Raw genomic sequence first — 55,667 nt, 5'->3', positions numbered from 1 at the left:
GCGCCGGTTGCGGCGACGTCGAGTACCTCTTCGGAGATTCGATCACGTCGATCTCGCCCGATGGTGAGGTCACTTTCGAGCACAATGCGCCGCGCACATTCGACATCATCATCGGCGCAGATGGTCTGCACTCCAACGTGCGCCGCTTGGTCTTCGGCGAGGACGCCGGTCGCACCCGGTTTCTGGGCGGCTACCTGGCGGTGGAATCGGTTCCGAAATCGCTTGCCCGCGAAGGGGAAATGGCCGTGCACATGGGTGCGGGCCGAATGGCAGGGATCTACACCGCGCAGCCGCTCGACGACGCTCGCGCGTTGTTCATGTTCCGCAGCAAGCAAGAGCTGCAATATCACTACCGAGATGTGATGCGGCAGAAGGAGTTATTGCAAATCACATTCGCCGGGATGGATGCGGCGGTGGACGGTTGGCTCGCGGAGCTGGACCGTGCGCCGACGTTCTACTTCGACTCGATCATCCAGCTGGAGTTGGACACCTGGTCGCGCGGGCGGGTCGCCCTGGTGGGTGACGCCGGGTACTGCCCCGGACCGGCGGTCGGCGGCAGCACCAGTATCGCGGTACTGGGTGCTTACGTGCTGGCGGGCGAATTGGCAGCAGCCAAGGGCGATTACACGCGTGCATTCGCGGCCTACGAACGGGCCATGGCCGACGCGGTGCGGCGCAGCCGCAAGTTTGCGCGGGCGGCGGCCAAGACGATCGTCCCCGGCTCGCGGGCCGGAGTGTGGGGGCTGACGCGCGGTGCTCAGCTGATCTCGGTGCTACCCGGCGGCGTCAGCAGAGCCATCGCCAAGTTGAACACCAACGGTGCCCGGCTGTACGACTCGATGGAGTACAAGGAATACGCCGAAATCGACGTTTGACAGAATGGCCACAGCGAACTTGAAGTGCCTGCCACGAGAGGAACGATGTGCGATGGAGCTTACCGGTGTCGGGATTTGGAGCAGTCAACTGCGTTACGGTGACCCAGCCGAATCTGCCGACGCCGCAGCAGAGTTGGACGAGCTGGGCTTCAAGGCGCTCTGGATTCCAGACGTGGGCGGGCAGGTGTTCGACGCGGTCGGCCGGCTACTGGCCGCGACCAAGCGCAGCACCGTCGCCACCGGGATCCTGAACCTGTGGATGCATGCGCCCGTCGACGTCGCGGACAGCTTCGCGGCGCTGACCGCCGAGCACGGCGACCGCTTCCTGTTGGGCATCGGCGTCAGCCATGCACCGCTGATCGATGCCGGTGAGCCGGGTCGATACCGCAAACCGCTGGCCGCGACGGCCGCGTTCCTGGACGGACTGGACCGCGCACCCCAACCCGTTCCCGCCGACAAGCGGGTGCTGGCCGCGCTCGGTCCGAAGATGCTGGCGTTGTCGGCAACTCGGGCCCGCGGGGCTCACCCCTACCTGGTCACCCCCGAGCACACCGCTTCTGCGCGTTCGACTTTGGGCGAAGGTCCGTTGCTGCTACCCGAGCAGTCGGTCATCCTCACCGAGGACGCCGAGGAAGCGCGCCGTATCGGAACCGACTGGCTGCGTTCCTATTTGGCGCTGCCCAACTACGCCAACAATTTGCTGCGCAGCGGCTTCTCCGAAGACGATGTGGCACAGGTCAGCGATCGACTGTTCAACGCGATCATCGCGTGGGGAGACGAAGCAGCCGTCCTGCGCAGGGTCGACGAGCACCGTGCCGCCGGCGCCGATCACGTCTGTGTCCAGGTGCTGTTGGCCGACCCGCAGGTCTTCCCCCGCGATCAGTGGCGCCGAATCGCCGCCGCGATTTAGCGCTGTCTAGGCATACCGTTGGGGTATGGCCACCAAGCACACCCTGTTTCGGGTCTTTTACCGCATCGGCTTTACCCCGTGGGACGGTCATCCGATCGCTCAAAGTCTGCAGGACTTGGTCGAGGGAACCAAGAGCACGCCCCCGATCGCGATGCCTACGTACGAGAGGTCAGTGCCGTAGCTGCGCCGGACGCACGGCTGTTGATCGTCGCGTTCCGTCCCGGCGGCAGGTTCGGCGTGCGCGGCATCGAATCCGCCGAAATGGAACGACGATTCGCCCCCGCATGGACGCTGTTGTCCGCCGGAGACGAACGGGAGCTGGATCGCGAGCAAACTCCGGTTCGGTACTACCTCTTTGCGCGGAACTCTTGAACGCCCCTCGCTCCGTGTCGGTCCGACCGGACGGGCACGTCGCCTGGGTGGGACCTACCGGCGGCGGACCTGTTAGCGAAACCGTGCTGCGCGTTTGGTGAGGAATGCGTCGATGCCTTCGCGGCCGTCGGCGCCGGCGGCACATGCCGCGATGAGCCTGCCCTCGATCTCCATCTGCTCTTCGAGGCCGTTGCCGAAAGTGCTCAACAGCAGCTTCTTCACTGCCGATCCGGAGTCCCTTGCCCCAGCGGCCATTTCGGTGGCCAGCGCATCTGTACGAGCAATGAGGTCGCCGTCCGGAAGAACCTCGGTGATCAGACCCCAGTGCAAAGCCTCGTGGGCCGACAACCGCCGGTTGGTCAACATCAGCTCCTGAGTGCGGCGAACTCCGATCAGCCGAGGCAGAAAGTACGACGAGCTGCCGTCGGGGCTCAACCCAGCCTTGGTGTAGGCCATGGTGAACGATGCAGATTCGGCAGCGAGTACGAGATCGCCGGTGATCGCGAGGCTGAATCCCGCGCCCGCGGCCACACCGTTGACTACGGTGATCAGCACCGCATCCATGCGCGCAAAGGTCGAGATCGCACGGTGCAGATCGTCAGCGATCCCCTTGACGTAGGGGCCGTGGCCAAGCGGCGAGGACGCCATTGCCTTGAGATCCCCACCGGCACAGAAGAACCGGCCATTGGCAGTCAACACCACCACCTTGGTGTTGGCGACATCGCAGCGTCGAGCCGCGTCGGCCAATTCCCGGGTCATGACGTCGTTCATGCCGTTGGCGTCCGCCGGACGGTTCAGGCCGATACGGGTGATCGCGTCAGCTCTGTCGAACGTCAATGTCGCGTATTCGGTCATGACGGTCACACTATCCGGCCGCTTGTGCGACGCCCGACGCGCTATCACCTCTTCCAGTGCCGCGACACATAACCCACGGCGATAACACGCCGTATCACGTCGCCCTGGGTTACGTCTCGGTGTTCGCGCCAAGGGCCCGCTACAGGGTCACAACAGTAAAGGCCCCCGAAACTCGTTGTCTCGGGGGCCGTTACGTTTAATTGCTCAGGTCAACGAATCCGGCGGCAGGAAGCGGTCGCCGTACTTGGCGGCCAGCTCGCGGGCCCGGGCCACGAAGGCTTCCTTGCCCGTACCGCCGGCACCGGAGTAGCCGACGATGAACTGCGCGCTACCACCGGTGTACGGCGGGAACCCGATGCCCATGATCGAGCCGATGTTGGCGTCGGCGGTCGACGTCAGCACGCCCTCGTCGAGGCACTTCTGGGTTTCCAGCGCCTCGGCGAACAACATCCGGTCGATCATGTCCTGCAGCGGCGGCTGCGAGGAGCCCGACTTGAACGTCTCCCGCAGGCCCGGCCACAGCCGAGTGCGCTTGCCGTCCTCGTACTCGTAGAAGCCCGCGCCCTTGAGCCGGCTGGGCCGGCCGAGCTCGATCATCTTCTCGACGACCGCCTCGGCGGGGTGCGGCTCATAGGTGCCGCCCGCGTCCTCGACACCCTTGCGGCTGGCCGCGGCGATCTTGTGCATCAGCTCCAGGTTGAGTTCGTCGGACAACTGCAGCGGCGGCGCCGGGTAGCCGGCCTGCGAACCGGCGTGCTCGACACTGGCGGGCTCCACACCCTCGCCCAGCATCGCCAGCGCCTCGTTCACGAACGTGCCGATCACGCGGCTGGTGAAGAAGCCGCGGCTGTCGTTGACGACGATCGGGGTCTTGCCGATCGCCAACGTGTAGTCGAACACCCGGGCCAGCGCCTCGTCAGAAGTCTTCTCGCCCTTGATGATTTCCACGAGTGGCATCTTGTCGACCGGCGAGAAGAAGTGGATCCCGATGAAGTCTTCTTGCCGCTTCACGCCGGTCGCCAGACCGGTGATCGGCAGCGTCGAGGTGTTCGACCCCAGCAGTGCGTTGGGCTCGACGATGTCCTCGATCTCACCGAACACCTTGTGCTTGAGGTCCTGGTTCTCGAACACGGCCTCGATCACGAAGTCGACGCCCTTGAAGTCGGCGGGGTCGGCGGACGGCGTGATGCGGTCGAGCAGCGCCTTGCTCTTCTCCTCGGTGGTCTTGCCACGCTGGAGTGCTTTGGCCTCAAGCTTTTCCGAGTAGTTCTTGCCCTTCTCGGCGGCCTCGAGGCTGACGTCCTTGAGCACCACGTCGTAGCCGGCCTTGGCCGAGACGTAGGCGATGCCGGCGCCCATCATGCCCGCGCCCAGCACACCGATCTTGTTGATCTTGACCGGCTCGATCCCATCGGGTCGCGAGCCACCACCGTTGATGTGCTGCAGGTCGAAGAAGAACGCCTGGATCATGTTCTTGGCGACCTGACCGGTGACCAGCTGGGTGAAGTAGCGGCTCTCGATGCGACAGGCGGTGTCGAAGTCCACCTGCGCGCCCTCGACGGCCGCGTCCAGGATGGCCCGCGGGGCGGGCATCGGCGCACCCTTGAGTTGCTTCTTCAGCAGCGCCGGGAACGACGGCAGGATGCCGGCCAGCCCCGGGCTGGACGGAGTGCCGCCAGGCATCTTGTAGCCCTTGGCATCCCACGGTTGGGTGTGCGCTTCGGGGTTGGCCTTGATCCATGCCTTGGCGGCGGGCACCAGCTCATCGACGGTCGGCAGAACCTCGTCGACCAGCCCGATCTCCTTGGCCTTGTCCGGCTTGAACCGGGTGCCCTGGGACAGCACGTTCATGAACGCGTTCTGGATGCCGAACATCCGCACACTGCGTGCAACGCCACCGGCGCCCGGCAGCAGGCCCAGAGTGACCTCGGGGAAGCCGACGACGGCGCCCGGCACGTCGACGATGATCCGGTGGTGGCAGGCCAGCGTGATCTCCAGGCCGCCGCCCAGCGCCGCACCGTTGATCGCGGCGACGACCGGCTTGCCCAGCGTTTCCAGCGTGCGCAGGTCACGCTTGCTGTTCTCGACCAACGAGAACGCTTCGCCCGCATGCTCGGGACCGATGTTGATCATCGACTTCAGGTCACCGCCGGCGAAGAAGGTCTTCTTCGCGCTGGTGATGACGACGCCCGTGATCGAATCCTTCTCGGCGACAGACTTTTCCACCGCGTTATGGATGGATTCACGGTACGCGTCGTTCATGACGTTGGCCGACCCGGTGGGGTCGTCGAGCGTCAGCGTGACGATGCCGTCGGCATCCTTGTCCCACTTGATGGTGTTCTCTGCCATGGCCTTAAACCCTCTCGATGATGGTCGCGACACCCATGCCGCCACCGATGCACAGCGTGATCAGCGCGCGACGCGCGTTGCGGCGCTCGAGCTCGTCGACCATGGTTCCGGTGATCATGGCGCCGGTAGCGCCCAGCGGGTGACCCATCGCGATGGCACCACCGTTGACGTTCAGCTTCTCGTCCGGGATGTTGAGGTCCTTCTGGAACTTCAGCACCACCGACGCGAACGCCTCGTTGAGCTCGAACAGGTCGATGTCGTCGATCGTCATGCCGGCGCGGTCGAGCACCTTGCGCGTGGCAGGCGTCGGGCCGGTGAGCATGATGACCGGGTCCGCGCCACTGGTGGCGGTGGCCACGATGCGCGCCCGCGGGGTCAGGCCCTGCGACTTGCCCGCGGCCTCGGAACCGACCAGCACCAGTGCGGCGCCGTCGACGATGCCGGAGCTGTTGCCGCCGGTGTGGACGTGGTTGATCTTCTCGACATAGTGGTACTTCGTCAGCGCCACATCGTCGAAGCCGCCCATCTCGCCGACGCCGTCGAACGCGGTCTTCAGCTTGGCCAAGCCCTCCATCGTGGTGTCGGGCCGCATGTGCTCGTCGTGGTCGAGGATGATCAGACCGTTCTGGTCGCGCACCGGCACGACCGACTTGGCGAAGTAGCCGCCCGACCAGGCTTCGGCGGCCTTCTCCTGCGAGCGCAACGCGTAGGCGTCGACGTCCTCGCGGCTAAAGCCCTCGATCGTGGCGATCAGGTCGGCGCCGATGCCCTGCGGCACGAAGCCGATCCGGTAGTTGGTCTCGGGGTCGGTCGCCCAGGCGCCGCCGTCGGAGCCCATCGGAACGCGGCTCATCGACTCGACACCGCCGGCCAACACCAGGTCGTCCCAGCCGGAGCGCACCTTCTGAGCGGCGGTGTTGACGGCCTCAAGACCCGAGGCGCAGAACCGGTTCAGCTGCACGCCACCGGTGGTCTCGGGCAGGCCGGCGGCCAGCACCGCGGTGCGAGCGATGTCGCCGCCCTGGTCACCGACCGGGGACACCACGCCCAGGATCATGTCGCTGATCAGGTTCTCGTCCAGGTCGGGATTGCGGTGGCGCAGCTCGTCGACCAGGCCCACCACCAGGTTCAGCGGCTTTACCTCGTTGAGCGATCCGTTGCGTTGCTTGCCGCGGGGTGTGCGGATGGCCTCATAGATGAAGGCTTCTTCGGACATGGTCGACTTCCTGTTCACAAATGGGGTTTCGGGTCCGTCTATGTGCACCCTAACAGGGGCTCCCGGCCAACCTGTTGGTTGGGCAGTCGCTAGTGTTCATGAGATTGCCGGCCCCGACCGTAGCGCCCGCGCGCCCCGACCGTAGCGCCCGCGCGCCCTGACCGTGCGCCCCGCGCGCCGACCGTGCGCCCCCGCGCGTCGAGTGTGCGCCCAGGGCGCCCACACGCCGGGAGGGCCCGCCGTGACTGCACACTCAACGCCATAGCCGCACACTCGGGACGCCCGCCTAAGCTCGACGACCATGACGGTGTCGCGATTGCGGCCCTACGCGACCACGGTGTTCGCCGAAATGTCGGCGCTGGCCGCGCGCATCGGCGCGGTGAACCTGGGTCAGGGCTTTCCCGACGAGGATGGACCTCCTGCGATGTTGAAGGCCGCGCAAGACGCGATCGCCGCCGGTGCCAACCAGTACCCGCCGGGAATCGGCATCGCACCGCTGCGCCAGGCCGTCGCGGCACAGCGCAAGCGGCATTTCGGCATCGACTACGACCCCGACACCGAGGTGCTGGTGACGGTCGGGGCCACCGAGGCCATCGCGTCGGCAGTCATCGGCCTGGTCGAGCCCGGCTCCGAGGTGCTGCTGATCGAGCCCTTCTACGACTCCTACTCGCCGGTCGTCGCGATGGCCGGTGCACACCGCGCCGCCGTACCGCTGGTTTCCGACGGCCGCGGCTTCGCGCTGGACATCGACGCGCTGCGGCGGGCCGTGAACCCGGCGACCCGCGCGCTCATCGTCAACTCGCCGCACAACCCCACTGGCGCCGTGCTGAGCGCGACCGAACTGGAGGCGATCGCCGAGATCGCGGTGGCGGCCGACCTTTTGGTGATCACCGACGAGGTGTACGAACATCTGGTGTTCGACGGCCACCGGCATTTGCCGCTGGCCGGTTTCGACGGCATGGCGCAGCGCACCATCACAATCTCCAGCGCGGCCAAGATGTTCAACTGCACCGGCTGGAAGATCGGGTGGGCTTGCGGCCCAGCACAACTCATCGCCGGGGTGCGCGCGGCCAAACAGTACCTGAGCTACGTCGGCGGGGCGCCGTTTCAGCCCGCGGTCGCGCTGGCGCTGGATACCGAGGACGCCTGGGTGGACGACCTGCGACGCTCGCTGCAGGTCCGGCGCGACCGGCTGGCTGCGGGCCTGGCCGACATCGGTTTCGCGGTGCACGACAGTAACGGCAGTTACTTCCTGTGCGCCGACCCGCGGCCCCTGGGATACGACGACAGCACCACGTTCTGCGCGGCACTACCGGAAAAGGTTGGCGTGGCGGCTATTCCGATGTCGGCGTTCTGCGACCCGACCGCGCCGCACGCCGATCTATGGAATCACTTGGTGCGCTTCACCTTTTGCAAACGCGACGACACCCTCGACGAGGCGATCAGTCGACTGTCCGCACTCAAGACTGCTTAGAATCCTCGTCGCCCAGCACGCGCTTACGCAGGCCTTCCAGCGCGGCGTAGAGGATTTTGTTGCCCGCCGAGCGCACCCAGAACCTGGGCAGCGGCGCCCTCAGCTCGATCGTAAGGCTGAATCGGACCCGGGTCTTGTCGTCGCCCTCACGCTCCAAGTTGTATTCGCCATGTTGGGCGTGTTGCTGCGAGGTCTTCTGCGCATCCCACACCATCCAGTCGGGACCCCAGTGATATTCGACCATTTCGGTGTCGGCGATGCCGCTCACCCTGATCGTCATTCGCACGTGGTGCGGCAGGCCGTCGGGATATCGGTCGACGACATCGACCCGCTTGTGCAACGGAGACCACGAGGGCACGGCGTCCATGTCGGCCAGCGCCTCCATGATCACTTCCGGGGGCGCCGCAATGACAATTTCCGACGATGCGCGTATGGCCACTGCCTACCAAATTAGCAATGGAGACCGAATTACGTTGCTTTATCCGGACCGCCGCGCGCGACCAGATCGCGCAAGCCCTTGATCGAGGCGTCGAGAACGTGTTCCATCGCGCGCCGAACGACGAATCCGGGAATGGGCCCGGCCGGTTCGACGGTGATGTCGAACCGCACCCGCGTCTTGTCGATGCCCTCGGGTTTGAGGTTGTATTCGACGTGCTGGCCGTGTTGTTGGGCCGTTCCCTTGACGTCGTACACCACCCAGTCCGGGCCCCAGTGGTATTCCAGCACCTCTTTGTCGCGCAGGCCGAGAATTCTGATGGTGGTTTTCACGTGGTGCGCACGGCCATCCGGATAACGGTCGACCACTTCGATCTTCTTATGCAGTGGCGACCAGGATTCCAGCACGCTGACATCCTCGAGCGCCCCCATGACCACGTCGAGCGGCGCATCAACTATGAATTCGCGTGATGCCTTTACAGCCACTGAGCTCAACCTAGCAATCCAGTTGGAGGCTGGGAACGTCTTCGGGTAAGTAATTTGCTACCAGTTGATTTCGTCGATCGGTGTGGTGGCCGCCGGCGGCGGTCCGACGGGCCCCGCCGGTGTTCGGGAGAAACGCGGGGCGGGCGCGGCCTGCTCGACGCCGTGGGCGGTGATCAGCGTCGACCGCGCGTTCAAATGTTCGTTGGTGGCGGCCTCGTTCCACGTCAGCACAGGCGTGACACAGGCGTCGGTGCCGGCGAAAACCTGGGTCCACTCGTCTCGCGTCCGGCTCACGAAGCGCTGCGCGAAGATGTCGTACATCTGCTGATACGAACCGATTTCAAGCTGGCCCGGCACCTCGTCGGGCGACAGACCGAGCCCATCGAGCAACGCCGCGAAGAACTGCGGCTCGATCGCGCCGACGGCCATGTACTTGCCGTCGGAGGTTTCATAGCAGCGATAGAACGGCGATCCGCCGTCGAGCAGAAACGACTCGCGCTTATCGCGCAGGCTGCCAATTGCCTTCATGGTCCACATCATTTGGGCAAGCACGCTGACCCCGTCGACCATCGCGGCGTCGACGATCTGCCCGCGACCCGACCGTTCACGTTCGTACAGCGCGACGGCGATACCGATCAGCACCAGCATCGACCCGCCGCCGAAATCGGCGACCAGGTTCAGCGGCGGCATCGGCGGCCGGTCGGCGTAGCCCAGCGCCGACAGCGCACCGGTCTGCGACAGGTAGTTGATGTCGTGCCCGGCCGTGGACGCCAACGGCCCGTCCTGTCCCCAGCCGGTGATCCGCGCGTAGATCAGCCGCGGATTGACCGCCGCGCAGTCGTCGGGTCCGATCCCGAGTCCTTCGCAGGTGCCGGGGCGGAAGCAGTCCAACAGCACGTCGGCCTTGGCGGCAAGCTCGAGCAATGCGCCCGGGTGTGTCTTGACGTCGAGATCGACGATCCGCTTGCCCCGGTGCAACAGGTCGCGGTCCTCGGCCGGCATCGTCACGGTCGGTCGGGGGCGACCCGCTTCGGCCGGCTTCGCCGCGCTTGCGATCGCCACGGCGCCGGGGCGGCGCACCCGCACCACGTCGGCACCCAGGTCGGCGAGCATCATGCCCGCGTGCGGCCCGGGTCCGATGCCGCCGAGTTCGATGACTTTGATCCCGGCCAAGGGTCCCGCATCGGTCACGGCGGCTACTTACCCTTCTTCACCTGCAGCACCCGCTTGCGCAAGCCCTCGGTACCGGTATCGACGGTGCCTTTGATGGCGCGCTTCAACACGAAGCCCGGCAGCGGCACCACCGGATCGACGCTGAGCTCGAACTTGACCAAAGTGGCGTCGCCCTTCGGCGTCAGTTTGTAGGAGGCATCTTGTGAGCGCTGCTGACCGGAGCTGATCAGCGTCCAGCTCACCTCGTTGTCGCCCCACGAGTACTCGATCACCTGCTCGTCGGTGATGCCTGCGGCTTTGACTTTCATCTTGACCTTGGCGGGGCGCCCGTCGGCGTCTCGCTCGAGAATTTCGACGCTCTGGTGGGGCGGCGACCATTCGGTCACCGAGTCGAGATCGGCGATGACGTCGAGGATCTCTTCGGGGCTGGCTTCGATAACAACTTCGCGGGTTTCGTTGATCGCCATGGCCCGCACGATAGCGAAACCGCGTCCGGCCGGGAGCGCTTTCGACCAGCGTAACGTCGACTTCGTGACTGCTACCTCGCCTGACGCGGCGGCCAGCCCCGCGGATTCTGTGTACACCATCGGTGACTACCTGTTGGACCGTCTCGCCGAGCTCGGCGTCTCCGAGATCTTCGGTGTCCCCGGCGACTACAATCTGGAATTCCTCGATCACATCGTCGCGCATCGCAGAATTCGGTGGGTGGGCAACGCCAACGAGTTGAACGCCGGCTACGCCGCCGACGGTTATGGTCGGCTGCGCGGAATGGCCGCGGTGGTAACGACATTCGGGGTGGGTGAGCTCTCGGCGACCAATGCGATCGCCGGCAGCTACGCCGAGCATGTGCCGGTCGTGCATATCGTCGGCGGCCCCTCCAAAGACGCCCAGGGAACCCGACGGGCGTTGCACCATTCGCTCGGCGACGGCGACTTCGAGCACTTCTTCCGCATCAGCCGCGAAATCACCTGTGCTCAAGCCAATCTCATGCCGGCAACGGCATGCCGGGAGATCGACCGGGTGTTGAGCGAGGTGCGCGAGCAGAAGCGGCCGGGCTACATACTGCTGTCCACCGACGTGGCACGCTTCCCCACCGAACCCCCCGCTGCGCCGCTGCCCCGCTACACCGGCGGCACCAGCCCTCGGGCACTGTCGATGTTCGTCGACGCGGCCCGCGAACTCATCGGTGACAACCGGTTGACCGTACTGGCCGACCTGCTGGTGCATCGCCTGCAGGCGGTCAAAGAACTCGAGGCATTGCTGACCGCCGACGTGGTGCCCTACGCCACGCTGATGTGGGGAAAGAGCCTGCGCGACGAGAGCTCACCCAACTTCCTGGGGATCTATGCGGGTGCGGCCAGCGCGCCGCACGTGCGCGCCGCGATCGAAGACGCGCCCGTCTTGGTCACCGCCGGCGTGGTGTTCACCGACATGGTCAGCGGCTTCTTCAGCCAGCACATCGATTCGGCCCGGACCATCGACGTCGGCCAGTACCAGAGCAGCGTGGCGGGTCAGGTATTCGCGCCAATGGAAATGGGCGCCGCGCTCGGGGCGCTGGCGGAGATCGTGGCAGGGCGCGGGATCAGTTCACCGCCGGTCGCGTTGCCAGCGGGCCGGCAGTCGGCAACCGGGGCCCACGCGCCCGCACGCGATCAGGCCCTGACTCAGGAGATGGTCTGGGACCGGCTGTGCAACGCGCTCACACCCGGCAACGTGGTGCTCGCCGATCAGGGCACCTCCTTCTACGGGATGGCCGACCACCGGCTGCCCAAGGGGGTCACGTTTATCGGCCAACCCCTTTGGGGCTCAATCGGTTACACGTTGCCCGCGGCGCTCGGCGCGGCGGTCGCGCACCCGGACCGACGGTCGGTGTTGCTGATCGGTGACGGCGCCGCGCAACTGACCGTGCAGGAACTCGGCACATTCTTTCGCGAAGGGCTGTCGCCCGTCATCGTGGTGGTCAACAACGACGGCTACACGGTCGAACGGGCGATCCACGGGGAGACGGCGCCCTACAACGACATCGCCAGCTGGAGCTGGACCGACATTCCCAACGCGCTGGGCGTTGTCGATCACCTCGCCTTCCGCGCGCACAACTATGGCGAACTCGACGACGCGCTGACCGCGGCCGCGGGGCATCAGGATCGCATGGTGCTCGTCGAAGTGGTCTTGCCGCGCATGGAGATTCCGCCGCTGCTGGTCGACCTCGTTGCGCCCATGTCGCCGGATGGCAGCAGGCGTCGCTGAATCAGCCCTTCGACCGGGGCTGTGACGATTTGAGTATTGCTTGAATGGTGCGGCGACAACGACCGCAGTCCGAGCCGGCCCCGCAGGCATGCGCAACGGCCTTGGTAGTCGACGCCCCGGCCGCGACACACTCGGACACCGTTTGACTGGTGACTCCGTTACACAGACATACGAACACCGAGTGGTCCGCTCACTCAAGCCTCGATACGCATGATGTCGAACATCTGGCCAACGAACAGCGGCGGGTAGGCCCCCACCCCCGCCCGGGACATCCACTGGGCGGCGGCATCTGGGTGCTCGATCCACTCGCGTGCGCAGTGTTCGTCGGCGAACTCCTGCAGGATCAGCACCTCGTGGTCATCGTCGAAAGCCTGAAACACCCAGGTCTTTCGGATGCCGGCCGCCGCGAACCTGTCCATCGCCGAGCCGACTTCGGCGGTCAGGATCGCCACATCGTCGACCGACGCGATGGCGGCGACCACGACGCCGGGCGCCGACGGATTCGACTGCGGTGTCGGCACGAACCTGTCGATGATCTCCCCGGCGAAAACCGCTGGGATGTCCTCGATACCGGCCTCGTCGAACCAGTCGAAGAAGACGCGTGAGCGAAGCAGCTCCACGATCGGCTCGCGGCTGTGGACTCCGATCATGACCAGCACGCGACCGTAGTCGTGGTTCGAGGTGTAGACCAGAACGTGGTGTGCTCCGATTTCGGAGAGCGCCGCTTTATTACGCTCGATGAAGGGCAACACCCGCGTCGGATCGGGGATCCGGTAGTCCGAGGCAATCACCATCGAATGAATGTCATTGGGTTCCACGCTGCGCGTCATGGCGCCCCCAACGGGAGTGAACTCCGAACGGGCGATGCGCCGTCTTCCGTTGTGCCTTCGGCCTTTTTGGCGCCAGCGGTCTGCCCGACCCCGGTCGGCTCTTCGACCGATGCTTTATCTGTGGTCACGGATGCGGCCGGCACCACCGCCGAATCGGCCGTCACCGTGTCCGAGTCCACCGCGACTGCCTGCGCCCCCTTCTTGGCGTCATCGAAGGTCAGCGTTGTCGGCGTTACGGCGGCTTGCCGCGCGGCGGCAGCGCACTCGGCCGCGCGTTGACGCTTTTTCACGGCATCGTGGTGCTGCTTGATCATGAACCCGCTAACCGCGATCGCGGCCAGATGAGGACGATCGCCGCGCTCGCGGCGATAGTGGACCATTTCGGACTCCCACCGACCCATGGCAGCATCGTAGGTGATGTGACTCGGTTCCCTGCGTGTTCTCAGCGAACGGCGACGTGGCCGACGGTGTTCAGGTACTCGATGACTGCGGCGGCAACCGCGGCGGGCGGTTCGGGGACAGGGCGTGGCTGGCATCGTCGATGACAGTGCTGGTGATTTGATCGCCGTAGCGGGCTCGCATATCGCCCCACTCGTTGCGCTTGTGAAACGGGTCGAGGGCGGCGATGATCTCGAACACCGGCGCGTTTCCGGCGCCCCAGTAGCGCGCGACGTCCGTGCGGCGCACCCAGTCCACCTGCATCGCAAGGGTTTCCGGATACCAGCCGGTGAGCCAGGTCGAGGCGGCATGGTCGGGTGCGATGAACGCCATCCGCAGCGCGGCCAGTCGGGTCGCGTCGGGCAGCGTGGGGTCACCGGCGCGCATCGGCGCCGAATTGTTTTGCGGGGGAACGGTTCTCCCGGATGCGGCGGCCAGGACCACCGCGGCCACCTTGTCGGGGTGGTGCACCGCCGCGGCTCACCCCGCTGAGGGTGCTGACGGTGCGGTCGGTGCGGTCGCCCAACGATCACGTCTTTGTCCGGCCTGGGTCTAACGCAGGCAGTCCTTGATGACCTTGCCGGTGGCGTTGAGGGGCAACGCCTCGAGAAACTCGACCGTGCGCGGCACCTTGAATCCGGCCATCCGCTCACGGCACCAGTCGATCAATTCGTCGGCGGCCACTGCGCCTTTCGGGACGACGAACGCCTTGCCGACCTGACCGAGCCGCTCGTCGGGTACCCCGATGACCGCCGCCTGCGCGACCGCCGGGTGCTTCATCAGGAAGCCCTCGATCTCGGCCGGATACGCGTTGAACCCGCCGACGATGTACATGTCCTTTTTGCGTCCGATGACGCGCAGCCGGCCGGCGTCGTCGAAGTTGCCCAAGTCGCCGGTGTGCAGCCAGCCGTCGGGGTCGATCGCCTCGGCAGTGGCCGCCGGGTCGTCCAGGTAGCCCTGCATGACGCCGTAGCCGCGGACCAGCACCTCGCCGTCGTCGGCGATGCGCACCTCGACGCCGTCGCACGGCAGCCCGGCGGTGGTCGCGACATCCTCGAAGGAGTCGCCGGGGCGTGACAAGGTCACGTTGCCCGCCTCGGTGAGCCCGTACCCGGTCATCAACGTCTGGAACGGCAGCTCGTCATGGATGCGCCGGACCAGCTCGACGGGGATGTCGGCGGCGCCGGTCACGCCGGCACGCAACGTGGCAAGCCTGGACTTGTCGGGGACCGTCAGCAACGAGTGGTAGAGCGTCGGCGGGCCGGGCAGCATCGTAATGCGCTCGCGCTCAATCAACTCCACGACGGTGTCTACGTCGAACACGGCGACCGGCAGCATCGTCGCGCCGCGCAGGAAAGACGTGACGAGCCCAGCCTTCAGACCGAACGTGTGAAAGTACGGATTGATCTGCAAGTAGCGGTCGCCTCGACGCAGATCGGCGAGCGTCGCCCACTCCTGGTACATCCGCAACGTTTGCAGGTGATGCATCATCGCGCCCTTCGGGCGCCCAGTCGTGCCCGAAGTGAAGATGATGTCCGAGACGTCGTCGCCGTTCACCGGCCGCTCGAACGGCGAACCGCTGGAAAGGAAGTCGGACTTCAGGTCGATGACCGGCGTCCCCGCGGGTGCGGTGTAGTCCTGGCCCAGAAATCCCTTCTGGACCAGGACCGCCTTCACGCCGCTGCGGGCGATGATGTCGCCCGCTTCTTCCGTCTTGAACCGCGTGTTGACCGGCACCAATACGCCGCCCGCGGTGAGCAGCCCGAACGCCGCGACGATCCACTCCGCGGAGTTGGGTGCCCAGACGGCGACCCGGTCACCCTTGTCAACGCCGAGCTCCGCGAATGCGCCTGCTGCGCAACGGATTCGGTCGACTATTTCAGTGAACGTGAAACGCAGCGGACCGTCGACAACTGCTTCCGCATCACCGAAGCGATCCGCCGCGCTCAAGACCATCTCGGGGATGGTCTGCCAGTTCGACTGTCCTGTCACACCGTGATGAGTCGGGACAGGTTGCCGCCCATGATCTTTGCCTGGTCGTCGACGGACAGATGCGACAGCGCGTTGACGTAGAAGGTCGGCTCCGCCAGCCCTTCGGGGTGCGGCCAGTCCGAGCCGTACAGCACCTGGTCCACACCGACGAGGTTGACCAGCTCGTCGATGCCGTCTTCGAAGAACGGGCTGACGTGGATGCGGTTCTTGACCATCTCGACCGGGTCGCTCGGGAAGGCTTCCGGGGCCTTCCGGAAGACCTCGGCCAGGCCGTCCAGCAGCGGGGTCATCCACTTCGAACCGGCCTCGACGATCGCGACCTTCAGCTTGGGGTGGCGGTAGAGCGCGCCGTGGATTACCCACGACCCCACCGAGTCCTGGATCGGCCGCCACTCGTTGAGGATGCCCATCGCGTTGGTCTGGAACGGCAGCATTTCCTGGTCGGCACCATCCCATTCGGAGGTGTACCGGGAGTAGCCGCTGTCGCTGGAGTGCATGCCGACCAGCACGTCGTGTTCGACAACCCGCTCCCAGAACGGGTCAAACTCGGGCAGCGCGAACGACCGGGGGCCACGGAAGCCGGGGACCGGCGCCGGGCGGACCAGGATGCAGCGCGCACCACGCTTGACCGCCCACTCCAGTTCCTCGATCGCCTTCTCCACGATCGGCAGCGTGATCACCGGGGTGGTGAAGATCCGGTTCTGGTAGTTGAAGCCCCAGACCTCATCGAGCCACTGGTTCAGCGCATGGACCAGGACGTGAATGGCGAGCGGGTCGTCGCGCAGCCGCTCCTCGATCAGGCTCGCCAGCGTCGGGAACATCAGGGTGCGGTCGAGCCCCAACTCGTTCATCACCTCGAGGCGCGGGCCGGGCTCGAAGAACGCCGGGATCGCCCGCATCGGCTCACCGAACAGCTCGCGCTTGCTCTTGCCGTCCGGGTTGCCGTACTTGAAGTACTCCTCCCAGGCGCCCGGCCGGGCAACGACCTCAAAGGTCGGGTTGGGAATGTAGTTGCTGATCTGGCCGCGGATCGCGATCTTCGTCCTCCCGTTGACTTGCACGTACTGGACGAAGTCCTTGTACTCCTTGGGCAGGAACTTGGTCAGCGCCTCCGGCGGCTCATAGAGGTGATTATCTGCGTCAAAGATTGGAAACGGGACGTCTTCCCGGTGCGACAACTGGCCCATGAGATCCTCCTTCGCGATTTGTGAGAATACTATTCTCTATTGGGCCCACACCGCAAACGTGCACCCCAGTGGTATCGCCACTCGCGGCGTCAGCAGGTCACGATGATCTTGAAAGTCGCCGAAGCCGCTTCATTCGGCTTGTCGGCCTTGAAACCGTTGGCAGTGCCAGTGATCGTGAACTTGTCCCCTGACATGCTCATGTCGGCACGGGGGCCGTCACCCCGGGCGTACGCTCCGGTGAACCCACCCAGATTTTGGATGCGCACCGACTCGGCAGACGGCGGTTGCGCCCCCTCGTCGATGATGATCTTGGCCCCGGCAAACTTGCCACCGATGTCGATCGTGCGGGTCCACTGCACTTGACCGCATTGCACGACGTGGAAACTCGCGTCATCACCGTTGACCGTGACCGATGCCGAGCTAGAGATTTGCGCGGCTGGTCGCGACGTGCACGCCCCGAGGCCGGCTACAGCGAGCACCGCGGCGGCCGCCACGACGATTCTGTCCTGCACTGGGCCACCTCTATCGTCAATGTACAAACCCCATCGGCCTGCAGCGATGATGTTATTCTCGCCGCACGAGAATGCCAATATCGACGCCTCTTCCGAGGAGCAACTAAACGCATGCTGGACTTGGAGCTCGACAACGGGCTTGCGGTGCTCACCATCGACCGCCCGCACGCACGCAACGCGATCGCGCTCGACACCATGGACCAGCTGGAGAAGGCGCTCGATGCCGCGGCCGGTGCCCAGGCCCTGGTGATCAGGGGTGCCGGCGACAAGGCTTTCGTCTCCGGCGGTGACCTCAAGGAGCTCAGCGCCCTGCGGACCATGGCGGAAGCCACCGCGATGGCAAAGCGGATGCGGTCCATCTGCGACCAGCTGGCGAGCTTCCCGGCTCCGGTGATCGCCGCGCTCAACGGGCATGCCTACGGCGGTGGCGCCGAAGTAGCCGTTGCTGCCGACATCCGGGTTGCCGCAAGCGACATCAAGATCGCGTTCAATCAGGTGACGCTGGAAATCATGCCGGCCTGGGGTGGTGCCGAGAGACTGGCCGCTCTCGTCGGAAAGAGCAGAGCACTGCTTCTCGCGGGCAGTGGAAAGACGGTCGACGCCGCCGAGGCCGAGCGCATCGGGTTGGTGGACGTGGTGTTGCCGCGCGCCTCGTTCGAGCAGGGCTGGCGTTCGATCGCCGCCTCCCTGGCCAATCAACCGGCCACCGAGATAAAACGAGTAATCAACGGCGTTTCGCCTGATGAGGCGATAGCATCCTTTGCACGTTTGTGGGTTGCCGACGCGCACTGGCAGGCCGCAGAGCGGGTAGTGAACCGAAACGCCAAGGCGCGACCGGCCGCCGGAGGAACGACATGAGCACCAGCGTGAAGAGACTATTGAGCATCGGATCGGCGATGACTCTGGCAGTTTTGTCGGCGGGTGCCGGTCTTGCCGTGAACACGCCACGGGCTCACGCCGACCCGACCGCCGGTCCGGTCGTGCATCACGTCAAGTACGCCGTCACCGCTGAGAATCCGATCTACACCGATATTTACTACTTGGACCACCAGCCGGACAGATTCTCCGATTACAGCCACAACCCTTACTTGTTCACGCCGCATGTCGACGTCGATCTCGGCCCGGGCAAGCCGCCGTGGACCTTCGATCTGGACATGACCAACCCCGACGCTTACGCGATGGTGGTGGCGAGCACGGGCACGGAGCCCGGCACGCCGGGGCTTCACTGTGTTCTGGCGGTGGATGGCGTTGTCGTCGTATCCAAGGACGGGCTCAAAGGCGTGCTCTGTTCGCTGCGCAACTGGTGAACCACCCAGGTTTCGGGTATTCCCGGAATCGGCTGCGGCTCGCCTTCGAGCCGACGCAGGTGACTTTCGACTAATTCGATGGTCTCGGCGTGACCGGCGGAAATGCCCACCGCGTTTTCGAGCACCAGGAATCTCGACAAGCTGGACATGAGCACGGCAACCACCACCGGCGGCATCTCTTCGCGGTCCACGCCATACTTCTGCAACGCAGTGGTCACCGCTTGCCGTTGCTCTTCGCGGAAACGCTCGGCGTAGTAGGCGATTTCGGCCCGCATCTCCTTGCGGTGATTGGCCAGCGCCATGAATTCCATTGAAATACGCGTGAATGCGGGGTCGGTGCCGAATCGCCACACCGCCCACAGCGGCTGGGGTGACTGCATCAGCTGTGCGTGCGCCTCGAGCGCTTCTTCACCGCGGCGCCGGAAGACCTCGAGGAATAACTCCTCCATGGTGCGGAAGTAATAGTGCACCAGCTGAGGTTTCAGCCCGGCTTTGTTCGCGAGGCGCCGCGAGGTGACGGCGGCGTAACCCTCTTCGATCATCAGTTGTTCGGCCGCGTCGAGCAGCAGACCGCGGTTCTTGGCGTCCGGCGCCCCGATCCTGCGGGCCGATGTCATGCCGCTGCTCCGTCCTGTCCACGCTCACCTGCCGACCACGGGAATCGTAGCGCGGCACGGCGTCGTGTCCTTGACCACGACATTACTGCCGTGCTAAGCAGATGCTCAGATTTCCGAAATCGGGGGCGGTGCCGCATGCCGCCGAACCCACCGGTAGACCGCCCAGGAGATGCAATCTATGAGCAACTACGAGTCGATCGACTTCTTCACCGATCAGTCTCTGGTCCCGGATCCGCACCCCTACTTCGACTACCTGCGCAGCGAAAACCCCGTGCTGCGGTTGCCGCACCATGGGGTCGTCGCGGTCACCGGCTACGCGGAAGCCACGGAGATCTACAAGGACCCGGAAACGTTCTCCAACATCGTCGCGCTCGGCGGACCGTTCCCACCGCTGCCCTTTACTCCCGAGGGCGGCGACATCAGTGCCCTGGTCGACGAGCACCGCAGCTACTTTCCGATGAACGAGCACATGGTCACGATGGACCCACCGGACCACACCAAGGCCCGCTCGGTGCTGGCCAAGCTGTTGACGCCGAGCCGGCTGAAGCAGAACGAGGAGTTCATGTGGCGCCTCGCCGATCGTCAGCTCGACGAGTTCCTGCACAACGGCGAATGCGAATTCATCGCCGAATACTCCAAGCCGTTCGCCACGCTGGTGATCGCCGACCTGCTCGGCGTGCCTGAAGACGACCACAAGGAATTCCGCGTTGCCTTGGGCGCCGACCGGCCCGAGGCACGGGTGGGCGCCCTGGATCACGAGTCGGTCGGGATCAACCCCCTCGAGTGGCTCGACGACAAGTTCTGCAACTACATCGAGGATCGGCGGCGTGAACCGCGCAGCGACGTGCTGACCTTCCTGGCCGAGGCGAAGTATCCGGACGGATCCACTCCCGAGGTCATCGAGGTCGTCCGTTCGGCCACCTTCCTTTTCGCCGCCGGGCAGGAGACCACGGCCAAGCTGCTCAGTGCCGCCCTGCAAGCCCTGGGCGACCGGCCCGAAATCCAGCAACAGATCCGTGAAGACCGCAGCCTGATCCCCGCGTTCATCGAGGAATCGTTGCGCATGGAAAGCCCGGTTAAGAGCGACTCGCGACTTGCCCTGCGCGACACCAACATCGGTGGCGTCGACATCCCCGCCGGCACTGTGGTGATGATCCTGCCGGGCGCGGCCAATCGCGATCCGCGCCGGTTCGAGAACCCGCACGAGTTCGACTTGCGCCGCAAGAACGTTCGCGAGCACATGGCGTTTGCCCGCGGCGTGCACTCCTGCCCGGGCGGACCGCTCGCCCGCGTGGAAGGCAGGGTCTCGATCGAACGCATCCTGGACCGGATGCCGCACATCGAGATCAACGAAGCCCATCACGGGCCGGCCGCCGAGCGTCGTTACAGCTACGAGCCGACGTACATCCTGCGGGGCTTGAGCGAACTGCACCTGTCGTTCACGACCGCAGAGGCGGCGCACCCGTGGCCTGAACCACTCCTTCGCGCGTACTACGCGAGCCGCATCCCGACGAAATAGCAGCTGAGCATCGCGACGGCCATCAGCACTATCCAGGCGTCGGTCAGCCGGCAGAGCAGGACCGGTGCGCTTCGCACCTCCATGAATTCGCGAAAGATGATGCGCACCTTGATGAGAGCGATCACGATAACGCTCGCTGTCACCACTGCGCTGGGCTTCAGCGACCCGGCCTGACCCTCTGCCGAATGGTCTATCCACAGGTAGCCGAGCGTGAGCAACGCCAGGATCACCCACACGATCAGCAGCCGCTTGTTGAATTTCACACTCACCTCACCACGTACAGCAGGGCGAAGATGAGCACCCACAGGAAGTCGACGGTGTGCCAGTAAGTTGCGCACGTTTCCACGACTTCCTGGGATTCCCGCGGTCTTGTTGCCGCACTTCGGAGTTGGTAAACGATGACGCCCAGGACAACGAAGCCGATCAGCAGATGGACGAAGTGAATGCCGGTGAGGAAGAAGTAGTAGGTGAAGAAGTCGTTGCTGTCCAACCCGTTTCCGCTGTTGACCAGCCTGACCCACTCGAACACCTTGAAGAAGAGGAACACCGCGGCGACTGCGGCCGTGATGAACACATCTCGCAGCGCCGCCCGGTACTCGCCGGCGCGCGACGACTGAACACACCGCGCTACCGACCACGAACTCAACAGCAAGACTAGAGTGTTGAAAACTCCGATGCGCAGGTCCAGGTGCGCCTGTGCGTGTATGAAAAGCTCGGCGTTACGGGCGCGGGAGAACAGGTAGAAGCCGAAATACCCTGTGAAAACCAAGGTCTCGAACAACACGAAGGCCCACATGTCGGGCTGACCGGGCACGAACCTGGGGCGCTGGTCCTTGTCGGCGAGGTCGGTCTTGAGATCGGTCATTGCGCAACAACCTTTTTCGGCGGGAAGTCCGGCAACTGTCCGGTGCCGAAGTCTTCGCGCCGGATCATCCGATACAGCATGACGACGAAGGTGACTTGGTAAATGCCGAACACGACCATGTCGAGCCACCAGGCAATCTCGCCGTCCCAGGCCAACACACCCCGCCGGAAAATCCAGCAGGGGGCGACGACGACTTCGGTCAGCGCGTTGCACAGGTTGAGGTAGCCGAACCACTTCGGGAACACTCGATTCTTGTCGAGCAGGATCGCGACCATCCAGATCAGCGAGCCGATCAGGAAGACTCCCATCGTTCCGTCAAACGACAAGAAGGCGAAATCGTAGAGCCAGCCGATCACCTCCGGGTTGCGCTCTGGTCGCAACGTCCCGACGAGAAGCGCGATGTTGAGCAGGATCATGCCGGGAACCGCACTGAGCGAGTAGATGATCAGATACGAGTAACCGAACGCGCGGCTGACCGACATGCGCCGCATTGAATATGCGATCAGGGCATTGTTGGTCGCGATCGCGCCGCTGATCGCGAAGATGATGCCGAAACCAAGCGGTATGCCCAGGTGGCGCTCCTGGAACCAGTGGACCTGCGTCGCGAGGTCCCAGGTGGGCTCCGGTGGCGGCTGAACTTGCGCGATGATGAAGAACACCGGGAAGAACACGTTGTAGAAGACGACGAGCACCCACCACGCCAACCAGAGTTCACGCTTGGGGTTGTGGCGCAGGTGCCAGGCGATTCGGTGATGCAGCGGGCCGGAAGGGGGCGTGGCCGGCGAGGTCGGCGGTGTGATTACCGCACTCACGCGTTGACCAGTTTGTCCGGGCGCCCGGGGTTCTCGGCGCGCTCGCGATAAATGGCCTGTCCCAATGCAACTCCCATCACGACGATCCAGACCGCGATGGCAACGTTCTTCACCCAGAACGACAGGAAGCCGTCCCACGCCAGCGGACCGGTCAGTGACACTGCGACAAAGGCTGCGGGCACTAACGCGGCGGCTACCAGAAGGTTGAAGTGGGCTACCCAGCGGGGAAACACGGGTCGCGCTTGATCATCGAAATAGATTGCCACAGCCAGGATCACACTCTGGCCGATCAGGAACGGGACCAGGATGGTGAAGGTCATCCAGCCGAAATCGTTGAGCAGCTGAGTCAGCTCCGGGCTGCGCTCGGGGCGAAATGCGGCCAGTAGCCAGCAGACATTGGCGACGAGAAACAACGTCGGACCGCCGGCCACGCAGCCCAGCATCGCGTAGGAGAAGATCGGCGTCCGGTGTGCCATTCGGCGGATCTGCAGCACGATCAAGGCCAGGATCGGGACGAGGCACACGCCGAACCAGTTGAACACGATCATGCTGTACCGGATCTGCGGGATGTGGGCCGGATCCCGGTAGAACGCGGCGACCTGTTCCGCCGGCATCGAGGGTGACATCGGCGGATTGAAGCCCGGAAACAGCAGGAACCCGGCGATCCACAGAATCACCGTGACGGGCAATGTCCACAGCAGAATGACCTCGCCGTCCCTAGGCCGCGGCGCCGCTCGCCGACCTGCTGCATCTCCCCCGCTGATGCCTGTCATCGGTGACTCCCTTCAGCACGAAATCGCCGCGCTAGATTCGCTCGTACCGAAGCTAGCCGTACGGCTAGCCTCGGGTCAATAGCCGGTCGTCTAGGCTCGTTCCGTGGGTACAGCGGAGCAGCCGGTCAGCGATGAAGCGCTGAGAGTTGTTCACTACAGCCCTCCCAGAACGCGGGTGCTCGATGCGGCGCTCGACCTGTTCGCCCAGCACGGCGTCAGCGGTACGTCGCTGCAGATGATCGCCGACGCGGTTGGGATCACCAAAGCTGCTGTGTACCACCAATTCCGGACCAAGGATCAGATCGTGATCGCGGTTACCGAGCGCGAGCTCGGACGGCTGCTTCCCGCGCTGGAGGCAGCCGAGGCGCACGGCAACGGACCGCAAGCGCGGGATGCGCTGCTGGAGAGCGTCGTTGAAATGGCGGTCCGCGACCGCCGGCTGGTGCGCACGCTGCAGTTCGATCCCGTCGTGGTGCGGCTGCTGGCCGAACACAAGCCGTTTCAACGCTTTATGGACCGGTTGTACGACGGACTGCTAAGCGATGCCGGCCTCGACGGTCGGATCGAGGCGGCCATGTTCTCCGGCGCGATCAGCACGGCGGTCATGCACCCGCTGCTGGCCGACATCGACGACGACACATTGCTCGAACGGCTTACCGTCATGATCAGGCGGCTTCTCGGGCTGCATCGAGAGGCCACCGAGTAGGGCCGAGTAGGGCTAAGTGTCGGCGCGGATCCAGCTCATAATGCCGTCATGGGCAAAACAGATCAGGAATAGGCCATCGGGCGCCTGTGCGACGTAGTTCTGGTAGTTCTCGCAGTTCGCGCCTTCCTCCTTGACTCCCGCCATCGGAGGTGACCGGAACCATCGCGGCTGATATCTCCTCGGCGAACCGCAGAACATGAGTCGACCGGGCTGCGAGGCGAAGGAGACATAACCATCCGCGACACCGAAGGCGTAGTAGGTGGTGTTGTCACACGGCGCCCCGAGGACCTGATGCGGCATGATGCCCGGCGTGCAATCGGGGTAGTCGCAGACGGTGGGCCCGGCCAACGACGGCGGCGCCGCCAGCACACCGGTGCCGAGCAACGCGGCAATGAGGGCCACGATTAATCGCACCCGATTACTTTGCCACACCTGAAAAGAAAATTCTCCTGGTTGGAGAAGATCGCGCACGCGGGAACGCCAATCCATGCCAGGGCCCTCGAACGCTATTGCGCCTCTTTTCCTGACGACCGCGTATTTCCGCATGTAAAAGCGATGGCAAGCGGCCAACCGATCAGGCCTTGCGCCCGGGCCGAAGTGATAAGCTGCCTCTCCGTGCACGATCCGGACGGGCCCGACGCCGACGATTGTGGTGACCCGGCGGATGTGACCAATCCCGATGAACCACAGTCGCGCTCGGGGGTCGACTCCGCGGTCCCGGCGCCCGCATCGGAAACGGCCCCAGAAGACGAAGTTGCCGAGGCTGAAGCGCGCGCCGAGGCGGCTAAGGCACGCCTGGCACGGCTGCGCCAGGCAGCAGAAACCGGTGCCGTGTCCCCAGATGCCAAGCAGCGCCGCGCAAAGTCGCTTCGCCGTCCAGCGCGCAAAGCAATAGCTGTTGGCGTCGGCATCGTGATCGCCTGCGCATCTGCCGGTGCGAGCGGTTACATGCTGTGGCAGCACCGCTCCGTGGCGCATCATCGCCAGCTCGCCGTGGAGTTTGCTGCTGCCGCCCGGCAAGGGATCACGGCGCTGATGTCGATTGACCCCGATCATGCCAAAGCGGACGTCCAGCGCATGATCGATGCCACGACGGGGGACCTCAACGGCCAACTGTCGGCGATCTCGGTACTGATGGTCAAAAAGGCCCAGGACTCGAAGATCGGCAGCAAGGTCACCGTCGAAGCTGTCGCCGTCGAATCATTGAGCGACAATTCAGGAGTCGTGCTCGTGGCGGCGAAAACCGATGCCACTGGTCCGGATAACGAGAAGCCGCCGCCGGCCTTGTTCCGGCTGAGCGTCACCTTGAACCGCGACCACGGCCAGCTCAAAATGTCGAAAATTGACTATCTCTCATGACTGTCGAGCATGGTTCGTCGCTGGGGGCCACCGAAACACCTACTGACGACCCTGAAATTCCGCCCGCCGGCACGGCGGCGCGCATGCGTCGGCTGGCAGCGATCGGCCGCCGGTTGTTGGCGAAATGGCGTTCGATAATCGCGACAACGTTGGTAATTGCCACCGTGGGGGTTGCTGCCGGTGTGTACATCGTCGTGTACCGGCCGGATCAGCGGGTCGACGACGCCGCGGCACATCGCGCAATCCAGGCGGCGTCAGACGGTGCCGCGGCGGTGTTGACGTATTCCTATGACCATTTGGATCGCGATTTCGCCACGGCGAAATCGCATCTCACCGGCGAGTTTTTGGCCTACTACAGCAAATTCACCGCCGATATCGTCGGGCCGACCGCGAAGGAGGGGCACCTGACGGCGTCGGCCAAGGTGGTTCGGGCCGCGATTTCGGATTTGCATCCCGATTCGGCTGTCGTGCTGATTTTCGTCGACCAGACCACGGCCAGCATGCAAAAGAAAGATCCCGCGCAGAACAAAAGCGCCGTCGTGGTCACGCTGACAAAGGTCAACGGTTCCTGGCTGATCGCGAAATTTGAGCCGGTCGGGTGAGTGCGTCCCTAACCGTTACCTGGTCGGCCAAAACGGTGTAACGTCAACGCTCGAGAATTATGCGCTCTAGGAGTTCCTGATGCGTTCAGCTAAGACACTCACCACCGCAACGCTGGTGGCCGCCACCGTATTTGGCGGATTGGCCACTGCCTCCACGGCCCAGGCAACAACCAAGGAAGAAGTGGCCCTTAATGGGACGTATCACGTTACGTCCATCGGTGATTGGGCCCAGCGAAACGATCAATACTTCGGCGAGCCGACGGTCTACCAAACATGGACGATCAGCTCGACGTGCGACTCATTCCAGGAATGCCACGGAACGGTGCGAAGCGACCAGGGATGGACCGCGCCCCTCTATCTCAATGATGGGCAGGTGTGGAAGGCGAGACGCGAAGTGCCGAATTGGGAGCGGTGCGAGGACGGTACCGCGTTCCCCGGACAGCAGACCTTCTCTTTCTTCCCTGTGAACGATAACGGTGGATTTCAAATCGGGTCGCGGACCTTGTCCGGCAAGGACAAGACGGTCGGGCCAAGCGGTGCTTGCGGGCAAAACCAGTGGCTTGACATCGCGATGCCGTTGCGGCTGGATCAGGTCTCCTGACCAAGCGGTCGTAGCTGCACCGCCACCGTCGCTTCCCAGCCCCCTCAGCGGCGTCAGGTGGGAAGCATGTCCTTCCACGTCTTGGGCGCTTTCGCAGGCGCGAGATCCGACTGCTCGTACAACTTCCCGTCCGGACCGACGTAACGACCAGTGCGCGGATCGTACTTCGCCACCACGATCGACGGCGCGGGCTTAGATCCGTTGGCTCCGAACGCACTTGGCGCGGCCTGCGGCTGTCCAGCGTCGACTTGATCCGGTGGTGCGGGTGCCGCGGGTGGTGCCGGTGGCGGCGGCGGTGTTGCGGGAAGCTCACCCGCTGCGGGAACGTCGAGTGGCGCGAAAGTCGGGAGGTCCGCCGACATCGGCGATATGGGTCTCAGCGTTGGTCCCGACGGCACCGGCGGTACAGCCGCTCCCACCGTGCCCGATGGTGGATTTTCTCCCCGCGGGCCCGCGGGTGTGCCGCGCGGCACCGCTCCCGGCGGCAGCGGCGTTCCCTGCACCGGTGCGAAGATTCTGTTGTCGCCGGTGATCCGGTCGTCGGGCGGCACACCCTGGGAGAGCAGATTCGGATCCAACGGGTAGGGGCCGAGCGTGTGCTGGCGCATCGCCAGCGGCATGAACGGCTTGTCGCTGTTGCAGATTTCGACGGTGGGCGCGCGCTTACCCGGGTGACCCATGCAGGGGTAGTTGCGCGCACCGCGAACAGCCATCGGCGAGTCCTGCGGAAGCTTGCAATACAACCCGTCGGGGGTGTCGATGTCGCTGAGGTCGTCCGGGGATCGCCACGTGTTGGGCGGCATGAAGCTGACCGTGCAAATAGGCGGGTCGTCGATCGTTAAAGCGAAGTCACCCACGGCTTTACCGTCGGGATGGTTTTCGCCCGTAGCGGCCTGCTCGATAGCAACCGCCGACGGCAGCAATACCAGCAGCTGCTCGATCGAGGGGTGATAGGTGACGCCGATCTGCCCGATGGTGGTCAGGTTGGCAAGCAACACCGGCAGCGTCGGTTTGATTTGTTCGAGAAGCCGCGACGCTTCGTTCGCGGCATCGGGACCGTTTCGCAGGATGGTGCGGAAGTGGGAATCGTTGTTCGCCAACACATCCGTGATTCCTGCGAAGCTACGTGCCCACGTCCTGATCGAATCGGTGGTCTGTTCCTGTGTATCCAAGAGCGGCCCAGTGTCTTCGGTGAGTGCCTTGGTGCGATCGACGACGCTGTTGGAGTCGCGGGACAGTGTCTCCGACGAATCGATCAGTGAGCCCAGGTCGTAACCGGAACCGTTGAAGCCCTGGAAGGTCTCGTCGAGCAATTGGCCGAGTTTGGTCTTAGGGATGCTGCCGACCAAGGCATTGAGCTGCTCAAGCATCGGCCCGACCGCTTGCGGAATCGTCGTGTCGCGCGCGGCGATAACCGAGCCGTCGTGCAGGTATGGCGGTGAATCGGTTTTGGGCCGTAGGTCAACATACTGCTCACCTACCGCGGAGACGCTGAGTACCTCCGCCGTCAGGTCCGCGGGAACTTTGGGTGAAGTGTTAAGGGACAGCGTCGCTTTCGCACCGGTCGGCGTCAACCCCACCGAGGTGACCTTGCCGAGCTGAACGCCGCGGTAGGTCACATTCGAAAACTGGTACAGGCCGCCGGTAGCCGGCAGCTCCAGCGTCACCGTCATCCGGCCGATGCCCAACAGGGTGGGCGCTTGGATGTAGAACAAGACCATCGAGATCACGCCGATGGTCCCGACGATCGTGAAAATCCAAAGCTGGAGCCGGACAAAGCGCGTCAGCATCTATCCACCACCTCCCGTCGGTGCCGTTGCCGGCGACGGGCCGGGCAGCGGTGGCGTCTGACCAAGACTCGCGTCGGGCGTCTGGGCCGGTGGTGGCCCGGGCAGCGGACCAAATCCCGGCGGCGGCGCGGGCAGCGGCAGCGCATTGGGGTCGATCCACGGCGGCCGCACGGGGTCGTGCAACGGATCGAGGGTGTAGTTCATTCGATACGGATCCCCGGGCTCCGGTGGTACGGGCTCGTCCAGCTGGCCCCAGTGGGTCCCCAACAGCAATCCCTTCTTAAGCCGTGGGATCGACAGGTCGAGATCGACGTGCAGGTTGAAGTAGTCGCCGCGGACCGCGCGGTCGACGAAGTTCTGGGTGAACGGGAACACGAAACCCGCCGCGATCGCCATGCCGAACTCCGGTCCGACGTCGGCGAGCGCCTTGATGGCCGGCTCCAGGTTTTTGAGGTTCTTCACCAGGTCGTCCTGCGCGTCGTTGACCAACCGGGACGCTGTGTTGCTGAACGCCCGAAGGTGATCCAGCGCTTCCGTCAGCCGCGGGCGTTCCTTGATCAACACATCAAGGGCCGGCGGAATCTTATGCAGCGCCTCGGTCAACACGTCCCGCTGCGCGGCGAAGGTGCCCGATAGCCGGTTCAATGCCTGAATCGACTCAACGATGTTGTCGCGTTGCTGATCCAGCGTCCCCACAAACGTGTCCAGACGCGTCAGCAGATCACGCGCCGCACCCTCATGCCCGGACAGCGCGGCCGAGAAGTTGTGAATGACCTCCCCGATCTGTCCCAGTCCGCCGCCGTTGACCACCGCGCCCAGCGACGACAACGTCTGCTCGGTCGACGGATACGCGGTCGAGCGGCTCAACGGAATCGTCGCACCCGGCTGAAGCCGACCCGTTCCCTGCTGGCCCAGCGGCGTATTGAGCTCCACATGCATCGAACCCAGCAGACTGGTCTGCCCGACGGTGGCCACCACATTGGCCGGAACCACCACATCGCGCTTGACCGAGATCTCGACGTCGGCATGCCAACCCTGCACCCGCATCTCACCGACACTGCCCACGACCACGTCGTCGACCATCACCGGCGAATTCGACTCCATCGTGCCAACATTCGGCAACTCGACGTGATAAACGTTGGCCCCCGGCCCACGCCCGACCGCTCCGGGCAACGGCAACGAATTCAGGCCATGGAAGGCACATCCCGACACCGACAACGCCACACAACAACCGACGACGAGCGCCCGTCGCACCGCAATCCGCGCGATCATTGTTGTGGCCCTTCGGCTGGCAGCAGCATGTCCGACAGATTCGACGCCGGTGGTGGCGGCGGCGGCATCGGCGTCGACGGTGGGGGCGGCAGCGGCATCGCGGCGCCCGGTATCCGCTCCGGTGGTACCGCGCCCGGCGGTCCCACCGGATCACCCGGCAGGCCGGTGTAGGCCGACACCGCGGGCGGGGTCTCCGGCGATCCGGGTTTCGGGCCCTCGCCGCCGGGCGCCAGGCGTGGTTCGGTGTAGAGGATCTTGGACGGGTCCATGGACTTCTGCAGAATGAAGTTGATGGGCAGTGGCGAGTTGTTGAAGTTGAGCAGTCGCAATCCCGGACCGAGGAACAGGGCGCACAGCTTGCCCGATTCGACCGCGGTGACGTTCTCGATGGCACCGATCTGGTCGCAGCCCGGGGCCGACAGCAGCAGCTGTCCGCCCCAGGTGGGATTCGCGAAGTTCATCAATCCGAACCCGCCGACGATGGTTCCGGTGTCGGCGTTGTAGTCATTGAAGAAGTTGCCGAGCGAATTCGGCGCGCCGTGCAAGATGTTCTCCAGGGCCATGTGGTGATCAGCCAGGTTCTGTGTAACGTCGGCCAGCCTGGCAATCTGCTCGCTGGTCTGGTTGCGAGTGCCGGCGATGAATCGCTGCACCTCGCCGACCGCGGTCGACAGATCTGTCAGCGCCGCATCGAGATCGGATTTGCTGTCGTTGACCACGCTGGTGAGCGTGGCCAGGCGATCGTTGAACTGCACGATCTGGATGTTGCTGTCCCGCAGCGCGCCGACGAAGGTCTGCAGGTTCTTGATGATGTCGACGATGTTGCCGCTGCCGTTGGCGAGGATCCGGGCGACCCCGGACAACTGACCGAGCGTCTGCCGCAGCTTGTCGCCGTTACCGTCGAGCGCGTTGGCGGCGCTGTCGATGAACCGGCCTACTGAGGTGCCCGAGACACCGCTCTTGGGTCCCAAATCCGTTGCCAGCCGCATCAACTGGGTTTTGACTTCGTCCCACTCGACCGGGACCGCGGTCCGTTCGACCGGTATGACCGCCCCGTCGTGCATGACCGGCCCGCGATCGCGATAAGCCGGTGTGAGTTGGACGTAGCGGGAGGCCACCAGATTCGGGGCGACGACTACCGCCTTCGCATCGGCCGGAATGGGCACGTTGCGATCGACCTTCAGGGTCATCTTCGCCTGTGTGCCCTGCGGCGTAATCGATTCGATGTTACCGACTTTGACACCCGATACCCGTACCTCGTCGTGGGGGTAGATCGCGGTGGCGGTGGTGAAAAAGGCGGTGATCGTCTTCTGCCCGAAGAACATACTACGGACGAGCACGGCCGCGCCGGCAACGATCAGCACGACCAGGGCGACCGCCGCGAGGGCCGCCAGCCTTCTGCGCGGGATGGTCATTGCGATCCACCGACCCGTCCGCCCAATGTACAGCCGGGGCACATCGGAATTGCGTTGTACGGGAAGGGAACCAGCGACCGAGGTACCGGCGAAGGGAAGCCGGGACCGCGAGAGGTGTCGAAGGTGCGGAAGCCCCAGAGATAGTCGAAGAACGGTTGGAAGTTTTGCGGCGCAAGGAAGTTCGGGACGAACGCCGAGTAGGCGTACATGCTGGCGATGCCCTCACCGACCGTGATCTGGAATTTGGCCAGCCCCGGCAGCGCTTTGGCGATGTTGTCGCGGTTCTTCTCCAGTACCCCGAGCACCCTGTTCAGCCTCTCGAGGGTCGGCGCCAATGTGGCTTCGTTGTCGTGCACCAACGCCGTCAGCTGCTTGGCCACCACCGACGTGTTGGCCAGCAAGTCCACGATCTCCTGTCGGCGCGCCACCAGGACTTGCAGCAACGAGTCGGAGTTGAGGATGAGCTTGTTGACCTGCTGGCTGCGCTCGGAAAGAACGTTGGTGACATCTGCAGCACTCTTGAAGAGCTCGCCCAGGTTCTTGTTGCGACTGTTCAGGGTGCGCGATAGCCGGGTGAGTGCGTCGAAGGCCGGCCCCATCTGGGGTGCGAGCTGGTCGAGTGTCGCCGACAAAGTGTCCAACGACTGATTGAGCGCGGTGGTGTTGGTTCCCGCGGTGTCCGAAGTCAGGTCGCTGACCGCTTCAGTCAACGAATAAGGAGAGGAGGTGCGCGAGACGGGAATGACAGTCAGCGGGTGCATCGTGCCGCTGCCGGCGGACTCCAATGTCAGCATCCGCTCGCCCAGCAGCGAGCCGGTGCGGATATGCGCGGTGGTCTCCGAGCCGAGGAGGACGTCGCCCTTCGTCGTGAACGTCACCAGAGCATCGCCTTGCTGCAGCGAGACATCCGACACCGTGCCGACCTTCATCCCCGACACGATCACGGGGTTGCCCGCGGCAATGCCGCCGGCCTCCGAAAACAGTGCCTGGTACCTGACCATCGTGGCCCATGAAATGAACCGGTCGGGCGACAGGCCCACCAGGATCACCAGCACCGCTAACACGACGCCGATGAATCCGGCCTTTACCCGGCCACCTCCGCGATACTTGAGCATTAGGGTTCCGTGCACCTTCCCGCATCAGACCTAAAGACGTTGGCATGCACCGTTTTGCCCTGAAGATCCGTCCCGCGGAGTTCCAACTGGCACAGGTAGTACGGGATGGTGGCGCCGGCTACGCCGAGTCGGACCAGCTTGCGGTAGTTGTTCGGCGCCTTCGCGATCGCGGCGTCGAGGCGGTCCTTGTCTCCATCGAGTATCGGAGCCAGCCGATTCAACTCCGCGATGGTGCCCGACAGCGGCGGCCGCGCGCTGGACAGCAGGCTGGCCAGCGAGGCGGTTCCCCTGTCCAGGGCGTCAATGGCGGACCCGATGGTGTTGCGGTCATCCGACAGCCCACTGATCAGCTGCTCGAGGCGATCGACCGCGCCGGAGAACTGTTTGCCGTCCTTGGAGACCGTGCCGACGACGATGTTGAGGTTGTCGATCAGCTGCTGCACGGTTTGATCGTTGTCCGCCAAGGCGTTTGAGAACGATGTCGTCTTGGCGAACAGCGATTCGAGGGTCGCGCCTTGGCCCTGGAAGACCTGCAACAGTGCTGAGGTCAGCGCGTTGACGTCGCGAGCATTCAGGCCCTGGGTAACGGGTTTCAGTCCGCCCAGCAGCAGATCGAGGTCAAGCGCCGGTTGGGTGCGGTTGACGGGAATCTGACCGCCGGCCGACAGCAGCTTGGGTGAGCCGGGGCCGTCGATGAGCTCGAGGTAGCGATCGCCCACCAGGTTGAGATAGCGGACCGCCGCCCTGGTGCCCTCGGTGAGGACGATGTTGCGGTCGGCGTCGAACTTCACCACAACTTTCTTGTCCGGTTGCAGCGAAACGCTATTGACCGTGCCTACCCGGATTCCGGCGACCCGCACCGACTGCCCCGGCTTGAGACGCGAGACGTCGGTGAACACCGCCGAATACCCGTTCGTCGAACCGGTCCGGTACTGACCGAAGATGAAGAACAGGAAAGCGGTGAGGATCGACATCACGACCGCAAAGATCCCGAACCTGATCAGCGTGGGGCGCATTCTCATCCGGGTTGTCCGATCTGAGCCGGGTTGCGTGGCGGACCGGCGATCGGGCCGTACAACAGCTGTTTGAGAAGGTCGGAGTTGAGCAGCGTCTGCTGGTTTCCGTACCCGACGGGGTTGGCACCGGTATCGGCGATCAACTGCGGGGGGTTCGTATTGAACGGCAGCTTCGGCAGACCCACGCACCGCGGGCCGCCCGTCGCCGCAACCTTGGGCAGGTTCGTCGGATACCGATAACGTTCGGCACCCAACGTAAGGCTTGCCGAGATGTTGATGCTCGGTTCCGACAACGGCGCACCGTGGCCAATCTGTATGAGCCCACCGAAACTACAGGTGAGCGCTTCGTGGTACTCGTTGAGCAGATCGGTGGTCGGCACCAGCAGGTGCATCACATCCGTCAGCGGCTGCCGGTTCTGCGACAGCACGTCGTTGCCGATGTCGGCCAGGCCGATCGCGCTGATCAGCAGTGCATCCAGGTTGTGCTGCTCCTCGACAATCGTCTTGCTGATCCGGTTCGTGTTGGACACGGTCCGCACCAGGTCCGGTGCGGCGTCGGCATAAGCGTTGGACACCGCCGGCAAGACCGCGAAGTCATGACGGAATGCGGGCAGGCTCGGCTCCAGCCTCGCCAGGAATGAATCCAAGTCGGTCAGGGCCTGGCCAAGCTTTGCACCCCGGCCGCTGAACGCTTGAGCCAGCGCACCCAGTGATTCGTTGAGCTTCGGCGGGTCGATCTGGGAGAGCACCGACACCAATTGCTGGAACACCGTGTTGATTTCGACCATGACGTGCTGACCCTGCAGCGTCTGGCCGCTGTGTAGCCGCTGCGTCGAGGGTTGAGCAGGTTCCACCAGCAGGACGGACTTCGCGCCGAACACCGTTGACGAGGCGATGTCGACCAGCACGTTGCTGGGAATGAAGTGCAACTGCGACGGATCCATCGCCAAGTGAATAGCTGCTTGGCCGTTGGGCAGCGATTCGATCGAGGCGACCTTACCCACCTGCACGCCGCGCATCTTGACCTTGGCGTCCGGGTTCATGACCAGGCCGGCGCGCTGCGAAATCACGGTCACCGGTACGGATTCGGTGAAGGAGCCCCGGAACAGACCCACCGCGAAGGCGAAGATGACGGCGACGACGACCACGGTGGCAAGACCCGCCAGCGGGCGCACGTAGGACTGGGCACCGAAGTGACGCCCAGGCGACGCGGCGACAGGAGACGCGCTACTGGCCGCTTCAGACCGGTCTATGGGACCGGGTCCGAATCTGTCTGTCACGTCTACCTCCTAACCGGACAGGTTGAAATTGCCATTCGCACCGTAAATAGACAGGGAGACCAACAGCGTTACGGACACCACGACGATGAGCGAGGTACGTACCGCGTTACCGGTCGCGTTGCCGACACCGGCCGGTCCCCCCGAAGCGAAATAGCCGTAGTAGGTGTGAATCAGCAGGATGGTGAGCGCCATCAGGATGGCCTGCAGGAACGACCACAACAGATCAATCGGGTTCAGGAACGTGTTGAAGTAGTGCTGGTACAGACCCTGCGACTGTCCGAGCAAGAACGTCGTGGTGAACTGACTGGCCACGAACGACAGGATTACGGCGACGCTGTACAGCGGCGTGATCGCCATCATTCCCGCCATGATCCGGGTGCTCACCAGATAGGCGATCGGCCGAATTGCCATGGCCTCCAACGCATCGATTTCTTCGTTGATCCGCATGGCACCCAGCTGGGCGGTCACCCCGGCACCGAAGGTGGCGGCGAGACCGATGCCGGCGACCACCGGTGCCGCGATGCGCACATTGATGAATGCGGACAGGAAGCCCGTGAGCGCCTCGATGCCGATATTGCCCAGCGACGTGTACCCCTGAATGGCCAGCGTGCCGCCCGCCGCCAGCGTCAGGAAGCCGACGATCACGACGGTCCCGCCGATCATCGCCAAAGTGCCCGCGCCCATGCTGATCTCGGCGATCAGCCGGATCACTTCGCGCCGGTAGTGGGTAGCCGCGAACGGCACCCCGGCGAGCGCCTTCCCGTAGAACAGGGTGTGGTCGCCGATCCGGCCCAGCGAGGCGACCGGCTTCTCGAATTGGCGGACCAATCGTGGATATGCAGCCCTCAGTGCCATCGGCAGGCCCCTACTTCGCCGTCATCTTGATGCCGATCGCGGTGACAACCACGTTGACGACGAACAGGGACATGAAGGCATAGACCACCGTTTCGTTCACCGCGTTGCCAACGGCCTTAGCGCCACCGCCGGTGATCGACAGGCCTCGATAGCAGGCGACCAGGCCGGCGATGAGGCCGAAAAGGGCTGCCTTGACGCATGAGATGACCACCTCGGGTACGCCGGTGAGCAAGGTGATACCCGCGGCGAACGCGCCGGGATTGACGTCTTGCACGAACACCGAAAACACATAGCCGCCAAGGACGCCGATGATGACCACGAGGCTGTTGAGCAGAAACGCGACCAAACCCGAGGCCAGCATGCGCGGGGTGACCAACCGCTGAATCGGGTTGATGCCCAGCACTTCCATCGCATCGATTTCTTCGCGAATCGTTCGCGATCCCAGGTCCGCACACATCGCCGTGGCACCCGCGCCCGCCACGATCAAAACCGTGACCAACGGACCAAGCTGAGTGACAGCACCGAACGCCGCACCCGCACCGGATAGATCCGCCGCGCCCAGTTCCCGCAACAGGATGTTGAGCGTGAAGCTGACGAGGACGGTAAACGGGATTGCGACCAGCAAGGTCGGAGCCAGCGACACCCGTGCGACAAACCACGACTGCTCCAAAAACTCCCGCCACTGGAACGGCCGGCGGAACGCGAACTTCACCGCGTCGGCCGACATCGCGAATAACGCCCCGACCGCCTGCATGGGACCCGAGAAGTCCCACTTCAATTTCAGCGCAGGCAATCCCGTTGACCAGTGGTCAGCGCCCTTAGTCGCCATCCGCGTCAGTCCCTTCCCACGCTACGAGACCGACAGTCTTGTTGTTGCACAACGGCTGAGGTAAATTCGGTTGAACGCCAGCGCCGAAATGCCCACCGGGGGGCGGGAACCCGACCTTGAGCGCCGGCGAGACAGGCGTAACCAGCACGCACGCCAGTCCTCCGATCCGTCGCGTGAGAAAGCGTCCGGTCATTGTGACTCATGCCACGCCCGTGCGGAGCAAAAAACGCATAACCGTTATCGAACGCGCAAACATCTCAGTCAGCTCCACTCTCAGGTAACCGCGCCGGCGGTTTTGAGTTCGATGATGCGGTCCCAGTCGAGTCCCAATTCCTGCAGTATTTCGTCGGTTTGCGCGGCGAATCCGGGCGCGGGCCCGGTGTGCGGTGCGGTGAGATCGAACTGGACCGGGTTGGCGACCAGTTCGAGTTCGCCTGCCCGGACAACATATTCGTTGGCCCGGATCTGGGCGTCATCGACTGCCTGCAGCGTGTCTTGCACCGGCGCCCAAGGCCCGGCCAACGTGGCAAAGCGTTCGCTCCACTCGGCAAGCGTGCGGGTTGCGATCACCTTGGTCAAGATCTCAACTGCTTCTGCCGTATTCGCGGTGATCTGCTCGATGGTGGCAAACCGCGGATCATCGGCCAGCTCAGGCAGGTCAATATGCCGGCACACATCGGCCCAGAATTTCGTCGGCTGCATCATCACAAAGGAGATGTAGCGGCCGTCCGATGTCGTGTACAGCCCGACCAACGGGTTGTTGGGTGCACCGTGCACACCGGGCGGTGGTGCTTCCAGTCGTTGGTTCAGGTGCTTGGTCAACGCGACGGTGTGACCCATCGACCACAGCCCGCTGCCCAGCAGCGACACGTCGACGACGGAGGGTTCGCCGGTGCGCTCGCGCTTGAGCAGTGCGGCGGCAATGCCGCCGGCGAGGTTGGTCCCGGAGATCGTGTCGCCGTAGGCAGGTCCGGGTGGCGCGATCATGCCGGGCATCCCGGTCGGGGTGATGGTGGCTGCCGTTCCGGCGCGGCACCAGAAGGCGGTCATGTCGTAGCCGCCCTTGGTCGCCTCTTCACCGCGTGGTCCGAGCGCGCTGCCGCGCGCGTAGATGATCGACGGGTTCACCGCGCGGATGTCGTCGACATCGATGCCGAACTTCTGCCGGGCACCGGGCAGGAAGCTCGTCAAGAACACGTCCGAGCGGCGGGCCAACTCGTAGAGGACGTCCTTGCCCCCGGGAGTCGACATGTCGAGTCCGATGCTGCGCTTGCCGCGGTTGGCGTGCTCGATGTTGGGATTCGGATCGCCTTCGACGCGCAGCATGCCGGTCTGCCGAAGTCCGCGCTGCGGGTCGCCCGTCACCGCGTGCTCGACTTTGACTACGTCTGCGCCCCATTCGGCCAGCACCGCGCCCGCCGACGGGACGAACCCGTACATGGCGACTTCCAGCACCCGAATGCCCTCCAACGGCCTCATTTGCTGCCTCCCGTCACCGGGACGGAAAGGGGGGCGCCGGCGTCCGGAGCGTGCCCGGTGACCTCCCCGGTGGCAGCATTGATCGAGGGGAATGTCTTGTCACCCGCGGCGAGCCGGCCATCGATCAACAGTCGGCGGGATACCTCTGAGCTTGTCGTATCCGCGACGTCCGACACTGTGACCTGCACTGGCATTCGGCTCCTCTTGTGGTGACGATCACGAAAATTTCATTCTCTTCCCGGGCGAATCTTACATTCGACTCTCGAGAATTCAAGAAAGTCATAGGAATGGGACAAGGTCACTGACCAGCGCCCCAGGGCCAGCAAGGGAAGCGCGTAACCGGCCTCAGCCCAGGCTGCGGCGCGTTTCGTCGGCATGTTGCACGCCACTTCGCTGCGAGAGTAAGGTTCTCATAATTGCGAAGGAGATTCTTTGTGACTGAGATGGCCGCATTGAGCCCAGGGGCCATGGCGTGAAGACCGCAGTGGTCACCGGTGGCGGCTCCGGGATTGGTCTGGCGGTGGCCCGCCGGCTGCGCGCCGACGGTCTGGACGTCGCGACCGTCGATCTGAAGCCGTCGGACGCCGAGCTGTCGTTCACCGCCGACGTGACCGATCGATCCCAGGTGGATGCCGCGCTGTCGGCGATCCGCGCGCAATTGGGGCCGATCGCAGTTCTGGTCAACGCCGCGGGCCTGGATGGATTCAAGCGCTTCAGCAACATCACGTTCGAGGACTGGCAGCGTGTCGTCGACGTCAACCTTCACGGCGTCTTCCATATGACCCAAGCGGTGCTGCCCGACATGGTCGAGGCGGGGTGGGGTCGGATCGTCAACATCTCGTCGTCGAGCACACATTCCGGCGCTCCCTATATGTCGCACTATGTCGCGGCCAAGTCGGCGGTCAACGGGCTCACCAAGTCGCTGGCTCTCGAGTACGGTCCCAGCGGAATCACGGTCAACGCGGTGCCGCCCGGCTTCATCGACACCCCGATGCTGCGCAGCGCCGAGCAACGCGGCTACCTCGGCGACATCGACGAAACCATCGCGCGGACCCCGGTACGCCGGATCGGCAAGCCCGAAGACATCGCTGCCGCCTGCGCGTTCCTGATATCCGAGGAAGCCGGCTACATCACCGGTCAGATATTGGGCGTCAACGGCGGTCGAAACACCTGAGCGATGTCGTCAGCCGGACTACCGTAACGCCAGCCACACCGCAGCCCCCAGGAGGAGACATCATCGTGAAGGTCTGGGTTGATTCGCAACGCTGCCAGGGTCACACCCTGTGCGCGATGATTGCGCCGGATTCATTCGTGCTCAGCGACATTGACGGCAGTTCGTCGGCGGTCAATGAGGTGGTGCCGGCCGACCAACAGGACCAGGTGCGCGAGGCGGCGCACTCGTGCCCCGAGCAGGCGATCATGATCACGAACGAAACCTAAAGGGAGATAGCACCTTGAGCGTCGACGATGTGGTGAGCGACGGCGACCGGAACAAGCCGACGTACCACTTTGACCGAAACGCCCCGGAGTACCGGTCACAGTTCAAACAGATCACCGAGGAGATGCACGCCAAGTGCCCGATGGCGTGGACCGAGACGTACGGAGGGCACTGGGTCGCGGCCGGCAGCCACGAAGTCTTCGAACTCGCCCGTTGCCCGGTGGTCTCCAACGACCACGACATCCATAACGAACGCCGCGGCTACAAGGGCATCTCCATCCCGACGGCGAGCCGCGTCGCCGCGGTGCGCGGGGGCATCCTCGAGATGGACGAGCCCGACCACCGTACCTACCGCAACGTGTTGAACCCCTACCTGTCGCCGGCCGCGGTCAAGCGCTGGGAACCCTTCATCCACGACATCACTCGCGCGTGCCTCGACGAGAAAATCGAAACGGGCAGCATCGATTTCGTCGACGACCTGGCGAACGTCGTGCCTGCCGTGCTGACATTGGCGATGCTGGGCATTCCGCTGAAAAAGTGGGCGCTGTACAGCGAGCCGGTGCACGCGGCGGTCTACACGCCGGAGCACTCCCCCGACATCGAAAAGGTCACCGCGATGCACCGGGAGATGGGCCTCGACATGGTCAACAACATGATCGAGATCCGCGAGAATCCGCGGCCGGGCATCGTCAACGGGCTGCTGCAGTTGCGGATCGACGGAGAGCCCGCCCCGGATCTCGAGATACTCGGCAACCTCGGCCTGGTCATCGGTGGGGGCTTCGACACCACGACGGCGCTGACCGCCCACACCCTGGAATGGCTTTCGGAAAACCCCGCCGAGCGCGAGCGGCTGTCCAAGAACCGGGACGCCCTGCTCGACTCCGCAACCGAGGAATTTCTGCGTTACTTCACCCCGGCCGCCGGTGACGGCAGGACCTTCGCCGACGACGTCGAACTTGACGGCAATCATTTCAAAGAGGGTGAACGGCTGTGGATTTCGTGGGCCATGGCCAATCGCGACCCCGCACTGTTCGCCGACCCCGACGAGATCGTCCTGGACCGTAAAGGCAACCGTCACTTCAGTTTTGGCCTCGGTTTGCACCGATGCAAAGGGTCCAACGTGGCGCGTACGGTATTCAAGTCCATGCTGACGGCGGTTCTCGACCGGATGCCCGACTATCGATGCGACCCCGAAGGCACCGTCCACTACGAGACCATCGGCGTCATCCAGGGTATGCGGAAGCTGCCGGCGACCTTTACTCCTGGCACCAAGATCGGCGCTGGCCTGGACGAAACGCTGGACAAGCTGCAGCGCATCTGCGACGAGCAGCAACTGGCGCTGCCGGTCACCGAGCGTACGGACGTCGCCGTCATCGACTAGCAGACCTAGGCGCACCCGCCGTTGACTGCCGCGGTTTTTCCGAGTAGGCCTGTTCAGCATGACCGCGCCTTATATTTGAGGCCAGCGCGTGTGCACAGATGGGAGACCCTCCGGTGAAGACTTTCGCAGCGAGCCTTGCGCTCGCCACGGCTGCTCTGGTTGCCGCGCCGACCGCCCACGCGGACATGTCCATTGGCAACTACCGGGTGGACACGACCCGGGAAACCGGGCACCTCTGGGTCTGGGCCCTTGCGACGTGCACTCCTAAAGCGCCGGGATGCCTGACCATTGAGGCGGTTCCGCAACCCAACGGGCAAGCGGCACCGTGGAAGTCAGACGCTCACCTGTCCAACGGCCGCTACACGATGACTGTTGATGTGCCCGACGGTGTTCGATGCGTGGTGCAGTTCTTCCCGTCGCATGACGTCTATTCGTGGGATGCGGTGACGCTCGCGGGTGAGGTCGTCTCCACATTCAACACGGGTTGCAACGGCGCGCCCGGGGGCAGCAACACCTATCCGTTTACGCTCGTGCGATGGTAGCCGCGTGAGACGTTTATCAACGGGGAGCAAGCATTTTGGCTGAGGCGAAGAAACCGCCGCAAGACGCCACATCGAAAGCCATGGCGTTGATCGCGGAAGCCGAGGCCGAAGCCGCCGAAGCCGAAGCACTGGCCGCCGCGGCGCGTGCCCGCGCCCGGGCCGCCCGGCTCCGCCGCGAGTTGCAGGACGCGCAGGCGCAGACCGCCGAAACCGCCGAAGAAGCCCCGGAAGCCGATGGGGCCGCGGCCGATACCGCCGAGGCGAAGATCGATGACACCGACACCGACACCGACGCAACCGGCGCCGACACCGAGGAATCCGACACCGACGCAACCGGCGCCGAGGAATCCGACACCGAGGACGCGCGCACCGACGAGGACGCCGCCGACTCCGACGACACGGCGACCGTCACCGGCGTAACCGATACCGCCGAGGCCAAGAGCGAGGCAGAAGCCTCCGACGAAACGCCGGAAGACGCCGAACCCGAACTCGAGTCGGCCGACTCCCGACGACGCGTGCGGTGGCCATCACTGTCCGTGGCGTGGAAAGCGGCGGTCATCCTTCTCATCTGCGTATTCGTCGGGGCGAGCGGATACATGTTGTGGCAGCATCATGAAAACACCGAGCGCAACCAGCGCATCGCGAACTTCGTTGCCGGGGCCAGACAAGGTGTCGTCAACATGACTTCCTTGGACTTCAATCGGGCCAAGGAAGACGTCCAGCGGGTGATCGACAGCTCGACCGGCCAGTTCAGGGACGATTTCCAGCAGCGCTCAAAAGATTTCACGACCGTCGTCGAGCAGTCCAAAGTCGTCACCCAGGGAACCGTGAATGCGGCGGCCGTGCAATCCGTTGACGGGAATTCCGCACTGGTACTTGTGGCCGCGACGTCGCGGATCACCAACGCGGCGGGCGCCAAAGACGAACCACGAAGGTGGCGGCTGCGGGTGACCGTCACAGAAGACGGCGGGCAATACAAGATGTCCAAACTGGAGTTCATTCCATGAGCAAGGACGACGACAGCGTCGACGCTGCCGACGACTCTTCGGATCAAACGGAACAGGGTGGACGTAGCGAGCCACGCACGTCGCGCAGGGTGAAAGTCGTTCCCGTTGTTCTGGTTTTGCTCCTGCTGCTATCCGGTGGCGCGGCGACATGGCTGTACTTCAAGCAGTACCGACCCGACAAACAAACCGACGCCAGCGTCGCGAGCGCGGTCGTGAGTTCGGCGTCCGACGGAACGGTCGCGTTGCTGTCCTACTCACCCGACACACTCGACAAAGACTTCGCCGCCGCCAAGTCTCACCTGTCCGGGGACTTCTTGTCGTACTACAACCAGTTCACCGAACAGATCGTGGCTCCGGCAGCCAAACAGAAGTCACTGAAAACCAACGCCCGGGTGTTGGGAGCCGCGGTTCAGGAATTACATCCGGACTCTGCCGTCGTGCTGGTGTTGGTCGATCAGAGCACCACGAGCAAGGACAATCCCGACCCGGCGATGTCTTCCAGCAGTGTGCTGGTGAGTTTGATCCGCGTCAACGGCAACTGGCTGATCACCAAATTCGACCCGGTCTAGAAGATCGTTGAATGCCGTTGCGATTGAAGGCAACTCGGCCTTCCGTCGCCGAATGTGAAGTTGCTTTCCCGCTCGACGTGCTGGCGAAGCGAACCGCGCGGATTAGCGCGGTAGGCCGAGCACGCGCTGGGCGATGATGTTGCGCTGGATCTCGGAGGTGCCGCCGGCGATGGTGCCGGAAAAGCTTCGCGCATAGCGCTCGAACCAGCTGGCGAAATAGTGGTCGAGGTTCATGTGCGCGTACGGCCCGGTCAAACTCGGGTGCACGAGCCCGTCGGATCCCGCGGACGTCAGCGCTAGCTCCATCCCACGCAACTCGGCCTCGGACCCGAGCAGCTTGAGTACCGAGATCGCGGCCACGTCGTCTTCGCCGCGCGCAGCGCGGGCCAGTGCCACCGAGCCCAACAGGCGCAGTGCCTGCTTGTCCATGATCGTGGACGCGTACTGGTCGCGCTCGACCTCGGTGCCCGGGCGGAAGTCGTCGATCATGTTGTCGAGTCGATCCGCGAAACCCAGCCACATCATCGTGCGCTCGTGCCCGAGCGACCCGTTAGCCACCTTCCATCCCTGGTCGATCTCGCCGACCAGATTCTCCGCGGGCACCCGCACGTCGGTGAAGAACACCTCGTTGAAGTCCAGATCGTCGATGCCGCAGATCGACGGAAACGGCCGCCGCACCAGACCCGGGGTGTCGGTCGGGATGATCAGCACGCTGATTCCCTTGTGCTTCGGCACATCTGGATTGGTACGGACGAACGTCAGTAGGACGTCGGCATCGTGGGCACCCGAGGTCCACACCTTCTGTCCGTTGACCACGAAGTGATCGCCGTCCAGCACCGCGCGAGTACGCAGCGACGCCAGATCGGAGCCCGCGCTGGGCTCACTCATGCCGAGGGAAGCCGTGATCTCGGCCCGCAGGATCGGCACCGCCCAGCGTCGCTTCTGCTCGTCACTGCCGAACGACAACAGTGAGGCGCCAACGATATTCACGCCTTGGGGGTTGAAGCTGTGGTAGATCCGCCGCCGGCTGAGCTCCTCCAGGTAGACGAACTGCTGTATGACGCTCGCATTGCGCCCGCCGAATTCCGGTGGCTGACTGGGCAGCAGCCAGCCGTTGTCGAACAGCAGCCGCTGCCAGTCGCGTGCCCACTGCGGCATATGCGAGACCGACCGTGGCCGCTCGAGCGTTTCGCTTGCGGGAGGCAGGTTTTCGTCGAGGAAGGCCGAGAACTGCGCCCGGAAGTCCTCGACGTCGGAATCAAAAGTCAGCTGCACGGTATTCCTCCGCGATCCGCGCCCGGTGCTCGGCGGCGCCGCCGAGCATCAGTTCGCCCGCTTTGGCCCGTTTCAGTGCGAACTGCAGGTCGTTCTCCCAGGTGAAGCCCATTGCGCCGTGCAGCTGCAACCCGTGCCGGAATACCAACGACTGGCACTCCCCCGCCGAGGCTTTGGCCATCGCGGCGGCCAGCCGACGGCGCGGATCGTCGGTCGCGATCGTCAGCGCGGCGAAGTAGGCAAGTGCGCGAGCACGTTCCACCGCGACGTGCATGTCGGCGGCCTTGTGCTGCACGGCCTGGAAGGAGCCGATCGGTGCGCCGAATTGCTGGCGGCTTTTGACGTGCTCGAGCACCAGGTCGAGGATGCGTTGACATGCGCCGACCATCGTGATGGCCATGCCGGTCAGCGCCAGATGATGAGCGCGTTCCGCGTCGACGGTCAGCCGCTCGCTGTCGGGCACGCGGACCTCGGCGAACGACAGGTCGGCGACGTGCAGCACCGGGTCGAACACCGAGGCGCGCCGCGCCGAGACCTGACCGGCCGCGACGAGGAAGACCCCCGCGTCGGTCACGACCGCCAGCCGGTCCGCGCGATCGCCGTCCAGGACGTGGCGTGCGGTGCCATCCAGCACCCAGCCCTCGGCGTCGCGGTGCGCCACGACCCCGCTGTACACCGCGGTGCCCGACTGGTGTGGGTCGAACCGGTCGGCTACGAGCGGCGCGAACTGGCTCATCGTCGCCAGAAACGGCGTGGGATCGGTTGCGCGGCCTAGTTCTTCGAGCACGATGGCCAGCTCGACGGCGCTGTCCGATTCGTTCAGCTCGGTCCAGCCCTGGTCGACATACGACTTCCACAGCGGGCTCGGGTCTACGCCATCCTCGGCCACGCTGCGCACCAGCGAGGGCGGGCACTGCTTTGCGACGGCGTCCCGCACCGTGTCCTGCCACAGTCTCTGATCAGCATCGAACTCCAACAGCATTGGGGCCGCCTCCTGTCGTCACCGCCATCGCGAGAATAACATTCTCCCTTCTGGAAGTAATAATCTCGATTTCGGCGTATGAGGTACACAATGCAGGCGCCGCGAGCGCCCGGCCAGCCGGGCTCAAGAGTTCGAGCGCCCGGCTCGCCGGGGGCTCGGCCAGTGGGCGCCGGCTTGGCCGCCGGTCAGCCCGCGGGATCGGCGAAAAGGCTGCTGGCGGACTCGTCCCAGTGGTCGAGATTGACGAACTCGCCGAGCGGGCGGCGACGAAGTGGGCCGTGCTTTCCTGCGGGCCAGCCGACCACGATGTGGCCCGCGACCAGCCAGCCGTCGGGCACACCGACGGCGTCGCGCAGCAACTGCTCGCCGCCGTAGGAAGCCCAGCTGGTCATGCAGGCACCAAGACCCTGGGCGCGAGCGGCCAGCAGGAAGTTCTGCATGGCGGGAAAGATCGATCCGCCCAGCAGCAGCTCGGACGCCGTCGGGTAATGCTGCTGCGCGAACAAGACCGAGGTGAATTCACCGGCCCGGTCATGCAATTCGTACGTCGCGCGGTAGGTGCGGGCGCGCCGGCTGTTGTCGTCGGCGGCGGGCCGGGTCATTCCATAGACCGGCTCGATCACTTCCAGGGCGTGGGCGGCGGCCTTGGCCACGACGGCCCGCTGCTTGGGTGAGCGCAACACGACGAAGCGCCAGCCTTGCGCGTTGGCGCCCGACGGCGCCCACCTCGCGGCTTCCAGGCACTGCGCCAAGGTGAAGTCGTCGACCGGCTCGTCGGTAAAGCGCCGGATCGTTCGGGCCGTGGACATCACTTCCCAGACGTCGCTGCTCGCTCCCGTCATGGTCTCTCCCTTTCGGCACATGCCTTCTGATGCAACGTAGCGTGCAATTGGTAGCGCGATCTTTCACCGATACACCCGGCACCGATCGGCCAGCGTGGTGGCCAGCCAGCGCGGGCGAGAGAACATCACGTCGTGGCAGGCGTCGACGCAGAGCATCGTGTCGACACCGCCGAGGGATTCGATCGCGCCCAGCTGCTGGCGCTGCGACAACGCTCGATCGGCCAGCGTCATGATCCACGTCCGCGGCACCGCGCCGGGCAGGTCGCTGCGGTCGGCCGGTTCGAAGATGACGTTCGGCGATTCCAGGCACAGTCGCGACAGGGTCAGCGCGCGTTGCTCACGCGTCATCCCGTTACAGAACGCGAAAAACGCTAGCGCCCTTGGCATTGGGACCGACCGGCGAATCCGGCCCGCGGATCGGGCCAACGGGACCAGGGGCCCGCGCAGCGTTTCCACCACCGACGCGCCCTGCGGTGGCACGAACGCGGCCAACAGGATCATCTCCTTTACGCGCACGGCCCCGAGCTTCGCCACGATGCCCGGAACGGTCAGCCCGCCCATCGAATGCCCCACGATCACAACCTCGTTGAGGCCGGCGGCGTCGATATCGGCGACCGCGGAGTTCACCCAGTCGGTGATCGTGACGGCCGTCAGATCTGCCGGCCTGCCACCGCGGCCGGGTAGATCGACCGCGAGCACCGGTAATTCCGGTGTCTGTTAGGCTAATTCGGCAATGGTGAGATCCCAGCAATCAGCGGCATGGGCGCCCCCATGCACCAGTACCAACCCAGGCCAGGCCATCGCGTGTTCAGTCGCGACGCAGGATGCCGCGCAGAAACAGATCTACGGCGTGCTGCAAGTGGCGCTCCTCTTCCTCGGGACTGCGGTAGATACCGCTGTCCGCCAGCCGTCCGGGCAGATGTTCGACCGCCGCGATGAAGTGGCCGGCGGTCAGCTCGAGATCGTCGATCTCGATGGTTCCGGCGTCTTGATAGTGACGGAGCAGATTCATCACCTGCCGGTGGCGCGCCGACCAGGTCATGGAGTGCGCGCTGACCGCGAACTCCGGGAACCGCGCCGACTCGTTCACGGCGATCCGCTTCAGCCGCACGATGTCGGGATCGATCGCCCGCGTCAGACCGGCCCGACCCGCCGCGACCAGGGCGGCCCGCAGGTTGCCGTCGTCGAATTCCGGGGTGTCTTCACGCTCCATCCTCCGGGTGAGCGCCCAGGGAATGACGTCGAGGAAAACCGCGCGCTTGTCCGAGTAGCGCGCATAGAGAGTGCGCCGAGTGATGCCGGCCGCCTTGGCGATCGCGTCCATGCTGGTGCCGTCATATCCGTGCGTGACAAAGGTCGCGACGGCCGCATTGCGCAGCTTGTGTTGCAGCTTCTTGGCTTCGGCCTGCGTCGGGCGTCCACGCCGGGTTGTGGTGACCACGGAAATATACATTAACGTGTAGATAATCGTTGCGACGAGGAATCGAGCCAAGGGTGAAGGAGAGATCATTGGATCGCGAAACCTACCAGCGCGGACTGGAAATCCGCTCGGCGGTGCTCGGTGAAGCGTACGTCAACATGGCACTCGCCGACGCCGACGAATTCTCCAAGCCGCTACAAGATCTCGTCACCGAATACTGCTGGGGCGAGGTGTGGGGCCGAGATGGCTTGCCCCGCAAGACCCGCAGCATGCTCAACCTGGCAATGATCCCAATCCTCAACCGGCCGAACGAATTACGAACCCATATCAAGGGTGCGCTGACCAACGGCGTGACACGCGAAGAGATTTGCGAGATCTTCTTGCAGGTGGCCATCTATGCGGGCGTTCCGGCCGCGGTCGACAGTTTCCGCATCGCGCGCGAAGTGTTCGCCGAGCTGGACGAGGACTAGGCGTGACCGAAATCGGCTTTATCGGGTTGGGCAACATGGGTTTTCCGATGGCACACCGACTCATCGACGACGGCAACGACGTCATCGCCTTCGACACGAGCAGCGCGACACTCGACCGCATCGTCTCACTCGGTGCCCGCGCCGCGTCGTCGGCGAAAGACGTCGCCGACCGTGCGGAAACGGTGCTCGCCAGCCTGCCGTCGCCGGCGGTGTCGCTGGAGGTCGCCAGTGGAGCCGAGGGTGTGATCGCGGGCTCCAGGGTCAAGCGCTATGTCGAGCTGTCGACGGTGGGCAGCCGTACCGCGGTGCAGATCCATGACCTGCTGGCCGGGCGGGGCATCGCCGCTCTGGACAGCCCGGTCAGTGGCGGTGTCGGCGGCGCCGAAAAAGGGACGCTCGCCCTGATGGTTTCCGGCCCGCGCAGCGAATTCGACGTCATCCGGCCCAGCCTCGAGGCGATCGGCCGCCCGTTCTACATCGGGGAGAAGCCGGGGTCGGCGCAGACGATGAAGCTCGCCAACAACATCCTGGCGGCCAACGTGTTGGTCGCGACATCAGAGGTCGTAGTGATGGGCGTCAAGGCCGGTCTCGACCCGGCCGTCATGGTGGAAGTGCTCAATGCGGGCTCGGGCGCGACGAGCGCCAGTCGGGACAAGTTTCCGCGTGCGGTATTGCCGCGCACCTTCGACTACGGCTTTGCTACCGGCCTGATGGTCAAAGACGTACGGCTCTATCTCGACGAGGCGAAGGCACTGGGCGTGCCCGTCGACGTCGCCGAGACCATCGGCCGGCTCTGGGAAGCGGCCGCACTCGACCAGGGCGCCGACTCGGATTTCACGGCGGTCATCAAACCGTTCGAGAAGGCCGCCGGCGTCACCGTCGGTGCCCTCGACGACGGCCGGACGGCATGACACTGTTTGCCAACTCTGTAACGGCAGCGCAGTGAGCCGGGCGGCGGTGAGGCAATCGTGCCGGCTCGGAATCCGACTTCCAACGGGTGGCGAGAATGGTATTATCCGCATTGAAGAACGACGATTGCTCTGATGGTGGCAATACCCGCGACTACCAGGGCATATTGTTAACCGAGACGCTTACCGAAAATGCATTGATCGACAGCCTATGAGAATGTTAGATTATCTATCTTATGATCAGGTTTGCCTCACTTTGGCTACCCGAACCGAAGGGTGGCTGTCGTGATCGAACACGCTGACGGAACCAGCACACCGCTCATCGACGCGAGCGTGCACATCTTCTTCCCGTCCAACAAAGCGCTGCGAAAGACCCTGCGTGAGCCGTTCAAGAGCCGGGGGTTCCCCGACTATGAGATGGACTGGTACGGCGCACCGGGCGGCGAGTACGTACCCGGCGCCGAGGGCCCGGACGGTCAGTACCCCGGTTCGGATCCAGAATTCGTTGGCAACGAGCTATTTTCGAAGCGCGGCGTCGACATCGCGGTCCTGCACCCGATGGCGCGCGGCATCATGCCGGACCGCCACCTGGGCAGCGCGCTGCACGCCGCGCACAACGAGATGATGGTGACCAACTGGCTGGAGAACAGCCAGTACGGCGAGCGGTTTCGCGGCACCATCCGGGTCAACCCCGACGACATCCCCGGCGCGCTGCGCGAGATCGAGAAATGGCGCGGGCACTCGCGCGTGGTCCAGATCGGCGTGCCCCTGCAATCCCGCGAGGTCTACGGCAAGCCGCAATTCTGGCCGCTGTGGGAGGCTGCGGTCGACGCCGGCCTGCCCGTTGCCGCACACATCGAGGTCGGTTCCGGCATCGCCTTTCCGCCGACGCCATCCGGGAACACCCGCACCTACGAGCAGTACGTCAGCTTCATGGCGCTGAACTACGTGTATCACCTGATGAACATGATCGCCGAGGGCGTGTTCGAGCGCTTCGACGGCCTTAAGTTCGTGTGGGGCGACGGCGCCGCCGACTTCATTACGCCGTTCATCTGGCGGATGGACACGTTCGGCCGGCCCCACCTCGAGCAGACCCCGTGGGCACCGCGGATTCCCAGTGATTACCTGCCCGGCCACATCTATTTCGTGCAAGGCAGCGTCGACGGTCCCGGTGACACCGAGTTCGCCGGTGAATGGTTCGGCTTCACCGGCAAGGACGACATGGTGATGTTCGGCTCGAGTTACCCGCACTGGCAATGCGGCGACGTCAAGAAGCTGCCCAGCGCGCTGTCCGCCGAACAGCGCGACAAGCTGTGCTGGCGAAACGCCGCGCAGCTCTACGGCATAGACATCCCCGCCGGGGTGGGCGCACAGTAGAAGCGGAAGCGGGCAGACCGCAGAAAACCAGGAGACCCAGATGACGTTGACACATTCGCGGGAGCGGGTTCCCGCTACCGAGCGCATAGCCGTCCGATGCGTCGATTCGGATGTTCACCCGGCGCCCAAGCGCGGCGAGCTGGTGCCGTACATCCCCGAGCCCTGGCGCAGCAAGTACTTCCTCACCCGCACCGTGGGTGAGCAGATTTACTACGACGCCCCCGACTACGCGCACTCCTACGCGATGCGCGTGGACGCCTTCCCCCCCAACGGTGAATTCCCTTGCAGCGACCCGGACATGGCGTTCCGCCAGCTGATCATGGAGGCCGGCTCCGACATCGCGATCCTGGAACCCGCCGCCTATCCGGCGCGGCTGCCCGAAGCACAGCACGCGATGTCGGCCGCGTTGAACGACTGGCAGGCCAATCACTGGCTGGACAGCCACAACAACTGGCACGAGCGGTGGCGCGGTTCGATTTGCTGCGCCATCGAGGAGCCCGACGAGTCCGCGCGCGAGATCGAGAAGTGGGCCGGGCACCCGTTCATGGCGCAGGTCCTGATCAAGGCCGAGCCGCGGCCGTCGTGGGGCCACCCGAAGTACGACCCGATCTGGGCAGCCGCTACCAAGCACGACATCACCGTGAGCTGCCACCTGTCGCGCAGCCAGTTCGACGAGCTACCGATCCCGCCGGTCGGATTCCCCAGCTACAACCACGACTTCATGGTGACCTACTCGCTGCTGGCCGCGAACCAGGTGATGAGCCTGATCTTCGACGGCGTCTTCGACCGGTTCCCGACGCTGCGCATCGTCTTCGTCGAGCACGCGTTCACCTGGATCCTGCCGCTGATGTGGCGGATGGACGCGATCTACGAGGCGCGCAAGTCGTGGGTGGACATCAAGCGCAAGCCGTCGGAGTACGTCAAGGACCACATCAAGTTCACCACCCAGCCGCTGGACTACCCGGAAGACAAGACCGAGCTGACCCGCGCGCTGGAATGGATGGAGTGCGAGAAGATCCTGCTGTTCTCGTCGGACTACCCGCACTGGACGTTCGATGACCCGCGCTGGTTGGTCAAGCACCTACCCAAGCACGCCCGCGACGCGATCATGTACAAGAACGGCATCGCGACCTATCACCTGCCGGAGACCGTTCCGGTGCTCGAGGGTCAGGTCCGGGTGCTCTGAATTGTCAGAAGAAACTAAACGGCCCGAGCCACGTCTCGCCCAGGGCCGCGAGCATGTCGTCGCCACCGTAGACGAGATTCCGCCGGGCAAGCACAAGCTGGTACCGATCGGGCGTCACGGCGTCGGTGTCTACAACGTCAACGGCACCTTCTACGCGATCGCGAATTACTGCCCGCACGAGGGCGGTCCGCTGTGCTCGGGACGGGCCCGGGGACGCACGATCGTCGACGAATCCGTGCCGGGCGACGCCGTGATGGTGCGGGACCTGGAATTCATCTACTGCCCTTGGCACCAATGGGGTTTCGAGCTGGCGACCGGCACCACCGCGGTCAAGCCGGAGTGGAGTATTCGCACCTACCCGGTGCGAGTCGTCGGCAACGACGTTCTGGTTCAAGCCTAACTACAGGGAGAATCGCGTGCCATCGATTGAGATCAACGGGGGAAATGTCGTCTACGAAATCCTCGGTGACTCAGGCGATCTCATTGCCCTGACCCCCGGCGGGCGGTTCAGTAAGGAAATCGAAGGTCTGCGTCCACTCGCTGATGCACTTGCCGCGGGCGGCTACCGCGTGCTGCTGTGGGACCGGCCCAACTGCGGGGCCTCCGATGTGCAGTTCTACGGGCAAAGCGAATCGCACATGCGCGCCGAGACCCTGCACAAGCTGGTGACCGGACTGGGCTTCGAGCGCTGCATCCTCGCCGGAGGATCCGGTGGTGCAAGGGATTCCATGCTGACCACGATGCTCTACCCGGAGATGGTCACCAAGCTGGTGGTCTGGAACATCGTCGGCGGCATCTACGGCAGCTTCGTGCTCGGGTCCTTCTACATCATCCCCAGCATCCTCGCGGTGCGCGGCACCGGCATGGACGGCGTGATCAAGGTAACCGAATGGCGCGAGCGCATCGAGGAGAACCCGGCCAATAAGCAGCGGTTCCTCGACTTCGATAAGGACGAGTTCCTCAAGCTGATGCTGCGCTGGCTCAACGCGTTCGTTTCCAAGCCGGGGCAGACGATTCCCGGTGTCGAGGACGAAATGTTCGACCGAATAAAGGTTCCTACGTTGATCATCCGTGGCGGCGAGAACGACATGGATCACCCCAAGCGGACGTCGCTGGAAGTCAGCTGCCTGATCAAGGGATCCAAGCTCATCGACCCGCCCTGGCCCGAGGACGCCTGGGAGCGTGCCTCCGAGGACCGCGCGGCGGGCCGGGTGAAGCACTTCAACATGTTCGACACCTGGGTGCAGGCGGCGCCACCGATTCTCGAATTCCTGGGCTCGTAATGGCGTCACACGGTGCGAATGTGGACCTCGCAGTTGAGCGACGCTTCCAGCGCCGTGTGGACCCGGCTTTCCGGAATACGGTCGAGGTCCGCCTCGCGCAACGTCACGTAAACGATGTCGAACCCCTCGTCGCCGGGCGTGCGCACGATGTCACCGGTGAGCCCGAACCCCGACAGCACGCCGTGCGCGTCGTCATCGGTTCCGCGGCTGACAAAGGTGATCACACCCGGGACGGGCGTATTGCTGAACACTTTGGCGCACAACCCGATTGCGGATTCTTTGGCCATGTCGCCGTTTTCGGCCGCGATGAGCAATTCGACTTCACGGCGGCTCTCGGGCATGGACGCGAGGTCGTTCTCGACCACGCCGGCGCCGGCGTGACCCGCGAGTTCCAGGAGCGCTGCCATGCCGTCACGTAATTGCGCCGGCGTCAGCACGCCTTCCGGGTCGACGTTGACACGCACCACCGCAGTTCGCATGGGCGCAAGCCTAACTAAGACGATGGCAGGCCAGCTTTGAACACCACCCAGTCCACGACGATCACCACCGCCACCCTTCCCGGGTGCACACCGCGGCTGCTGAGCGCGCAAGCCGGTCGAGAAGACCTGGCTGCATATCGACAGCTGGGCGGCTACCGTCGGCTGGCCGACGCCGAGGCATTGCTCGGCGAAGTCGAGGCCAGCGGACTCGTCGGCCGCGGCGGCGCGGCCTTCCCGCTTGCGGTCAAGTTACGCACGGTGCGCGACAACGGCCGTCTGATTGCCGCTGCGCCCGTCGTCATCGCGAATGGCGAAGAGGGAGAACCGGCTTCGGTCAAGGACCGCTGGCTGCTGCGCAACCGCCCGCATCTGGTGCTGGATGGACTGCGGTTGGCCGCGGCAGTGGTGGCCGCGGACCGCGCCCACGTGTATGTGTCCGACCCGGAGTCGGCGCACAGCGTCGAAACCGCACTCGGCGAGCTCGATTCCGACACCCTTGGTGTCGTGGTCCACGTGTTTACCGTGGCGCCCGGATACGTGGCCGGTGAGGAGACCGCCGCGGTTCGGGTGATCAACGGGGGGCCGGCCAAGCCGACCGACAAGCCGCCACGCCCATTCGAAGCGGGCGTCGATGAGCTGCCGACGTTGGTCAGCAATGTCGAGACGCTGGCCAATCTGCCTTACTTACAGAGCAACGGTTCGGCGGCGTTCCGCTCGCAGGGCACCTCGTTGTCGACCGGCACCTTCTTGGCGACGATCACCGGTGGCGGCAAGCCGCCGGTGCTCTACGAACTGCCCCACGGTCTGGCATTCACCGAACTGCTTGCACTGCATGGGATTTCCCCTGAAAGCGTGCGAGGGGCGCTGATGGGTGGGTACTTCGCCGGTCTGCTCAACCGCAGGGTGCTGGAGACCACGCTGGATCACGAGACGATGCGGCGCCTCGGCAGCGGCCTGGGCTGCGGTGCCGTCTCGGTGATCACCGATGATTGCCCCGTCGCGGTCGCGGCGTCCGTGCTGGCCTATTTCGACCGCGAGAATGCCGGCCAATGCGGGTCCTGTTTCAACGGGACGGCGGCGATGGCTGCCGCAACCGGGGCGCTGCGCGACGGCGCCGCAACCAAGGAAGACGTCGACCGGTTGCGTCGCTGGTCGGTGCTGCTGCGCGGGCGCGGTGCCTGCGCCACACTCGATGCCGCCACCAATGTGGCCGCCAGCCTGCTCGATCAGTTCCAGGCCGAAGTGACGGCGCATCTCGACAACACCTGTCCGGATTGCGCCGGCGGCGCATTCCGCGCCGAACGTCCCTACGAGGCGCAACCTTTGAGGCAAGCATGAAAATCCGCCTGGACCGCACCATTTGCGACGGCTTCGGAGTTTGCGCCAAATACGCGCCCGGATATTTCTCGCTGGACGACTGGGGTTATGCATCCCTTATCGGGGATGGCACGGTACCGGAGTCGGATCGCGACGCGGTCATGCGCGCGCTGATGGACTGCCCGGTGCACGCCATCGCCGAGATCGGTGAACGCATCTCACCCGCCGCCTCGCTGCCACTCACCGAGGCGGACGATCCGGCCGAGCATCTCAAAACCGAAGAGAATGAAGCCGAATGGGGCTTCACCCGTTGAGCTTTCCCGGCTCTGACTGATAGCCGTTCATGCAACTCACCTTCGACGCCGAGGTCGAAGCCTTCCGCGCGGATTTCGTCGCGTTCCTCGACGAGCATCTGCCGACGCCGGCACAGGCCGCGCAGCGGCCGTCGTCGACATCACATGTGCCTGAGTGGTCGCGCCGCTGGCAGCGGCTGCAGTTCGACCACGGTTGGCTGTTGCCCGGAAATCCGCCCGAATTCGGCGGGCGCGACGCGAATATTCTGCAACAGTTCGTCCACCGCGAGGAGCTGGCGCGGCGCCGGATCTATCACTGCTTCAATCCCCAGGGCGTCGGCATCATCGCGGCGTCGCTGCTGTCCTTCGGGACCGACGAGCAGAAGCAACATTGGGCGGTGCCGATTCTGCGCGCCGACCTGACCGCGTCCCTGGGTATGAGCGAACCTGGGGCCGGCTCCGACCTGGCTGGCCTGTCGACCAAGGCCGAGTTGGTCGGCGATCACTTCGTGGTCAACGGGCAGAAGGTCTGGACCTCTGGCGCTCATGACGCCGACGTCATCCTGACCTTCGTTCGCACCGACCCAAACGCCCCGAGGCACAAGGGAATAAGCGCGCTGCTGATTCCCACCGATACACCCGGGCTGGTGTGTCGTCCGTTCCCGTCGGTCTACGACCGCGACGATCTGGACTTCAACGAAGTCTTCTTCAACGACGTTCGGGTACCCGCGGAGAACCTCGTCGGACCGCTCCATCAAGGCTGGCGGGTCGCGAATGGCTCACTCGGTCATGAGCGCACCTTGATGTGGATGGCCTTCGCGAACCGGTTAGAGCAGCTTCTCGAGGACTACCGCCCGGCGGACGCGGTGAGCGCAGACCACTACGCCACCATCGCGATGGACTACTGCGCACTGCGGCTACTTGGCTCGCGAGCACTGGGGCGGGCGGCCCGCGGCGACGTCGACGTGGCGGCCATGTCCGTGCTGAAGGTCTTCGGTTCCGAGGCCGAGCAAAACGCACTCAGGCATGCGCTGGACGGAGCGGGCATCGACGGATTGCGCGACGCGGCGCTCTCGGCGCCGTATAACCCGTACGCGCCCAACGTGTTTACCGCCAGCTGGTTCACCCGCTACATCAGCAGTTATGCGGGCACCATCGCGGGCGGTACGTCGGAGATTCAGCGCAACATCATCGCCCAGCGGGTGCTGGGACTGCCGTCGCGCTGATCACAACGCCGGACACAGCGACGACAGAAACTCCTGGGTCCGGCGTCGCGACTCGGTCCGTTGCGTTGCGTCCTTGCCCAGCAGGACAATTCGCGCCGCCAGATCGGTA

63 protein-coding genes and 1 pseudogene (2 of these 64 cut by a window edge) are annotated in these 55,667 nt (G+C 64.5%); 27 read left to right on the top strand and 37 right to left on the bottom strand.

From position 1 onward, the window contains the following. The 3 genes and pseudogenes from SKC41_RS11885 to SKC41_RS11875 all read left to right on the top strand — a co-directional run. On the top strand, positions 1-875 hold the 3' portion of the coding sequence (locus tag SKC41_RS11885) for an FAD-dependent monooxygenase (RefSeq protein WP_330977813.1). It extends 334 nt beyond the left edge of the window; 875 of the gene's 1,209 nt are visible here — the last part of the coding sequence; the start codon falls outside the window, past its left edge; its stop codon occupies positions 873-875. A 52-nt stretch (positions 876-927) separates the two neighbouring features. Then, a complete protein-coding gene (locus SKC41_RS11880) occupies positions 928-1,785 on the top strand; it encodes an LLM class F420-dependent oxidoreductase (RefSeq protein WP_330977812.1) in 858 nt (285 codons plus the stop codon). Positions 1,786-1,810: 25 nt separating this feature from the next. Continuing rightward, a pseudogene (locus SKC41_RS11875) lies at positions 1,811-2,157 on the top strand (hypothetical protein). A 72-nt stretch (positions 2,158-2,229) separates the two neighbouring features. Here SKC41_RS11875 and SKC41_RS11870 read toward each other — a convergent pair. The 3 genes from SKC41_RS11870 to SKC41_RS11860 form a co-directional block, all read right to left on the bottom strand. Then, positions 2,230-3,012, bottom strand: a complete 783-nt coding sequence (locus SKC41_RS11870) for an enoyl-CoA hydratase/isomerase family protein (RefSeq protein WP_330977811.1) — start codon at positions 3,010-3,012, stop codon at positions 2,230-2,232. 204 nt (positions 3,013-3,216) lie between these two features. Then, positions 3,217-5,361 (bottom strand): 3-hydroxyacyl-CoA dehydrogenase NAD-binding domain-containing protein, encoded by a 2,145-nt coding sequence (locus SKC41_RS11865; RefSeq protein WP_330977810.1) that lies wholly within the window; start codon positions 5,359-5,361, stop codon positions 3,217-3,219. Positions 5,362-5,365: 4 nt separating this feature from the next. Further along, positions 5,366-6,577 carry an acetyl-CoA C-acetyltransferase gene (locus SKC41_RS11860; RefSeq protein ID WP_330977809.1) on the bottom strand — a complete coding sequence of 404 codons (1,212 nt, stop codon included), beginning with the start codon at positions 6,575-6,577 and terminating at the stop codon, positions 5,366-5,368. Positions 6,578-6,878: 301 nt separating this feature from the next. Between SKC41_RS11860 and SKC41_RS11855 the strand changes: the two genes are divergently transcribed. After that, entirely contained in the window at positions 6,879-8,051 is a 1,173-nt protein-coding gene (locus SKC41_RS11855) for a pyridoxal phosphate-dependent aminotransferase (protein WP_330977808.1), read from the top strand. Here the strand turns inward: SKC41_RS11855 and SKC41_RS11850 are convergent. The 4 genes from SKC41_RS11850 to SKC41_RS11835 are packed head-to-tail and all read right to left on the bottom strand — an operon-like array spanning position 8,038 to position 10,612. Further along, a complete protein-coding gene (locus SKC41_RS11850) occupies positions 8,038-8,490 on the bottom strand; it encodes an SRPBCC family protein (protein ID WP_330977807.1) in 453 nt (150 codons plus the stop codon). The genes SKC41_RS11855 and SKC41_RS11850 overlap by 14 nt on opposite strands. A gap of 29 nt (positions 8,491-8,519) precedes the next feature. Further along, a complete protein-coding gene (locus SKC41_RS11845; protein ID WP_330977806.1) occupies positions 8,520-8,972 on the bottom strand; it encodes an SRPBCC family protein in 453 nt (150 codons plus the stop codon). A gap of 57 nt (positions 8,973-9,029) precedes the next feature. Further along, positions 9,030-10,163 carry a CaiB/BaiF CoA transferase family protein gene (locus tag SKC41_RS11840; protein ID WP_330977805.1) on the bottom strand — a complete coding sequence of 378 codons (1,134 nt, stop codon included), beginning with the start codon at positions 10,161-10,163 and terminating at the stop codon, positions 9,030-9,032. Between the two features lie 5 nt (positions 10,164-10,168). After that, the gene (locus SKC41_RS11835) at positions 10,169-10,612 is read right to left on the bottom strand and encodes an SRPBCC family protein (RefSeq protein WP_330977804.1); all 444 of its coding nucleotides are present in this window, start codon (positions 10,610-10,612) and stop codon (positions 10,169-10,171) included. A 64-nt stretch (positions 10,613-10,676) separates the two neighbouring features. Between SKC41_RS11835 and SKC41_RS11830 the strand changes: the two genes are divergently transcribed. After that, positions 10,677-12,392 (top strand): alpha-keto acid decarboxylase family protein, encoded by a 1,716-nt coding sequence (locus SKC41_RS11830; protein WP_330977803.1) that lies wholly within the window; start codon positions 10,677-10,679, stop codon positions 12,390-12,392. Between the two features lies 1 nt (position 12,393). Here SKC41_RS11830 and SKC41_RS11825 read toward each other — a convergent pair whose 3' ends face one another. From SKC41_RS11825 to SKC41_RS11795, 7 genes are all read right to left on the bottom strand, one after another. Continuing rightward, a complete protein-coding gene (locus SKC41_RS11825; protein WP_330977802.1) occupies positions 12,394-12,570 on the bottom strand; it encodes a (2Fe-2S)-binding protein in 177 nt (58 codons plus the stop codon). 16 nt (positions 12,571-12,586) lie between these two features. Next, a complete protein-coding gene (locus SKC41_RS11820; protein WP_330978849.1) occupies positions 12,587-13,210 on the bottom strand; it encodes a fatty-acid--CoA ligase in 624 nt (207 codons plus the stop codon). An 8-nt stretch (positions 13,211-13,218) separates the two neighbouring features. Further along, positions 13,219-13,623, bottom strand: a complete 405-nt coding sequence (locus SKC41_RS11815) for a hypothetical protein (RefSeq protein ID WP_330977801.1) — start codon at positions 13,621-13,623, stop codon at positions 13,219-13,221. Between the two features lie 70 nt (positions 13,624-13,693). Beyond that, positions 13,694-14,131, bottom strand: coding sequence for a hypothetical protein (locus tag SKC41_RS11810; protein ID WP_330977800.1), 438 nt, complete (start codon positions 14,129-14,131; stop codon positions 13,694-13,696). 81 nt (positions 14,132-14,212) lie between these two features. Then, positions 14,213-15,652 (bottom strand): FadD3 family acyl-CoA ligase, encoded by a 1,440-nt coding sequence (locus SKC41_RS11805; protein WP_330977799.1) that lies wholly within the window; start codon positions 15,650-15,652, stop codon positions 14,213-14,215. Next, positions 15,649-16,839, bottom strand: a complete 1,191-nt coding sequence (locus SKC41_RS11800; protein WP_330977798.1) for an amidohydrolase family protein — start codon at positions 16,837-16,839, stop codon at positions 15,649-15,651. The genes SKC41_RS11805 and SKC41_RS11800 overlap by 4 nt, the downstream gene beginning before the upstream one ends. A gap of 89 nt (positions 16,840-16,928) precedes the next feature. Next, positions 16,929-17,351, bottom strand: a complete 423-nt coding sequence (locus tag SKC41_RS11795; RefSeq protein ID WP_330977797.1) for a lipoprotein LpqH — start codon at positions 17,349-17,351, stop codon at positions 16,929-16,931. Positions 17,352-17,462: 111 nt separating this feature from the next. On the opposite strand from SKC41_RS11795, the gene SKC41_RS11790 reads away from it, so the two are divergent. Beyond that, positions 17,463-18,209: an enoyl-CoA hydratase/isomerase family protein gene (locus SKC41_RS11790; RefSeq protein ID WP_330977796.1), complete on the top strand. Its 747-nt coding sequence runs from the start codon at positions 17,463-17,465 to the stop codon at positions 18,207-18,209. 38 nt (positions 18,210-18,247) lie between these two features. After that, positions 18,248-18,658 carry a hypothetical protein gene (locus SKC41_RS11785; RefSeq protein WP_330978848.1) on the top strand — a complete coding sequence of 137 codons (411 nt, stop codon included), beginning with the start codon at positions 18,248-18,250 and terminating at the stop codon, positions 18,656-18,658. On the opposite strand, the gene SKC41_RS11780 is transcribed toward SKC41_RS11785, so the two are convergent. After that, positions 18,574-19,275, bottom strand: a complete 702-nt coding sequence (locus SKC41_RS11780) for a TetR/AcrR family transcriptional regulator (RefSeq protein ID WP_330977795.1) — start codon at positions 19,273-19,275, stop codon at positions 18,574-18,576. The two genes, SKC41_RS11785 and SKC41_RS11780, sit on opposite strands and share 85 nt — an antisense overlap. Positions 19,276-19,453: 178 nt before the next feature. Here SKC41_RS11780 and SKC41_RS11775 point away from each other — a divergent pair, with 178 nt between their 5' ends. Beyond that, positions 19,454-20,794 carry a cytochrome P450 gene (locus SKC41_RS11775; protein ID WP_330977794.1) on the top strand — a complete coding sequence of 447 codons (1,341 nt, stop codon included), beginning with the start codon at positions 19,454-19,456 and terminating at the stop codon, positions 20,792-20,794. Here the strand turns inward: SKC41_RS11775 and SKC41_RS11770 are convergent. The 4 genes from SKC41_RS11770 to SKC41_RS11755 are packed head-to-tail and all read right to left on the bottom strand — an operon-like array spanning position 20,767 to position 23,244. Continuing rightward, entirely contained in the window at positions 20,767-21,063 is a 297-nt protein-coding gene (locus SKC41_RS11770; RefSeq protein ID WP_330977793.1) for a cytochrome C oxidase subunit IV family protein, read from the bottom strand. The two genes, SKC41_RS11775 and SKC41_RS11770, sit on opposite strands and share 28 nt — an antisense overlap. Then, positions 21,060-21,659: a cytochrome c oxidase subunit 3 family protein gene (locus SKC41_RS11765; RefSeq protein ID WP_330977792.1), complete on the bottom strand. Its 600-nt coding sequence runs from the start codon at positions 21,657-21,659 to the stop codon at positions 21,060-21,062. Before SKC41_RS11765 ends, SKC41_RS11770 begins: the two co-directional genes overlap by 4 nt. Further along, positions 21,656-22,471 carry a hypothetical protein gene (locus SKC41_RS11760; protein ID WP_330977791.1) on the bottom strand — a complete coding sequence of 272 codons (816 nt, stop codon included), beginning with the start codon at positions 22,469-22,471 and terminating at the stop codon, positions 21,656-21,658. Before SKC41_RS11760 ends, SKC41_RS11765 begins: the two co-directional genes overlap by 4 nt. Then, the gene (locus SKC41_RS11755; protein ID WP_330977790.1) at positions 22,468-23,244 is read right to left on the bottom strand and encodes a hypothetical protein; all 777 of its coding nucleotides are present in this window, start codon (positions 23,242-23,244) and stop codon (positions 22,468-22,470) included. Before SKC41_RS11755 ends, SKC41_RS11760 begins: the two co-directional genes overlap by 4 nt. 103 nt (positions 23,245-23,347) lie before the next feature. Between SKC41_RS11755 and SKC41_RS11750 the strand changes: the two genes are divergently transcribed. Continuing rightward, complete coding sequence (locus tag SKC41_RS11750) at positions 23,348-23,950, top strand: TetR/AcrR family transcriptional regulator (RefSeq protein WP_330977789.1); 603 nt, start codon at positions 23,348-23,350, stop codon at positions 23,948-23,950. A gap of 12 nt (positions 23,951-23,962) precedes the next feature. Here SKC41_RS11750 and SKC41_RS11745 read toward each other — a convergent pair whose 3' ends face one another. After that, positions 23,963-24,352, bottom strand: a complete 390-nt coding sequence (locus SKC41_RS11745; protein WP_330978847.1) for a hypothetical protein — start codon at positions 24,350-24,352, stop codon at positions 23,963-23,965. 213 nt (positions 24,353-24,565) lie between these two features. Between SKC41_RS11745 and SKC41_RS11740 the strand changes: the two genes are divergently transcribed. The 3 genes from SKC41_RS11740 (at position 24,566) to SKC41_RS11730 (ending at position 26,512) form a co-directional block, all read left to right on the top strand. Then, on the top strand, positions 24,566-25,309 hold the full coding sequence (locus tag SKC41_RS11740) for a hypothetical protein (RefSeq protein ID WP_330978846.1): 744 nt from the start codon (positions 24,566-24,568) through the stop codon (positions 25,307-25,309). After that, entirely contained in the window at positions 25,306-25,911 is a 606-nt protein-coding gene (locus SKC41_RS11735; protein ID WP_330977788.1) for a hypothetical protein, read from the top strand. The genes SKC41_RS11740 and SKC41_RS11735 overlap by 4 nt, the downstream gene beginning before the upstream one ends. 79 nt (positions 25,912-25,990) lie before the next feature. Next, positions 25,991-26,512 carry a hypothetical protein gene (locus SKC41_RS11730; RefSeq protein WP_330977787.1) on the top strand — a complete coding sequence of 174 codons (522 nt, stop codon included), beginning with the start codon at positions 25,991-25,993 and terminating at the stop codon, positions 26,510-26,512. Between the two features lie 53 nt (positions 26,513-26,565). Here the strand turns inward: SKC41_RS11730 and SKC41_RS11725 are convergent, their stop codons facing one another. From SKC41_RS11725 to SKC41_RS11680, 10 genes are all read right to left on the bottom strand, one after another. Continuing rightward, the gene (locus tag SKC41_RS11725; RefSeq protein WP_330977786.1) at positions 26,566-28,302 is read right to left on the bottom strand and encodes an MCE family protein; all 1,737 of its coding nucleotides are present in this window, start codon (positions 28,300-28,302) and stop codon (positions 26,566-26,568) included. Continuing rightward, positions 28,303-29,574 (bottom strand): MCE family protein, encoded by a 1,272-nt coding sequence (locus SKC41_RS11720; protein ID WP_330977785.1) that lies wholly within the window; start codon positions 29,572-29,574, stop codon positions 28,303-28,305. Further along, complete coding sequence (locus tag SKC41_RS11715; RefSeq protein ID WP_330977784.1) at positions 29,571-30,989, bottom strand: MCE family protein; 1,419 nt, start codon at positions 30,987-30,989, stop codon at positions 29,571-29,573. Before SKC41_RS11715 ends, SKC41_RS11720 begins: the two co-directional genes overlap by 4 nt. After that, positions 30,986-32,104 (bottom strand): MCE family protein, encoded by a 1,119-nt coding sequence (locus tag SKC41_RS11710; RefSeq protein WP_330977783.1) that lies wholly within the window; start codon positions 32,102-32,104, stop codon positions 30,986-30,988. Before SKC41_RS11710 ends, SKC41_RS11715 begins: the two co-directional genes overlap by 4 nt. Beyond that, complete coding sequence (locus SKC41_RS11705) at positions 32,104-33,126, bottom strand: MCE family protein (protein WP_330977782.1); 1,023 nt, start codon at positions 33,124-33,126, stop codon at positions 32,104-32,106. Before SKC41_RS11705 ends, SKC41_RS11710 begins: the two co-directional genes overlap by 1 nt. Continuing rightward, positions 33,123-34,295 carry an MCE family protein gene (locus SKC41_RS11700; RefSeq protein ID WP_330978845.1) on the bottom strand — a complete coding sequence of 391 codons (1,173 nt, stop codon included), beginning with the start codon at positions 34,293-34,295 and terminating at the stop codon, positions 33,123-33,125. The genes SKC41_RS11705 and SKC41_RS11700 overlap by 4 nt, the downstream gene beginning before the upstream one ends. 114 nt (positions 34,296-34,409) lie before the next feature. Next, positions 34,410-35,255 (bottom strand): ABC transporter permease, encoded by an 846-nt coding sequence (locus tag SKC41_RS11695; RefSeq protein WP_330977781.1) that lies wholly within the window; start codon positions 35,253-35,255, stop codon positions 34,410-34,412. 10 nt (positions 35,256-35,265) lie between these two features. Then, complete coding sequence (locus SKC41_RS11690) at positions 35,266-36,084, bottom strand: MlaE family ABC transporter permease (protein ID WP_330977780.1); 819 nt, start codon at positions 36,082-36,084, stop codon at positions 35,266-35,268. 273 nt (positions 36,085-36,357) lie between these two features. Continuing rightward, positions 36,358-37,563 (bottom strand): CaiB/BaiF CoA transferase family protein, encoded by a 1,206-nt coding sequence (locus tag SKC41_RS11685; protein ID WP_330977779.1) that lies wholly within the window; start codon positions 37,561-37,563, stop codon positions 36,358-36,360. After that, on the bottom strand, positions 37,560-37,757 hold the full coding sequence (locus tag SKC41_RS11680) for a hypothetical protein (protein WP_442931591.1): 198 nt from the start codon (positions 37,755-37,757) through the stop codon (positions 37,560-37,562). The genes SKC41_RS11685 and SKC41_RS11680 overlap by 4 nt, the downstream gene beginning before the upstream one ends. Positions 37,758-38,035: 278 nt before the next feature. On the opposite strand from SKC41_RS11680, the gene SKC41_RS11675 reads away from it, so the two are divergent. From SKC41_RS11675 to SKC41_RS11650, 6 genes are all read left to right on the top strand, one after another. Beyond that, entirely contained in the window at positions 38,036-38,737 is a 702-nt protein-coding gene (locus tag SKC41_RS11675) for an SDR family NAD(P)-dependent oxidoreductase (protein ID WP_330977778.1), read from the top strand. Positions 38,738-38,802: 65 nt separating this feature from the next. Next, the gene (locus SKC41_RS11670; RefSeq protein ID WP_330977777.1) at positions 38,803-39,003 is read left to right on the top strand and encodes a ferredoxin; all 201 of its coding nucleotides are present in this window, start codon (positions 38,803-38,805) and stop codon (positions 39,001-39,003) included. A gap of 14 nt (positions 39,004-39,017) precedes the next feature. Then, positions 39,018-40,382, top strand: a complete 1,365-nt coding sequence (locus tag SKC41_RS11665) for a cytochrome P450 (RefSeq protein WP_330977776.1) — start codon at positions 39,018-39,020, stop codon at positions 40,380-40,382. Positions 40,383-40,480: 98 nt separating this feature from the next. Next, positions 40,481-40,924: a hypothetical protein gene (locus SKC41_RS11660; RefSeq protein WP_330977775.1), complete on the top strand. Its 444-nt coding sequence runs from the start codon at positions 40,481-40,483 to the stop codon at positions 40,922-40,924. 35 nt (positions 40,925-40,959) lie between these two features. After that, on the top strand, positions 40,960-41,931 hold the full coding sequence (locus tag SKC41_RS11655; protein ID WP_330977774.1) for a hypothetical protein: 972 nt from the start codon (positions 40,960-40,962) through the stop codon (positions 41,929-41,931). Continuing rightward, complete coding sequence (locus SKC41_RS11650; protein ID WP_330977773.1) at positions 41,928-42,500, top strand: hypothetical protein; 573 nt, start codon at positions 41,928-41,930, stop codon at positions 42,498-42,500. Before SKC41_RS11655 ends, SKC41_RS11650 begins: the two co-directional genes overlap by 4 nt. 102 nt (positions 42,501-42,602) lie before the next feature. Here SKC41_RS11650 and SKC41_RS11645 read toward each other — a convergent pair whose 3' ends face one another. The 5 genes from SKC41_RS11645 to SKC41_RS11625 all read right to left on the bottom strand — a co-directional run bounded on the left by SKC41_RS11645 (position 42,603) and on the right by SKC41_RS11625 (position 47,052). Then, positions 42,603-43,775 (bottom strand): acyl-CoA dehydrogenase family protein, encoded by a 1,173-nt coding sequence (locus SKC41_RS11645; protein WP_330977772.1) that lies wholly within the window; start codon positions 43,773-43,775, stop codon positions 42,603-42,605. Further along, positions 43,759-44,757, bottom strand: coding sequence for an acyl-CoA dehydrogenase family protein (locus SKC41_RS11640; protein ID WP_330977771.1), 999 nt, complete (start codon positions 44,755-44,757; stop codon positions 43,759-43,761). Before SKC41_RS11640 ends, SKC41_RS11645 begins: the two co-directional genes overlap by 17 nt. 185 nt (positions 44,758-44,942) lie before the next feature. Beyond that, complete coding sequence (locus SKC41_RS11635; protein ID WP_330977770.1) at positions 44,943-45,599, bottom strand: nitroreductase family protein; 657 nt, start codon at positions 45,597-45,599, stop codon at positions 44,943-44,945. 63 nt (positions 45,600-45,662) lie between these two features. After that, positions 45,663-46,298, bottom strand: coding sequence for an alpha/beta hydrolase (locus SKC41_RS11630; RefSeq protein WP_330977769.1), 636 nt, complete (start codon positions 46,296-46,298; stop codon positions 45,663-45,665). Positions 46,299-46,407: 109 nt separating this feature from the next. After that, the gene (locus SKC41_RS11625) at positions 46,408-47,052 is read right to left on the bottom strand and encodes a TetR/AcrR family transcriptional regulator (protein WP_330977768.1); all 645 of its coding nucleotides are present in this window, start codon (positions 47,050-47,052) and stop codon (positions 46,408-46,410) included. A gap of 56 nt (positions 47,053-47,108) precedes the next feature. Between SKC41_RS11625 and SKC41_RS11620 the strand changes: the two genes are divergently transcribed. The 6 genes from SKC41_RS11620 to SKC41_RS11595 all read left to right on the top strand — a co-directional run bounded on the left by SKC41_RS11620 (position 47,109) and on the right by SKC41_RS11595 (position 52,243). Next, complete coding sequence (locus SKC41_RS11620) at positions 47,109-47,489, top strand: carboxymuconolactone decarboxylase family protein (RefSeq protein ID WP_330977767.1); 381 nt, start codon at positions 47,109-47,111, stop codon at positions 47,487-47,489. A 2-nt stretch (positions 47,490-47,491) separates the two neighbouring features. After that, positions 47,492-48,400 (top strand): NAD(P)-dependent oxidoreductase, encoded by a 909-nt coding sequence (locus tag SKC41_RS11615; RefSeq protein ID WP_330977766.1) that lies wholly within the window; start codon positions 47,492-47,494, stop codon positions 48,398-48,400. A 282-nt stretch (positions 48,401-48,682) separates the two neighbouring features. Further along, a complete protein-coding gene (locus SKC41_RS11610) occupies positions 48,683-49,774 on the top strand; it encodes an amidohydrolase family protein (RefSeq protein WP_330977765.1) in 1,092 nt (363 codons plus the stop codon). A 40-nt stretch (positions 49,775-49,814) separates the two neighbouring features. Further along, on the top strand, positions 49,815-50,960 hold the full coding sequence (locus SKC41_RS11605) for an amidohydrolase family protein (protein WP_330977764.1): 1,146 nt from the start codon (positions 49,815-49,817) through the stop codon (positions 50,958-50,960). 1 nt (position 50,961) lies between these two features. Further along, positions 50,962-51,360, top strand: coding sequence for a Rieske (2Fe-2S) protein (locus SKC41_RS11600; RefSeq protein WP_090606541.1), 399 nt, complete (start codon positions 50,962-50,964; stop codon positions 51,358-51,360). A 16-nt stretch (positions 51,361-51,376) separates the two neighbouring features. Further along, entirely contained in the window at positions 51,377-52,243 is an 867-nt protein-coding gene (locus SKC41_RS11595; RefSeq protein ID WP_330977763.1) for an alpha/beta fold hydrolase, read from the top strand. A 5-nt stretch (positions 52,244-52,248) separates the two neighbouring features. Here the strand turns inward: SKC41_RS11595 and SKC41_RS11590 are convergent, their stop codons facing one another. Further along, positions 52,249-52,722 carry a hypothetical protein gene (locus SKC41_RS11590; RefSeq protein WP_330977762.1) on the bottom strand — a complete coding sequence of 158 codons (474 nt, stop codon included), beginning with the start codon at positions 52,720-52,722 and terminating at the stop codon, positions 52,249-52,251. Positions 52,723-52,758: 36 nt separating this feature from the next. Here SKC41_RS11590 and SKC41_RS11585 point away from each other — a divergent pair, with 36 nt between their 5' ends. The 3 genes from SKC41_RS11585 to SKC41_RS11575 are packed head-to-tail and all read left to right on the top strand — an operon-like array spanning position 52,759 to position 55,558. Continuing rightward, entirely contained in the window at positions 52,759-54,060 is a 1,302-nt protein-coding gene (locus tag SKC41_RS11585; RefSeq protein WP_330977761.1) for an NADH-ubiquinone oxidoreductase-F iron-sulfur binding region domain-containing protein, read from the top strand. Beyond that, entirely contained in the window at positions 54,057-54,353 is a 297-nt protein-coding gene (locus tag SKC41_RS11580) for a ferredoxin (RefSeq protein ID WP_330977760.1), read from the top strand. The genes SKC41_RS11585 and SKC41_RS11580 overlap by 4 nt, the downstream gene beginning before the upstream one ends. 29 nt (positions 54,354-54,382) lie before the next feature. Further along, complete coding sequence (locus SKC41_RS11575; RefSeq protein WP_330977759.1) at positions 54,383-55,558, top strand: acyl-CoA dehydrogenase family protein; 1,176 nt, start codon at positions 54,383-54,385, stop codon at positions 55,556-55,558. Here SKC41_RS11575 and SKC41_RS11570 read toward each other — a convergent pair whose 3' ends face one another. Further along, on the bottom strand, positions 55,559-55,667 hold the final stretch of the coding sequence (locus SKC41_RS11570; RefSeq protein WP_330977758.1) for an LLM class F420-dependent oxidoreductase. Its footprint extends 848 nt past the window's final position; only the last 109 of its 957 coding nucleotides appear in the window; the start codon falls outside the window, past its right edge; it ends in the stop codon at positions 55,559-55,561.

This window comes from Mycobacterium sp. 050128 (genome assembly GCF_036409155.1).
Lineage (GTDB): Bacteria > Actinomycetota > Actinomycetes > Mycobacteriales > Mycobacteriaceae > Mycobacterium.
This window is presented reverse-complemented; position numbering and strand designations above follow the sequence as displayed.

Coding starts and splice junctions, on each gene's coding strand:
- SKC41_RS11880 (WP_330977812.1), top strand. CDS start 928: ATGGAGCTTACCGGTGTCGGGATTTGGAGCAGTCAACTGCGTTACGGT.
- SKC41_RS11870 (WP_330977811.1), bottom strand. CDS start 3,012: ATGACCGAATACGCGACATTGACGTTCGACAGAGCTGACGCGATCACC.
- SKC41_RS11865 (WP_330977810.1), bottom strand. CDS start 5,361: ATGGCAGAGAACACCATCAAGTGGGACAAGGATGCCGACGGCATCGTC.
- SKC41_RS11860 (WP_330977809.1), bottom strand. CDS start 6,577: ATGTCCGAAGAAGCCTTCATCTATGAGGCCATCCGCACACCCCGCGGC.
- SKC41_RS11855 (WP_330977808.1), top strand. CDS start 6,879: ATGACGGTGTCGCGATTGCGGCCCTACGCGACCACGGTGTTCGCCGAA.
- SKC41_RS11835 (WP_330977804.1), bottom strand. CDS start 10,612: ATGGCGATCAACGAAACCCGCGAAGTTGTTATCGAAGCCAGCCCCGAA.
- SKC41_RS11815 (WP_330977801.1), bottom strand. CDS start 13,623: ATGGGTCGGTGGGAGTCCGAAATGGTCCACTATCGCCGCGAGCGCGGC.
- SKC41_RS11800 (WP_330977798.1), bottom strand. CDS start 16,839: ATGGGCCAGTTGTCGCACCGGGAAGACGTCCCGTTTCCAATCTTTGAC.
- SKC41_RS11790 (WP_330977796.1), top strand. CDS start 17,463: ATGCTGGACTTGGAGCTCGACAACGGGCTTGCGGTGCTCACCATCGAC.
- SKC41_RS11785 (WP_330978848.1), top strand. CDS start 18,248: ATGACTCTGGCAGTTTTGTCGGCGGGTGCCGGTCTTGCCGTGAACACG.
- SKC41_RS11780 (WP_330977795.1), bottom strand. CDS start 19,275: ATGACATCGGCCCGCAGGATCGGGGCGCCGGACGCCAAGAACCGCGGT.
- SKC41_RS11775 (WP_330977794.1), top strand. CDS start 19,454: ATGAGCAACTACGAGTCGATCGACTTCTTCACCGATCAGTCTCTGGTC.
- SKC41_RS11765 (WP_330977792.1), bottom strand. CDS start 21,659: ATGACCGATCTCAAGACCGACCTCGCCGACAAGGACCAGCGCCCCAGG.
- SKC41_RS11755 (WP_330977790.1), bottom strand. CDS start 23,244: ATGACAGGCATCAGCGGGGGAGATGCAGCAGGTCGGCGAGCGGCGCCG.
- SKC41_RS11735 (WP_330977788.1), top strand. CDS start 25,306: ATGACTGTCGAGCATGGTTCGTCGCTGGGGGCCACCGAAACACCTACT.
- SKC41_RS11730 (WP_330977787.1), top strand. CDS start 25,991: ATGCGTTCAGCTAAGACACTCACCACCGCAACGCTGGTGGCCGCCACC.
- SKC41_RS11725 (WP_330977786.1), bottom strand. CDS start 28,302: ATGCTGACGCGCTTTGTCCGGCTCCAGCTTTGGATTTTCACGATCGTC.
- SKC41_RS11720 (WP_330977785.1), bottom strand. CDS start 29,574: ATGATCGCGCGGATTGCGGTGCGACGGGCGCTCGTCGTCGGTTGTTGT.
- SKC41_RS11715 (WP_330977784.1), bottom strand. CDS start 30,989: ATGACCATCCCGCGCAGAAGGCTGGCGGCCCTCGCGGCGGTCGCCCTG.
- SKC41_RS11710 (WP_330977783.1), bottom strand. CDS start 32,104: ATGCTCAAGTATCGCGGAGGTGGCCGGGTAAAGGCCGGATTCATCGGC.
- SKC41_RS11705 (WP_330977782.1), bottom strand. CDS start 33,126: ATGAGAATGCGCCCCACGCTGATCAGGTTCGGGATCTTTGCGGTCGTG.
- SKC41_RS11695 (WP_330977781.1), bottom strand. CDS start 35,255: ATGGCACTGAGGGCTGCATATCCACGATTGGTCCGCCAATTCGAGAAG.
- SKC41_RS11690 (WP_330977780.1), bottom strand. CDS start 36,084: ATGGCGACTAAGGGCGCTGACCACTGGTCAACGGGATTGCCTGCGCTG.
- SKC41_RS11685 (WP_330977779.1), bottom strand. CDS start 37,563: ATGAGGCCGTTGGAGGGCATTCGGGTGCTGGAAGTCGCCATGTACGGG.
- SKC41_RS11680 (WP_442931591.1), bottom strand. CDS start 37,757: ATGCCAGTGCAGGTCACAGTGTCGGACGTCGCGGATACGACAAGCTCA.
- SKC41_RS11660 (WP_330977775.1), top strand. CDS start 40,481: ATGGGAGACCCTCCGGTGAAGACTTTCGCAGCGAGCCTTGCGCTCGCC.
- SKC41_RS11650 (WP_330977773.1), top strand. CDS start 41,928: ATGAGCAAGGACGACGACAGCGTCGACGCTGCCGACGACTCTTCGGAT.
- SKC41_RS11640 (WP_330977771.1), bottom strand. CDS start 44,757: ATGCTGTTGGAGTTCGATGCTGATCAGAGACTGTGGCAGGACACGGTG.
- SKC41_RS11635 (WP_330977770.1), bottom strand. CDS start 45,599: ATGACGGGAGCGAGCAGCGACGTCTGGGAAGTGATGTCCACGGCCCGA.
- SKC41_RS11625 (WP_330977768.1), bottom strand. CDS start 47,052: ATGTATATTTCCGTGGTCACCACAACCCGGCGTGGACGCCCGACGCAG.
- SKC41_RS11605 (WP_330977764.1), top strand. CDS start 49,815: ATGACGTTGACACATTCGCGGGAGCGGGTTCCCGCTACCGAGCGCATA.
- SKC41_RS11590 (WP_330977762.1), bottom strand. CDS start 52,722: ATGCGAACTGCGGTGGTGCGTGTCAACGTCGACCCGGAAGGCGTGCTG.
- SKC41_RS11580 (WP_330977760.1), top strand. CDS start 54,057: ATGAAAATCCGCCTGGACCGCACCATTTGCGACGGCTTCGGAGTTTGC.
- SKC41_RS11575 (WP_330977759.1), top strand. CDS start 54,383: ATGCAACTCACCTTCGACGCCGAGGTCGAAGCCTTCCGCGCGGATTTC.